This is a genomic window from Psychrobacter sp. H29 (assembly GCF_059073055.1).
Map to the genome: position 1 here is coordinate 1557130 of NZ_JCACRY010000001.1, position 57671 is coordinate 1614800.

General features: G+C 43.5%; 46 protein-coding genes and 3 tRNA genes (2 of these 49 only partly in view). 11 read left to right on the plus strand and 38 right to left on the minus strand.

The window, feature by feature from the left end; translation table 11 throughout:
• The 8 genes from bamA to rimO all read right to left on the minus strand — a co-directional run.
• Nucleotides 1–705: the 5' portion of an outer membrane protein assembly factor BamA gene (gene bamA / locus AC5JP1_RS06070; protein ID WP_443524566.1), read on the minus strand. The gene continues 1695 nt to the left of window position 1, outside the view; 705 of the gene's 2400 nt are visible here — the first part of the coding sequence; the start codon lies at nt 703–705; the stop codon falls past the left edge of the window.
• Nucleotides 706–968: 263 nt separating this feature from the next.
• Nucleotides 969–2345 carry an RIP metalloprotease RseP gene (rseP, locus tag AC5JP1_RS06075; protein WP_443524567.1) on the minus strand — a complete coding sequence of 459 codons (1377 nt, stop codon included), beginning with the start codon at nt 2343–2345 and terminating at the stop codon, nt 969–971.
• A gap of 102 nt (nt 2346–2447) precedes the next feature.
• Nucleotides 2448–3656 carry a 1-deoxy-D-xylulose-5-phosphate reductoisomerase gene (gene ispC, locus AC5JP1_RS06080; protein ID WP_443524569.1) on the minus strand — a complete coding sequence of 403 codons (1209 nt, stop codon included), beginning with the start codon at nt 3654–3656 and terminating at the stop codon, nt 2448–2450.
• Between the two features lie 159 nt (nt 3657–3815).
• A complete protein-coding gene (locus AC5JP1_RS06085) occupies nt 3816–4625 on the minus strand; it encodes a phosphatidate cytidylyltransferase (protein ID WP_443524570.1) in 810 nt (269 codons plus the stop codon).
• A gap of 174 nt (nt 4626–4799) precedes the next feature.
• Nucleotides 4800–5558, minus strand: a complete 759-nt coding sequence (gene uppS / locus AC5JP1_RS06090; protein ID WP_443524571.1) for a polyprenyl diphosphate synthase — start codon at nt 5556–5558, stop codon at nt 4800–4802.
• Between the two features lie 305 nt (nt 5559–5863).
• Entirely contained in the window at nt 5864–6418 is a 555-nt protein-coding gene (gene frr / locus AC5JP1_RS06095) for a ribosome recycling factor (RefSeq protein ID WP_319050044.1), read from the minus strand.
• A 98-nt stretch (nt 6419–6516) separates the two neighbouring features.
• Complete coding sequence (pyrH, locus tag AC5JP1_RS06100) at nt 6517–7242, minus strand: UMP kinase (RefSeq protein ID WP_319050043.1); 726 nt, start codon at nt 7240–7242, stop codon at nt 6517–6519.
• Nucleotides 7243–7414: 172 nt separating this feature from the next.
• Nucleotides 7415–9010 (minus strand): 30S ribosomal protein S12 methylthiotransferase RimO, encoded by a 1596-nt coding sequence (gene rimO / locus AC5JP1_RS06105; RefSeq protein ID WP_493843525.1) that lies wholly within the window; start codon nt 9008–9010, stop codon nt 7415–7417.
• A 134-nt stretch (nt 9011–9144) separates the two neighbouring features.
• On the opposite strand from rimO, the gene AC5JP1_RS06110 reads away from it, so the two are divergent.
• The 3 genes from AC5JP1_RS06110 to AC5JP1_RS06120 all read left to right on the plus strand — a co-directional run bounded on the left by AC5JP1_RS06110 (nt 9145) and on the right by AC5JP1_RS06120 (nt 12670).
• Nucleotides 9145–10506 carry a two-component system sensor histidine kinase NtrB gene (locus AC5JP1_RS06110; RefSeq protein WP_443524574.1) on the plus strand — a complete coding sequence of 454 codons (1362 nt, stop codon included), beginning with the start codon at nt 9145–9147 and terminating at the stop codon, nt 10504–10506.
• Nucleotides 10507–10588: 82 nt separating this feature from the next.
• Nucleotides 10589–12355: a sigma 54-interacting transcriptional regulator gene (locus AC5JP1_RS06115; RefSeq protein ID WP_443524575.1), complete on the plus strand. Its 1767-nt coding sequence runs from the start codon at nt 10589–10591 to the stop codon at nt 12353–12355.
• 230 nt (nt 12356–12585) lie between these two features.
• Nucleotides 12586–12670, plus strand: a tRNA-Leu gene (locus AC5JP1_RS06120).
• Between the two features lie 73 nt (nt 12671–12743).
• Here AC5JP1_RS06120 and AC5JP1_RS06125 read toward each other — a convergent pair.
• On the minus strand, nt 12744–14474 hold the full coding sequence (locus tag AC5JP1_RS06125) for an LA2681 family HEPN domain-containing protein (protein ID WP_493843526.1): 1731 nt from the start codon (nt 14472–14474) through the stop codon (nt 12744–12746).
• A gap of 55 nt (nt 14475–14529) precedes the next feature.
• The gene (locus AC5JP1_RS06130) at nt 14530–15594 is read right to left on the minus strand and encodes a serine/threonine-protein kinase (protein ID WP_493843527.1); all 1065 of its coding nucleotides are present in this window, start codon (nt 15592–15594) and stop codon (nt 14530–14532) included.
• Between the two features lie 64 nt (nt 15595–15658).
• Between AC5JP1_RS06130 and AC5JP1_RS06135 the strand changes: the two genes are divergently transcribed.
• Nucleotides 15659–16600: an ATP-binding protein gene (locus AC5JP1_RS06135; protein ID WP_493843528.1), complete on the plus strand. Its 942-nt coding sequence runs from the start codon at nt 15659–15661 to the stop codon at nt 16598–16600.
• A 71-nt stretch (nt 16601–16671) separates the two neighbouring features.
• Here the strand turns inward: AC5JP1_RS06135 and AC5JP1_RS06140 are convergent, their stop codons facing one another.
• The 6 genes from AC5JP1_RS06140 to gyrA form a co-directional block, all read right to left on the minus strand.
• Nucleotides 16672–17808, minus strand: a complete 1137-nt coding sequence (locus AC5JP1_RS06140) for a ribonuclease Z (protein ID WP_493843529.1) — start codon at nt 17806–17808, stop codon at nt 16672–16674.
• A 32-nt stretch (nt 17809–17840) separates the two neighbouring features.
• Nucleotides 17841–18113, minus strand: a complete 273-nt coding sequence (locus AC5JP1_RS06145; RefSeq protein WP_493843530.1) for a hypothetical protein — start codon at nt 18111–18113, stop codon at nt 17841–17843.
• A 127-nt stretch (nt 18114–18240) separates the two neighbouring features.
• Nucleotides 18241–18909 carry a glutathione S-transferase gene (locus tag AC5JP1_RS06150; RefSeq protein WP_443524650.1) on the minus strand — a complete coding sequence of 223 codons (669 nt, stop codon included), beginning with the start codon at nt 18907–18909 and terminating at the stop codon, nt 18241–18243.
• A gap of 286 nt (nt 18910–19195) precedes the next feature.
• Nucleotides 19196–20266 (minus strand): EamA family transporter RarD, encoded by a 1071-nt coding sequence (rarD, locus tag AC5JP1_RS06155; RefSeq protein ID WP_443524652.1) that lies wholly within the window; start codon nt 20264–20266, stop codon nt 19196–19198.
• A gap of 240 nt (nt 20267–20506) precedes the next feature.
• On the minus strand, nt 20507–21577 hold the full coding sequence (gene rarD, locus AC5JP1_RS06160) for an EamA family transporter RarD (protein ID WP_443524654.1): 1071 nt from the start codon (nt 21575–21577) through the stop codon (nt 20507–20509).
• A gap of 142 nt (nt 21578–21719) precedes the next feature.
• Nucleotides 21720–24506 (minus strand): DNA gyrase subunit A, encoded by a 2787-nt coding sequence (gene gyrA / locus AC5JP1_RS06165; RefSeq protein WP_443524656.1) that lies wholly within the window; start codon nt 24504–24506, stop codon nt 21720–21722.
• Nucleotides 24507–24975: 469 nt separating this feature from the next.
• On the opposite strand from gyrA, the gene AC5JP1_RS06170 reads away from it, so the two are divergent.
• Both AC5JP1_RS06170 and AC5JP1_RS06175 read left to right on the plus strand, forming a co-directional pair.
• Nucleotides 24976–25257: a hypothetical protein gene (locus tag AC5JP1_RS06170; protein WP_443524658.1), complete on the plus strand. Its 282-nt coding sequence runs from the start codon at nt 24976–24978 to the stop codon at nt 25255–25257.
• Between the two features lie 162 nt (nt 25258–25419).
• Nucleotides 25420–26277 carry a methyltransferase domain-containing protein gene (locus AC5JP1_RS06175; RefSeq protein WP_443524659.1) on the plus strand — a complete coding sequence of 286 codons (858 nt, stop codon included), beginning with the start codon at nt 25420–25422 and terminating at the stop codon, nt 26275–26277.
• Nucleotides 26278–26341: 64 nt separating this feature from the next.
• Here the strand turns inward: AC5JP1_RS06175 and AC5JP1_RS06180 are convergent, their stop codons facing one another.
• The 7 genes from AC5JP1_RS06180 to AC5JP1_RS06210 form a co-directional block, all read right to left on the minus strand.
• Nucleotides 26342–27667, minus strand: coding sequence for an ABC transporter ATP-binding protein (locus AC5JP1_RS06180; RefSeq protein ID WP_493843531.1), 1326 nt, complete (start codon nt 27665–27667; stop codon nt 26342–26344).
• 124 nt (nt 27668–27791) lie between these two features.
• On the minus strand, nt 27792–29468 hold the full coding sequence (locus tag AC5JP1_RS06185; protein ID WP_493843532.1) for an ABC transporter permease: 1677 nt from the start codon (nt 29466–29468) through the stop codon (nt 27792–27794).
• Between the two features lie 156 nt (nt 29469–29624).
• Entirely contained in the window at nt 29625–30752 is a 1128-nt protein-coding gene (locus tag AC5JP1_RS06190; protein WP_493843533.1) for an extracellular solute-binding protein, read from the minus strand.
• Nucleotides 30753–31016: 264 nt separating this feature from the next.
• The gene (locus AC5JP1_RS06195; RefSeq protein ID WP_493843534.1) at nt 31017–31739 is read right to left on the minus strand and encodes a 16S rRNA (uracil(1498)-N(3))-methyltransferase; all 723 of its coding nucleotides are present in this window, start codon (nt 31737–31739) and stop codon (nt 31017–31019) included.
• An 81-nt stretch (nt 31740–31820) separates the two neighbouring features.
• Nucleotides 31821–33437 (minus strand): 3-deoxy-D-manno-octulosonic acid transferase, encoded by a 1617-nt coding sequence (locus AC5JP1_RS06200; protein WP_493843535.1) that lies wholly within the window; start codon nt 33435–33437, stop codon nt 31821–31823.
• Between the two features lie 145 nt (nt 33438–33582).
• Nucleotides 33583–35082, minus strand: a complete 1500-nt coding sequence (locus AC5JP1_RS06205; RefSeq protein WP_443524669.1) for a tetratricopeptide repeat protein — start codon at nt 35080–35082, stop codon at nt 33583–33585.
• 108 nt (nt 35083–35190) lie between these two features.
• Nucleotides 35191–36828 carry a cardiolipin synthase gene (locus AC5JP1_RS06210; RefSeq protein WP_443524671.1) on the minus strand — a complete coding sequence of 546 codons (1638 nt, stop codon included), beginning with the start codon at nt 36826–36828 and terminating at the stop codon, nt 35191–35193.
• A gap of 281 nt (nt 36829–37109) precedes the next feature.
• Here AC5JP1_RS06210 and AC5JP1_RS06215 point away from each other — a divergent pair.
• The 3 genes from AC5JP1_RS06215 to AC5JP1_RS06225 all read left to right on the plus strand — a co-directional run bounded on the left by AC5JP1_RS06215 (nt 37110) and on the right by AC5JP1_RS06225 (nt 38257).
• Nucleotides 37110–37185 (plus strand) — tRNA-Val (locus AC5JP1_RS06215).
• A gap of 52 nt (nt 37186–37237) precedes the next feature.
• Nucleotides 37238–37314 (plus strand) — tRNA-Asp (locus tag AC5JP1_RS06220).
• Nucleotides 37315–37774: 460 nt separating this feature from the next.
• Nucleotides 37775–38257 carry a hypothetical protein gene (locus tag AC5JP1_RS06225; RefSeq protein ID WP_443524673.1) on the plus strand — a complete coding sequence of 161 codons (483 nt, stop codon included), beginning with the start codon at nt 37775–37777 and terminating at the stop codon, nt 38255–38257.
• A 1140-nt stretch (nt 38258–39397) separates the two neighbouring features.
• On the opposite strand, the gene modB is transcribed toward AC5JP1_RS06225, so the two are convergent.
• The 12 genes from modB to surE all read right to left on the minus strand — a co-directional run bounded on the left by modB (nt 39398) and on the right by surE (nt 50171).
• A complete protein-coding gene (modB, locus tag AC5JP1_RS06230; protein WP_493843536.1) occupies nt 39398–40099 on the minus strand; it encodes a molybdate ABC transporter permease subunit in 702 nt (233 codons plus the stop codon).
• Between the two features lie 46 nt (nt 40100–40145).
• Nucleotides 40146–41003 (minus strand): molybdate ABC transporter substrate-binding protein, encoded by an 858-nt coding sequence (modA, locus tag AC5JP1_RS06235; RefSeq protein WP_493843537.1) that lies wholly within the window; start codon nt 41001–41003, stop codon nt 40146–40148.
• Complete coding sequence (locus AC5JP1_RS06240) at nt 40996–41487, minus strand: molybdenum cofactor biosynthesis protein MoaE (RefSeq protein WP_493843538.1); 492 nt, start codon at nt 41485–41487, stop codon at nt 40996–40998. Before AC5JP1_RS06240 ends, modA begins: the two co-directional genes overlap by 8 nt.
• A gap of 53 nt (nt 41488–41540) precedes the next feature.
• Complete coding sequence (locus AC5JP1_RS06245; protein ID WP_443524679.1) at nt 41541–41822, minus strand: MoaD/ThiS family protein; 282 nt, start codon at nt 41820–41822, stop codon at nt 41541–41543.
• Nucleotides 41823–41897: 75 nt separating this feature from the next.
• On the minus strand, nt 41898–42404 hold the full coding sequence (gene moaC / locus AC5JP1_RS06250; RefSeq protein WP_443524681.1) for a cyclic pyranopterin monophosphate synthase MoaC: 507 nt from the start codon (nt 42402–42404) through the stop codon (nt 41898–41900).
• 39 nt (nt 42405–42443) lie between these two features.
• Nucleotides 42444–43205, minus strand: coding sequence for a molybdenum cofactor guanylyltransferase (mobA, locus tag AC5JP1_RS06255; RefSeq protein ID WP_443524683.1), 762 nt, complete (start codon nt 43203–43205; stop codon nt 42444–42446).
• Between the two features lie 18 nt (nt 43206–43223).
• Nucleotides 43224–43754 (minus strand): molybdenum cofactor biosynthesis protein B, encoded by a 531-nt coding sequence (moaB, locus tag AC5JP1_RS06260; protein ID WP_443524685.1) that lies wholly within the window; start codon nt 43752–43754, stop codon nt 43224–43226.
• Between the two features lie 124 nt (nt 43755–43878).
• Nucleotides 43879–44976 (minus strand): GTP 3',8-cyclase MoaA, encoded by a 1098-nt coding sequence (gene moaA / locus AC5JP1_RS06265; RefSeq protein ID WP_443524687.1) that lies wholly within the window; start codon nt 44974–44976, stop codon nt 43879–43881.
• Nucleotides 44977–45099: 123 nt separating this feature from the next.
• Nucleotides 45100–46395: a molybdopterin molybdotransferase MoeA gene (locus AC5JP1_RS06270; protein WP_443524688.1), complete on the minus strand. Its 1296-nt coding sequence runs from the start codon at nt 46393–46395 to the stop codon at nt 45100–45102.
• 477 nt (nt 46396–46872) lie between these two features.
• Nucleotides 46873–48171 (minus strand): lytic murein transglycosylase, encoded by a 1299-nt coding sequence (locus AC5JP1_RS06275; protein ID WP_493843539.1) that lies wholly within the window; start codon nt 48169–48171, stop codon nt 46873–46875.
• Nucleotides 48172–48280: 109 nt separating this feature from the next.
• Nucleotides 48281–49069, minus strand: coding sequence for a M23 family metallopeptidase (locus AC5JP1_RS06280; protein WP_443524691.1), 789 nt, complete (start codon nt 49067–49069; stop codon nt 48281–48283).
• A gap of 223 nt (nt 49070–49292) precedes the next feature.
• Nucleotides 49293–50171, minus strand: coding sequence for a 5'/3'-nucleotidase SurE (gene surE, locus AC5JP1_RS06285; RefSeq protein WP_443524693.1), 879 nt, complete (start codon nt 50169–50171; stop codon nt 49293–49295).
• A gap of 631 nt (nt 50172–50802) precedes the next feature.
• Here surE and AC5JP1_RS06290 point away from each other — a divergent pair.
• Both AC5JP1_RS06290 and AC5JP1_RS06295 read left to right on the plus strand, forming a co-directional pair.
• Complete coding sequence (locus AC5JP1_RS06290; RefSeq protein WP_443524695.1) at nt 50803–51237, plus strand: MCR_0457 family protein; 435 nt, start codon at nt 50803–50805, stop codon at nt 51235–51237.
• A gap of 462 nt (nt 51238–51699) precedes the next feature.
• Nucleotides 51700–52866 carry a D-alanyl-D-alanine carboxypeptidase family protein gene (locus AC5JP1_RS06295; protein ID WP_319049978.1) on the plus strand — a complete coding sequence of 389 codons (1167 nt, stop codon included), beginning with the start codon at nt 51700–51702 and terminating at the stop codon, nt 52864–52866.
• A gap of 320 nt (nt 52867–53186) precedes the next feature.
• Here the strand turns inward: AC5JP1_RS06295 and AC5JP1_RS06300 are convergent, their stop codons facing one another.
• From AC5JP1_RS06300 to bamB, 3 genes are all read right to left on the minus strand, one after another.
• Nucleotides 53187–55148, minus strand: coding sequence for a sensor histidine kinase (locus tag AC5JP1_RS06300; protein WP_493843540.1), 1962 nt, complete (start codon nt 55146–55148; stop codon nt 53187–53189).
• A 220-nt stretch (nt 55149–55368) separates the two neighbouring features.
• Nucleotides 55369–56790: a ribosome biogenesis GTPase Der gene (der, locus tag AC5JP1_RS06305; RefSeq protein ID WP_319049976.1), complete on the minus strand. Its 1422-nt coding sequence runs from the start codon at nt 56788–56790 to the stop codon at nt 55369–55371.
• A 332-nt stretch (nt 56791–57122) separates the two neighbouring features.
• A protein-coding gene (gene bamB, locus AC5JP1_RS06310; protein ID WP_493843541.1) for an outer membrane protein assembly factor BamB crosses the window boundary here: on the minus strand, nt 57123–57671 show its final stretch. Its footprint extends 672 nt past the window's final position; only the last 549 of its 1221 coding nucleotides appear in the window; the start codon falls outside the window, past its right edge; its stop codon occupies nt 57123–57125.

The window sequence follows — 57671 nt, forward strand, 5'->3', positions numbered from 1 at the left end:
CTGGTACAGCGCTTTTAAATTCTCTAAACTGGCGGCCAGTTTTTCTTGTGCATATCGGTCAGACTTTGAGAGTAAACGTGTCCATGACGATTCTTTTACCGCAAAGACATCTTTGATTTCTTCGTCACTAAAGTGTTTGTTACCGATCACATTGATATCGACCACTTTGGCAGGCTTGCCTTCGATAAAACGCACATCAAGTTTGACGCGATTGCCATCGAGTACTGTCTGATCTACTTCGATATTGCTGTTGTAATATCCTTGACTGATATACTGCTGTTGTAACTCATTAGCCACGCCTTGTAGCGTTGACTGCTTTAGTACATCACCAACTGACAAACCAGCATTACCAAGGCCTTGCTCAAGACCTTCTTTTGGAATGAGTTTGTTGCCCTCGAAGTTTACCTCAGCAATGGTTGGACGCTCAACCACGTCGAACCTTAGATTACCGCCTTCGACACGGCTTTGAATATCAGCAAAATTTTCAGTCGCATATAGTGCCTTGATACTGGCAGCCAAGCTACTGTCATTTACCGTATCTCCTACCGTAATAGGTAGGACCGGATAGAGGCTATCAGGGGTTAGGCGTTGCAAACCATTGAAACCGATGTCAGTGACTACAAATTCTGCAGCCTGTACTGGCATACTCATCATTGCTACAACTAACGGCAACCCAGCCGCGCTCATAAATAAAGGCGTACGCATAAACACTATCCGTCAATAAAAAACTTGCTAAAGTTAAGTTAAAAAATATATGTTGTCTAGCCCGTTTTGCATGAAGTTGCAACTCCATACATGGCTGACTCAGAACACTTTATATAAAATGCATCACAAAATAAACTAAAAATTACGATTAGTACAGAGGCTACGACACAAAATATCTTGCGTATCATAGCAACGATCAGTAGATAAGAGTCACTAAACCATTAGTATATCGTGGTTTATCAAATATATTACGAATTAATCGATTAAAACAGCCTACTGATGTCATTACCAATTGCTAACACCATGAAACCTGCCAGTAAGAGTAAGCCGATGTTTAGCCCAACCATTTGCACCCCTTCAGAGAGCGGTTTACCACGAATCAGCTCAATAAAATGATAAACAATATGACCACCATCCAATACGGGAATGGGTAAAAGATTCAATACCGCCAGGCTTAAACTGATGAGTGCGGCAGTCGATAGTACCATCTGCCAACTGATATCGAAGCTTTGTTTAGCAACTTTGGCAATGGTAATCGGACCTGATAGGTTATCTAGACCAATCATTCCTGAGAGCATTTTGCCCATAGAGTCTACTGTCATCACGGCGAGCTGTTCAGTCTTCTCGAACGACTTGACCAAAGACTCACCAGGGCCATAGACCACGGTGGTTTTGTAAGCATCAGGGATCACGATCTCAGTCTGGTCTACCATAGCACCAATTTGTCCATAGTCGTTGCCCATGTTGTCCTTTTTCCCTTGCGGCATGATCTGTAGCTGAACAGTCTTATCATCACGCAACACAGTGAACTCAAGCAATACCTCAGGATTATCACGGATGATACGCGTGGCGCTGATCCAGTCTTTGATTGCTTCGTTATTGATGGCTGTAATACGATCGCCTACTTGTAGACCTTGACGACTGGCGGCGCCATCAGGAGCCAAACCGCCAACAATCGGCGCAATCTGTGGCTGCCATGGCAACATCCCAAAGCTGGTCAACGCATCTTTGCCCTGTGCCTCACCTTGCATAAACTGGGTGACGGGAGCTTGATAGGTTTGGGTCGATTGATTGGCTTGGGTATCCGACTGTAGGGTGATGCTCACATTGTCCGTCTCGCCCATACGCCCTGCAAGACGATAGTTGATACCTTCCCACGTCTGTACCTCATGTCCGTCAATCGCAACAATCTTATCACCGACAGGTAACTGAGCCATTGCCGCAGGTGTGTCTGGCAGTACCTGCCCAATCTTAGTCGCCAACTGCTCAGATGGTGTCATGAATAACACCCAAAAAAGCCCGATGGCAATGATAAAATTCATGATGGGACCGGCGGCAACAATCGCAATTTTTTTGAGTGGATGCTGATGATTAAATGCCAAATGCTGCTCATCTTTTGCGACATTGCCTTCACGCTCATCAAGCATTTTGACATAACCGCCCAGTGGTAAGGCAGAGATACGATAGTCGATACCGCTTTTTTTACTGGTCCAACCAAACAGTTTAGGACCAAAACCGATAGAGTATGTTAATACTTTGACACCGCACATCCGTGCCACAATATAGTGCCCCCACTCGTGCAGAGCGATGAGTGGACCTAAGACAAATATTGCCGCAAGAAGCGTTAGTAAAAACGTCATGATCTTTTCTCAGTAGGGTTCTTAGCATCTTTTATTAACATTGACATATTTTATCAGTACTGCCGTCTCAACCACCTTTTTACTCAGCCATGCTTGGAGTAATTACGCCAGTTTTGCCACAAGTTTGTCAGTCAGGTGACGTGCTATCTTATCAATGGCTAATATATCTTCGATATCAGCAGCGGCATCTAAGGGTGGCAACTGTATGTCATTCAAAGCTTGCTCATTAATATCTGCAATATCAGTCAAGCGTATTTGACCATTCAAAAATGCGGCGACTGCAATTTCATTTGCTGCATTTAAGACAATAGTCGCCTGCGTACCAGTTTGCATGGCTTGACGCGCCAAACGCAGACAGGCAAACTTTTGCAGATCAGGCTCAATAAATTCCAAACCACTGAGTTCAAACAAATCTAAAGGCTGCGAGCCACTATCAATACGATTCGGGTAGCTAAGTGCATGAGCGATTGGGGTTTTCATGTCTGGGCTGCCCAGCTGCGCTAAAAAACTGCCATCACTATATTCTACCATTGAGTGAATGATACTTTGTGGATGAATGACCACATTTATCTTGTCTTCAGGCAAGTCAAACAGATGACAGGCCTCTATCAGCTCAAGTCCTTTGTTCATCATCGTGGCCGAGTCGACAGATATTTTTTGCCCCATTGACCAGTTAGGATGTTTGACCGCTTGGGCCACACTTGCTTGCTGCATCTGCTCAAATGACTGTTGCAAAAATGGACCGCCAGAGGCAGTCAGCCATAGCTTACGGACACCATGGTCTGGCTCATGAATTTGGGTGTTGTCTTGTTGAATAGCAGGCGGTAAACACTGAAAAATAGCATTGTGCTCAGAGTCGAGTGGCAGCAAAGTGGCTTTATGCGTTTTGACTGCATTGATCATGACTTGCCCTGCCATCACTAGGGCCTCTTTGTTGGCAAGCAAAATACGCTTGCCTGCACGCGCTGCGGCTAAAGTAGACGGCAGCCCTGCTGCACCTACAATAGCGGCAACAACAGTATCAGTTTGCGGATCAGTGGCGATATCTACTAGCCCTTCTTCTCCGCCTACGACATCACTATCGATTCCTGCCACTTTAAGCCTTTTAGCAAAATCATCTACCGCTGCCATTGGCACACTGACGCGCTTTGGCAAGAACTGCTGACACAGTGCAAACAGCTTGTCTAAACGGTAGTAGCCTGATAATGCGTAGACTTCGTAGAGATGCGACTGCACAGCCAAAATTGCTAACGTACTATCGCCAATCGAGCCTGTCGCGCCTAATACGGCGATGCGTTGGGTCATAACCATTGATGCCTATGATATTTAGAAAGTAAAAGAAGAATAAACAAGATATGAAAAACTATAAAATGATGTAATCGTGAATAATGCTATGTATGAGGCGCTCGCCAAGACAATCACTTAGCTTGAGTATTATACTCATACAACCAGCTAAGCGACCCTGTCATTTTATACCACTATTAAACCCAGCTGCTGTATCAGCCAAAAACCAAGGGCAAATATAGGCGTGGCGGATAACAATGAATCAATGCGATCTAATATACCGCCATGACCTGGCAAAATAGTTCCAGAGTCTTTGACATCAGCACGACGTTTGAGCATTGATTCAAACAAATCACCAAGTACAGAGGCAAGAATAGTGATTGCAGATAGTGCGGCAAAAGCAATTAGCGCAAGTCCTGTCAGCTGTAGCTGGAACACACTGATCGCAACCACTACCAGTAAACCGGTAACCAAGCCACCAGCTAAGCCCTCCATACTTTTATTGGGTGAGACATTGGGTGCCATCTTTCGGCGACCAAGCTTACGGCCAACGAAGTAAGCCCCACTGTCAGCGCACCATACCAATAGGAACACGTAAAGGAGCCACCATGCTGATAGCTGCCACAGATAAAACATCGCTGTGATTGACGCTGTCAAAATGACCACACCCATCAATGCTAGTTGTTTACCATACCATTTGGTCTGCGTGGGGAATACTTTGACCCAAGATAACGCCATCAGCCATATGACTAGTGACGCCACCCACCAAGATAGCCAAGTCACCTTGAACATAAGCGACAATACAGTAATGACGAATACCAATAACACAAATACAATCGGCTGACGCCATTTCGGCATTAGCTTTGCCCACTCGTGAGCCGCAATAACCACGCCAACCGCTAGCAGAGGCGCAAATAAAACAGGTGTTTGGCTCGCAAACATTGCAATACCAACGATAATAACGAGAATAATTGCCGTCTTAATTCGTTGCCACATACTTATCGAGCCTTATAATGATGATGAAAATACAGCCAAGAGATGTATTGTAGTTGCTAGTCGATTATCGCCCAATAACAGCAGTGACACTAATTAAAGCGGTTTATCATTTCACAAGCAAGCGATATTGACCACTTATAGGGTACTAATTGAATTTTTATGACGACAAACACTTCAGTGGCTTTGCTGCTCTGTCACAACCTGCTCGCTAGTTTTGCCAAAGCGGCGTTGACGCTGTGCAAACTCGGCAATCATCGAAGCAAGTTCTTGTGGGACAAAATCTGGCCATAAAGTTGGCGTAAAAAACAACTCTGCATAGGCCGCTTGCCACAACAAGAAATTAGATATCCGGTAGTCACCGCCTGTACGCACCAGCATGTCTACTGCTGGTACGTCGGCCAATTGTACCTGCTCACCAAGCCTCTCAGCATTGATATCTTCAGGATTGAGATCACCTGACTGCACCTGATGTGCCAGTTGTTTTGCGGCATGGGCGATATCCCATTGTCCACCATAACTAATGGCAATCACCAATGTCATTGCCTCAAAGTTCGCGGTCTTTTGCTCAGCATCTAGCATTAATGCTTGCAGCTCTTCACTAAGCTGACTGCGATCACCAATGAAACGCAAACGAATGCGGTATTTATGCATACGCGGCATTTGCTCATTGATGGTTGATGCCAATAGTTGCATCAATAGTGCCACCTCACTAGGTGGACGTTGCCAATTTTCACTAGAAAACGCAAATACGGTCAGCACTTCGATACCAACATCGACACAATACTCAACCAAAGGATCTAGCGCATTTTTACCAGCAATATGACCTTGGCCCTTGCCCAATTTATTGGCTTTACCGTAGCGATTATTGCCATCCATAATGATAGCGATATGATGAGGAAGAACAGTAGGTGCAATAGCGGCTGGAGAGGACATAGGCAAACTTGCTTATTATTAAGGTGAAATAATGATAACGTGTGCAGCAGCGATTAAAAAGCGTCATGTAAATAATTCACAAACTTATCGTCATTGAGAGATAAAATCCCTTAATAGATTGTAAACTAAACCATCTAATCTATAGTCTGCCATGTTGTGGGCAAACACTACAAAGTTATGGATAGATCAATAAATGCATATCGATATATCCAAGAATAAACAGCCAATAGTTATCACGTATTGGCTGTCACATTATAAATAGTCGATTGAATTGAGCATTGCTATAAATAGCAAGTATATCAATATCAGACTTCCATCAGGTCGCTTTCTTTTTTGCTTAAGCGGCTATCGATAGTTTCGATATACTTGTCAGTGATTTTTTGAATATCATCATTGGCGCGGCGCTCGTCATCTTCTGAGATTTCTTTTTCTTTTGCCAAATCTTTGATGTCATTCATCATATCACGGCGGATATTACGGATAGACACACGGCTGCTCTCCGCTTCTCCGCGTGCAAGTTTTTGCATGTCGCGGCGAGTGTCTTCTGTCAATGCTGGCATTGGCACACGAATCACATCAGCAGTCATTGGGTTTAGACCCAAGTCCGCTTCACGAATAGCCTTATCTACTGCTTGAACCATGGTACGGTCAAACGGCTGAACCAGTAAGGTGCGTGAGTCTTCAACGTTGACGCTTGCAACTTGGTTTAGCGGTGTATCAGAACCGTAGTAGCTGACCATGACACCTGACAACATGCCTGGATGGGCACGTCCAGTACGGACTTTACTAAAAGTACTCTCAAGCGCTTCTAGTGTTTTTTGCATGCGTGATTCGCCGTCTTGCTTAATCTCTTTAATCATTATGTGTCCTTATTTATCGCTATCGACAAATTTTTTATTTACTATTAGGGTGTTAATTATGAGCTGCTTGCTAAACTCTGCGTTTAGTGCCACATCAATTAATGAAAAACGCGTGTCCCTTCGTTTTCGCCCATGATGACGTTCAACAGGGCATTGGGTTTGGTCATGTCAAAGACTTGTAGCGGTACATTATGCTCACGGCATAACGCAATAGCCGTCAAATCCATCACGCCAAGTTTTTGCTCTAGCACTTCATCAAAAGTGAGACCATCATATTTTTTGGCATCAGCGTGTAGGCTTGGGTCTTTGTCATAAACCCCATCAACCTTAGTTGCTTTTAGGATCAAGCCCGCTTCGATCTCGATACCGCGCAGGCATGCTGCTGTATCAGTCGTAAAGAATGGATTGCCGGTCCCTGCAACGAAGATACAAACTTCACCGTTTTTGAGATAACGAATCGCATTACGACTGCTATAACTTTCGGTAACCTCACCAATTGGCAATGCAGACATCAGGCGCGTTTTGATGTTGCGACGCTCAAGGGCATCGCGCATCGCCAGACCATTCATTACCGTCGCTAGCATGCCCATCTGATCACCAGTGACACGGCCAACCAAGCCTTCTTTTTGCAATTGAGCACCGCGATATAAGTTACCACCGCCGACCACGATACCGACTTGAACCCCTAATCCGCGCAAGTGAGCAATAGACAGGCTCATTTTATCAAGCACTTCGGTATCAATACCCATGTCTTTGCTACCAGCCAAGGCTTCGCCAGAGAGTTTTAGCAAGATACGAGCGTAACGCGGGTTTTTGTCAGACATGAGGTCACCTTATTATCATGAAATTATAAAGAAAATTATGGGTAAAACACAAATCAAGTTTGGTCGCAACGCTGCACTTAAAGACAAGCGTATTAAACAGGCTAAATTGCGCTAATTGTAGCAAAAACTGCCCGCCATTGGGCAATTTTCACTCGTATATCTTGTCAAATGCCTAACCTTGATAACTGGCAAATAGATCGTACTCACTAGCATCATTAATCGTTACCGTTAAGAACTGCCCAACTTTGACTTGATCGTTGATCTCATCGACATAGACGTGACCGTCGATCTCAGGGGCATCCGCATAGCTGCGGCAAATAGCAATATTCTCATCACTATCAATCTCATCGACCAATACCATTAAAGTTTTACCTACTTTTTCCTGCAGTTTTTGCGCTGAGATATCTTGTTGCAGCGCCATCAAGCGCTCGTAGCGAGACTGCTTAATATCTTCAGGCACGTGATCTGGCAAATCATTGGCAACTGCGCCTTCGACTTCTGAATACGTAAAGGCACCCACGCGATCTAGGCGAGCCTCTACTAACCAATCAAGCAAGCACTGAAAGTCTTCTTCGGTCTCACCAGGGAAACCAACCACGAAGGTCGAACGAATCACAATATCAGGACAGATATCACGCCATGCTTTGATACGCGCTAAGGTGTTTTCGCTGTGCGCAGGACGTTTCATTGCTTTTAGGATACGATGACTGGCATGCTGAAACGGAATATCGAGATAAGGTAACAGTTTCTTTTCGCCCATAAGTTCGACGACTTTGTCTACGTGTGGATACGGATAGACATAATGCAAGCGCACCCAAATCCCTAAATCATTCAATGCTTGGCACATGTCATAAAATTTAGACTTGAGCGGCATACCATTCCAAAAACTGGTCTTATACTTTAGATCAAGGCCATAGGCTGAGGTGTCTTGCGAAATGATAAGCAGCTCTTTTACGCCTGCTTTTTTGAGCGCCATGGCTTCATTCATAACATTGTCAATCGGACGCGATGCCAAATCACCACGTAGACTTGGAATAATACAGAACGTACAGCGATGATTACAGCCTTCTGATATCTTTAGATACGCATAATGACTTGGGGTGAGTTTGATGCCCGCTTCATCAATCAGATTTATTTTTGGATCGTAGTTGGCGTCCAAGCTGCGATTTGGTCTTGGCACATGCTGTGCAACTGCCGTAATTACTTCATCATAAGCATGCGCGCCCGTCACTGCGAGTACAGCGGGATGCATTTCACGGATCTTGTCCGCCTCTTTACCCAGACAACCCGTGACAATCACCTTGCCGTTTTTGCTAATGGCCTCGCCGATCGCGTCAAGTGACTCTTGAACCGCTGACTCAATAAAGCCGCAGGTATTGACCACGACCAAATCAGCACCATCGTAGTCGCTGGCAACTTGATAGCCATCACGGCTCAGCTCAGTGATGATACGCTCACTATCTACCAATGCTTTTGGGCACCCTAGTGACACAAACCCAATCTTTGGTGCAGCGCTGACTGGCATCGTAGCCGTGGCATTCGCTGTCGAGGCTGAAGTGGCGTGGCTACTTTGGGTAATATTGCGGTTTTGATTGTGGTTGGCTTTATGATGGTAAGGCTGGTCAGCATTTGCTTGACTGACATCGGTCTGGCTCTGCTCTTTTGCTATGGCTGGCTTAGCAGGATTAAAGACGGTGGCAGTATCTTTTACGGCTGACGTAGGGATTGTCGTTGTCGTATTCACTGACTCGGTAGAAATTTTGGACATGGCTGACCTTGCTAGAGATAAATTGGCTGAGCGCATTGTACGTTTTTTTTGCAAAAATCACCAGTTTTGCCGCTCTATAGTCTTGATTTGTGGTTAAATATTCAATCAAACATCCTATTTTTTGGGTAACATCCATGACCGCTGATTTTATCACTACCAAAACCACACCTGATTTAGCATTTGTATCACAGCATCTATTTACTGCTATTTTATGGGTTAATGACCAGTTATCGATTACACGTTTAAATGCACAAGCAGAGCAATTGCTGGCTATTAGCAGTGGAAGGTTAATCAATCAGTCTATCTTAACGCTATTGGCACCTGAAGAATTAAAACCCAAAGAAAGCACCACTTTGGGCAATAGCGACAGTAGTGAGAATGGGCATCTGGACGAGCCTATCTGCTCTTTAAGAGAGCGTTTTAGTCAAGCGCAAGATTACCAGCAACCGTTTATTGACCATGATCACCTCATCAAGACGCCATTAAATGGCAACCTACTACTCTCTGTTGACTATAGCGTGACGCCTGTGATCTATGAGCAGCAGTCATACTTCATCATTGAGATGTGGGGTAAAGATCGTCAAAGCCGTATATCAGAGGAGCAGCGCCAGCAGCAACAATATGCCGTTGCCCGTCATATGCTGCGGTCAGTCGCTCACGAGATCAAAAACCCACTCGCAGGTATCCGCGGTGCCGCGCAATTATTGCAGCGACAATTTATCAAATTCAGTGATGTCACGACCACCAACAAGGATGCTACCGCTAGCAGTACTTCATCGAGTGTCAGCGCTGATACAAATGATGATCTGCAAAAAATGAATAAAAAACTGCGCAACTATACCGATATCATCATCTCAGAGACCGATCGCTTGACACATCTGATTGGGCAGTTGCTTGGCTCCAACCAACTACCAAACTGGCAGACACTGAATGTCCATGAACCCCTAGAGCATGTGCTGACTTTAGTCGTCAGCCAGTATCCAAAAATAGCCATACAGCGAGATTATGATTTGTCATTACCTGAGTTGTGCGCTGATAAAGATCAGTTAATTCAGGTATTTTTGAACATTATCAATAATGCTTGTGAATCTATGACTGAGTTTGAGCAAACGCTGCAACAAAACAAACTCTCTGACGCTGAGGGTGCATCATCCGCTGACCTGCAAGCCAATATAAATTCTGATTATCAGCCAACTCTGCACATTCAGACTCGCGTTGCCTTTCAGCACACCATTATAGGACAGCAGCACAAGCAAGTCTTGCAAATCACCATTACCGATAATGGTTCAGGCATTGATCCTGCACTCATTGGACAGATATTTTTCCCAATGGTGACTAGCCGTGCTGCAGGCACTGGTCTTGGGCTATCAATCGTGCAAGATATCATCAGCCACCACCATGGTATGATTGATGTGAGTTCTACAAAAGAAGCCAGTGACAATCAAACACGTTTTACTCTATATCTGCCCTTTACCCAGCCTATCGCTGAAACGTAGAACACATTATGCTCTAAAACTGCTAAATTATAAGACGCTCAATCCCAAACCAACAATAACAATTGCTCATTAGGCCCGATACATGACCGAATATAGTGATAACCACAAACCTAAAAGCGATGCCAAATCCCCAATAGTAACCGTTAATAATATCCCTAGCGACCACCCTGCTACGCTATGGTTGATCGATGATGATGCTGCACTGCGTATGGTTTTGGCAGATACGTTTGAAGATGCAGGACTGACGGTAATCAGTTTTACCCAAGCGCAAGCAGCATGGACTCGTCTCAACGATTCGTTAAAACAACCAGAATCAGACGCTCAGCTACCAGATGTCATATTAACTGATATTCGTATGCCAATGATGGATGGTCTGTCATTTAGCGACTGGGTACATCAGCATTTCCCTGATATGCCCATTGTTATTATGACAGCACATTCAGACCTCACTTCTGCTATCAATAGCTATCAGACAGGTGCCTTTGAATACTTGCCCAAGCCTTTTGATTTAGATGATGCAGTGGCCACTATCTACAAAGCCATCAACTACCAACCAAACATGGCTGCAGTTGACTATCCAAGCGAACCTGACAGTCAGGTCACCACCACTGACACCTCTGAGAGTGATGGACAACCTATAGCAACCAGCTCACCTACCAAAAACGCTAAAAATGACGCTGAAGTGATCCCTGATCCAAAAAACAATGGTAATCCTAGCGGCATAGTGGGTCAGTCACAGGCTATGCAAACGGTGTTTCGCGCCATTGGTCGATTGGCACAGTCCCCTATTTCTGTGTTGATCACAGGAGAGTCTGGCACAGGTAAAGAATTGGTCGCCAGCGCCCTGCACCAACACTCACCGCGTAAGCAGCAGCCCTTTATTGCGCTTAATATGGCAGCGATACCTCATGATTTGATTGAATCTGAGTTATTTGGTCATGAAAAAGGCGCATTTACTGGTGCAACGACAACCCGGCAAGGTCGCTTTGAGCAGGCTGATGGTGGGACGTTGTTTTTGGATGAAATTGGTGACATGCCTTTTAGCACTCAAACGCGCTTACTGCGCGTACTGGCTAATGGCGAGTTTTACCGCGTTGGTGGACAGCAGCCGATCCAAGTCGACGTACGCATCATCGCGGCTACTCACCAAAATTTAGAAGAGCTGGTCACCCAAAATCGATTTCGTGAAGACTTATTTTATCGACTCAATGTCATCCGTCTACCACTACCACCACTGCGCAAACGTCCCGAAGATATTCCAGCATTAGCGGCTCACTTTATGCAGTCTGCCGCTGAGCAGATGAACACGGCCGCCAAGCATTTACATCCTGCTGCCGTACAGATCATGCAAGCCTTTGACTGGCGAGGTAATGTCCGTCAACTTGAAAACGTCTGCTTATGGCTCACAGTAATGGCGACTGGTGATACCGTGACGGCGGCAGACTTGCCACCTGAGCTGCTCGAAAACATCCCAGCAGATGCAGAGCTGTACCAAGAGCATGGTCTATCACCGCAAGAAATAACTCAAACTCCTGCACTACAAAACAGCGACGCTGCCATAAATAATGCTCAAGACAGTCCAAACACCAAAACCAGTCACACTCTTACAAACCCGAGTTGGCAGCAAGTACTTGCTATTTGGGCCGAGCAATCTCTCAACACAGGCGAGACTGATATTTTACAAACCGCAACGCCTGAGTTCGAACGGGTCTTATTGACGGCAGCACTCAATCATAGCGGCGGTAAAAAGATAGAAGCGGCAAGTTTGCTCGGTTGGGGACGCAATACCTTAACCCGTAAATTACAGCAACTAGATATCTCTGCACCAAGAGTACCCTCCAAGGATTAATTAATGGTTAATTAATCATCAAAAACGCGAAATTTAAATGCTATTAAAATCAGATATTTATAGAAATAACGAAAAATAATTGCGAAATAGTTAAAAATAAATGCAAATAGGGGTTGACCAAAAATTCAAACTCTATATAATAGCCAACCACTGAGACGCACTACCGAATCAGTTAACTGTCTAGATAGCGTTTGAATTTAATCGCTTTTGATGATAGAGTAACGGAAAATGGGGCTGTGGCGGAATTGGTAGACGCACCAGATTTAGGTTCTGGCGCCGCAAGGTGTGAGAGTTCGAGTCTCTCCAGCCCCACCATTTTCGGATAGTACATCTTAGACCAAATATCAAAACCTGCTTTTTAGCAGGTTTTTTTGTGTCTGTAATTTAATTATTTTAGAGGGGTTTCAAGATTAATCGCTAACCTATCATCTTTAGGCTTTTGCTTTTCTTCTAAATGTATAGCCAATGACAGATACATAATAGAATTACGAACAAGCTTCATTAAAATAATGACTCTTGCTTCGAACTCACTTTCCGTAACGACTAAAGAATGATTTGAACGCTTATCTTTCTCATAGATTTTTGTTTTCTTTTCTTTCAGATCATCCTTTAAATTGCATTTTTTAGTTTGTAACAAACATTTAAGAGCATTATTATCTAGTTTTTCCACCACAGTAATTTCAGCTGCTGTCGTATCAATAAGGTTTTCTAAGGCTATTACCTCATTTTGTATGTTTTCAAGCTCAGAACTTCTAAATACGATATCTAATTGGCTTAATTCATAGCCAAAATCATCAACTATTTTTAAAGATCGATGTTCAATGGCATTTCTAATTTCTGAAAATGACTTGGCGTCTGGATCTAGCCAAAGACTTACAGGCGTAGCGCCCTTGACATCCCGAAGATCTTTAAGAATATAAAATAGCGCATGGATAAAATGATTTTTACTATCTTTAATTTTCTCGTTTGGCTTCCATCTTTTATTATTATTTAATTCCTTGAACACACTATCAAAGCTAATTCTATGATCTTTCCCAATATTATTTAAATCAAGAAATCGATTAATAAAATATGCGATTTTATCGAAAATTGAGTAGAGTGTTCTAAATGCGCTTTTATAATGACTAGCTTTGATATTGGTAATTGAGTATGACATATCATTAACGTGGGGGTATGTCTCGTTAAAAATGTGCGTCTGTTCATTTGACATATTTTGAGCTAAAAAAATTAAGTAACGTGCGTAGCAGTAATCATTTTTTATTTCATCAAAATTACCATGGTAAATAAGCTCTTCGTCCAAGGATAAAGCACTATTAATTTCTGTCGAAATTGATGGTAAAGTCATGATATCTTGGTAAACAACTTGTGAGATACATACATCATTTAAATCATTAAGAAAGAACCTATTGTTACCGCACCATTCTAAATAATCTTTTTGCTTATCCGTTTCAAAACTTTCTTCAAATTTATGGAAATACTCGAAATCTTGCGTTTTATAACACTTCTCGAACCATGTTTTGAAATTTATAAGATCACTCCCTTTTACATAAGCAATTTTTTGTTCAGGATATAGCTCTTCAATAGTATTTAGACCTAATATTACAAGCCCATATGCAATATATTGATGATATTCAATATGTCCGTGATCATATAAATTTCCAGCAATAAAAAGCTCATTGTTTGCCTTTGAAATTATAGATACTGGGTTTTTAGTACATTCATAGGCACTATCCCAAAGAGGAATGCAACAAAACGAGCGCCCTTGTGAACTAAGACTATTGCCCAAGTTGGTTTCAACATTGCCCTTCAAAATTTGATCATTGTAGGTTAATTTTTTTATTTTCTGTAAAGCATATAAAGATTTTCGATAAGAAATTACTGCTTGACTTAAATCGTCAGAAAACCAATCTAACTCTCTATAACTATAAACTTCTTGCAAGCAGTTGCCTATTGTGTAATAGAATTGAGCTTCATCACGTAGATTTTCGAAAGTGTAACTATTAGTCAGAATCTGCTCAATAAACTCTTGAACTTTTTCCTTATCTCTACTTAATAATAATTCATCAGCTTTCATTGATAACAATTCAACATCTTTAAATATTAAAGTTTTTTCTTCCATACTTTTCATCCTTACACAAGATACTTATTAATTTAATACGTGTATCTCAAACATATTAAATTACCCAAAGGTCAATCAATACCTCTTCCATCATCTTATATCGTTTTTCTACTCGCTTCGCCAGCATCTTATCTACAATGCTTTGATAGTGAGCGTATGCTATTGGTAGCCTAATAATAGGTTGTTGGCAGTGCTGCATGGCCCAATCTGTCATTGTTTGCTGACTTTTAGAATTTATACTAAATGGTCGCGCGCCCGTCAACATCTCAACCATCATGATACCAAACGCGTAAATATCACTTTGTATGGTTGCCTTTTGCCCTTGCCAACGCTCAGGCGCTAAGTATGCTGGTGTGCCGCTAGCAGAATTTATTGCGTTTGGTTGATCACTTCTTTGGGCTAATGCAAAATCCGTCAGTAGTAAATCAGATGCTTTATGGTCGCTACCAGCATTATCCTTCGGGATGTTGATAATATTGCTAAACAAAAAATTACTGGGTTTAATATCATTATGCAACCAACCAGCTGTGTGTAGACTGAGGATGAGCTGAGCGGACTGTACAAGCAAATGATGCTTTTGCTCGTCAGTTAGAAATGAGTGGCGCTGATGGTTTAGCAGCTTGGCTAGGCTAGCATTTTCATAATACGGCATAACCAATACCGTTAATCGCTGAGGCTGCCCTAACACTCCGATATCTATATCGTAATTGTCAAATACAGATGGTGTGATAGTAGTAAGTTGAACCTTCTGCGAAACACTTAGCGATTGTAATACGCTTATTTCATAAGTTAGATCTGAGATGTTTTGTAGCACATTTGAAGTGCTGGATATTTCCCATTTGATCATCACCCTGCCATACTGTAAATGTTGGGCGCGCGTTAGACCTTGATAGCAGTTTTGCTGCCTGCTCTGCCTAATATGTTGCGTGTCGCTCTCTTGAGTCTGCTCTGTGCTTCCCTCTCTGTATTGTTGACTAATACGCTGATGCGCTATTTTACTATATGCTCGCTCTGACAATGCTTGGGTGATGACTGGCAATAGTTGCCCAGACTTCGCTTGCAAGGCTTGTTTAATAGGCGAATTACTGGCACTATTTTTCACAGTGTGGTTGTCTATCATATTGCACCGCCCCAATCACGCCACTATCTTATTACCCAACTGCCACTTTACCGCTAGAGTTATTATGTCACAGTCTACCCAATATGCCCTGCCTGCCCCTTTGTTAGAGTTGCTCAGTCAGTATCTGCAAGAGCACGTCACACCCACTATTGAGATTGACCCTGATCAACTGGCATATCGCTGGGTTGGTGGACGTACTGGTCACCTGCAGCCATTATCGGTCAATCTGTTTTTGAGTTTAGATGATCTGCAAGGTATCGATACGCAAAAATCAAAACTGGTACAGAACACGCGCCAATTTTTAAGAGATTATCCTGCTAATCACGTCTTGATGACAGGCACACGCGGTGCCGGTAAATCTTCACTGATTCGTGCCTTGCTACAAGCGTATCATAGCGAAGGGTTGCGTATTATTGAGATTGCGCGTGACGATCTACAAGTACTGGATAAGATTCGCACGGCTATTAATGAGCTGCCAGCAGACTCGAACTGTCGCTACATCGTCTACTGTGATGACTTGGCGTTCAATGGTCAAGATGAAAGTTACCGCGCGCTAAAAAGCGTGCTGGATGGCGCGCTAGACTCTGAGCAAGACAAGCTACTGGTCTATGCCACCAGTAATCGCCGTCGTCTGCTCCCTCAGATGATGAAAGACAATCTTGATATTTATAATGGTCAGACCGACGAGGTTAACCCCTACGAGACTATTGATGAGACTGTGTCGTTGTCAGATCGGTTTGGCTTATCATTGACCTTTCATCCTATGGATCAACAGACCTATTTGCAAATTATTCAACATTACCTGAATTTAGAACAACGGAAAATCTCGGCACATACTGATCATGATGTGGAGGTGACTGCGGATGATGGCAGCTTGGCCAACAAGATAAGAATGGATGCTTTGCGCTGGGCCTCTGAACGTGGTGGGCGCTCAGGACGAGTGGCTTATCAATTTAGCCGTTACTGGAGCGGCAAGACGCAATTGGCGCTTGAGGACCACAAATAAGCAATAGCTGCTAATCCATACCCGTAACACCTTACCTATAAAGTCATGTCTATAAAGTTATGTCTATAAAGTCATAACTGATTGCTGCGTGCAGAACCCACATACTGTACGCGGTTATCTTGCTGGTCGTCTACCAAGGTGGCAGCACCATCGACCGTATATTGTGCAAAATCTGACGCTAACCATAGATTACCTTTATAGACACTTTGCGCATCTAAGCGGATATAGGCCATATTTGGTGTTTCGCTCTCTGGGTTATCAAAGCTTTGATAACGAGCGCTAAAATGGGTCAAAATCAGATTCTGCACACCTGTGTTTTGCGCGAATGTACCCACTATATGCGCGCTACTATGCATAGGGTCAAACTCTGGATTTCTGGCTTGAATAGCCATCAACACCTCATGCGTATAAGTGGCTTCGTGCACCAACAGATCTGTATCAGCAACAGCATCACTCAGGCATTCTGGCGTATCATTATCACCTGCCACCACTACTTTTGTACGCTGCATATCATTATGAACATAATCTACTGAACGCAATTGCTGACCATCCTCAGTGATAACATCTTCACCTTGTTGTAATTTGCCCCATAGCGGACTTGCTGGGATACCATTCTCTTTGAGTTTATCGGTATTCAATAGTCGGCGGCTAATGGTCTGAGTGATACCAAATCCATGGGACGGCACGCGATGCGATAGCGGGTAGACCTCTATCATAATCTGCTGCTGTCCATCTAACTCTAGCGTCACTTTACCTTGGTCACTCTCTTGTGAGAGTAAGTCTTCTATCGACACAAAATCAAGCGTAAAGGTCAGATATAGCTCAGTCGTTGAGATAATGGCCTCAAGCAAGGTAGCAATCGCATTGGGCGCAATGAGCGTTAGCGGATCACGGCGTCCTGACATCGCAGCACTCGCTAGCAATCCTGGTAGACCATAGCAGTGATCACCATGGACATGAGTGATGCAGATAGCAGTCAATTGACGTAAAGACAACTTGGTATGTAGCAGCTGCTGCTGTGTGCCTTCACCACAATCAATGAGTAGCCAAGGTCGTGATTTTTTATTTTGATTGCTACTATGCTGTGAGCGGCTCTGCTGCTGCAAACCAGAATTATGAACATTCAAGCACTCAACTGCCAACGCAGTTACGTTACGCTGTTTGGTTGGCGCCCCTGCAGAGGTTCCCAAAAAGGTTAGCTTTAGCATAGATGATGCCTTTTATTTGTCAGAGGTATTTATTATGACCGCTGACATATCATGGTTCGTTGAGCCTCAATCATTTGCCCACCATTTGCGGTACACTCATTGACCATGTTGGACTCATAAGACTTCCAACCACCATAAAAACTGGCGGCACATAGAATAACAACCAGTAGTTTTTGTGACCATGCCTTGATAGATACCTGTTGGCTATCAATAGCTTGTCTATCTTGCATATTCTGTCCTGATGGCTGGTTGGGTTTGATGTCTTTGGTTAGATTTGTATGATTCGGTCTATTGGAATCTGTCATTATTTTATCCTAAAAAAGGCTTTGCTTAAAAATAAACAAAACCTTTTATCTAAATATCCACTCGAGTAATAAGCCAAGTATTGAGCAGTGCTTATTGATGATACCAATTCGATAATACCAGCATCATCTAAAAATTAAGACGCCCGCCTTTTTCTTCGGCGCGCTTAAAGGCATCTCTTTCTTCACAGCGTTGTAGCCACGTTAAGATATTGGCATATTTACTCTTGTTCAAGCCTGCGCCCGCATTCGCGCCTACAACCGCGAGGTGCATTTGAATATCAGCGGCACTAAACTCGCTGCCTGCAAACCAATGGTTTTTGCTCAAGTGTTGCTCCATCATGTTTAGCATTTTGTCCAAACCATTTCCGATCATGTTCTTTTCGACCTGACCTTGGATTTTTTTGCTAATCGGTTTGATCAACATAGGTGACTGACTCACAACCTTTGTAAACACTAGACGCATAACCAACAACGGCATCAGCGAGGCTTCTGCAAAATGTAGCCAAAACGTATAGGCTTCCCACGCCGCTTCGTCACTATCGTCAGGCTTGAACTGTTTTTCTTTGTCATAGTGCTTAATCAAATACTCAATAATGAATCCCGATTCAAGCAATACGCGATCGTCTACTTCTAGCATTGGCGCACTACCGATTGGGTGCACTTTTTTTAGACTATCAGGGGCGCGGTATGCTTTATTGCGCTCATAGCAAGTCAATTGATAATCGGCGTTTAGCTCTTCTAGAAGCCAAATGATACGAAACGAGCGTGAGTTTGCTAAATGATGAAGATGTAACATAAACCGTCCTAGTCATATATTGTTTTGGGTCAGCCCTGAGGTTTAGGAGATACGTTCTTAGAGACAGCCTTTTAGATACCGTCACTTAGAGACAGTTTCTCAAACATAATCTCTTAAACATAATTTCTTAAACATAGTGCAGCGCCCTTAATTAAGCGCAGCAGCATCTTCCTCGATAATAGCTTAATTTAGTGCCCTTTGACACAGCAAGTTTGTAGAGTAATAGCAAAAAATCTTACCTACCAAGTCAGTTCTATTGACTGCGATAGTGCTATATTCATTAGCATTACGATAGATTTAGCGCTTCAATCTTGCGCGTCATCTTATCTATCTTTTGCTGATACTTCTTAATTTGACGGAATCGATGCGCAATCAGTACGCCCTTGATACGGCGGTTTTTAAGACGACGACGCGGCGGAAAACTACCCACTTGTGGCTCATTGTAGCCATGTAGGCGATTGTCACGTTTGCGCGCCAGATAACCAAGTGCGCTATCCGCAATCATAATAAGCAATGCGATAAAAATCATGCTATACATCAGGATGGAACCGCCTTCATGTAAGTTACGGTCCAAAATTGCAATCGAGAATATAAATAGAAATACTGGCTCAAGGTAGCATAAAGTCCCAAATAGTGAGACAGGTAGTTTTTGACTCGCGACCATCGTCAATGACATCGCCGCAGTGCTAATGATGCCGAGCAGAGGCAACAGGTACCAAAGCTTATGGTTGGTGATTGCCACCTCAAAACCACCATTCATATACAGCGCGACCAATACCACTGGCAATAACAATACAAGGTCTGAAATCAAGCCAGTAATAGGCGGTACTGCCAACTTGCGACGTAGCAGATAGTATGGTGGATAGCCCAAGCAAACAAATAAAGTCGCCCAAGAGATCGCACCATATGCAAAGATATCGTAAGCGATACCGAGACCTGCACACACAATGGCAGCCCACTGAAGTAGACTCATATCTTCGTTGTAAAAGAACCTGCCGACAACAATCATAATCATAGGATATAGGAAGTAACCTAACGTGACCTCAAGTCCCAACCCATTGACTGGCGCCCACATAAATATCCAGATCTGCGCGCCCAAAATCGGTGTGGGTAATATAAACAACAGCCACTCTTTGGCGTTCTTTAAAGTTTTTAGATAATCAAAAATGTGCTGCCATTGCTTTAGTACGCTGACCAGCAGCACCAGACTAAAAAACATCGTAAGCACACGCCATGAAGCGACTTGCGTACCTGATAAGGGTTGCAGTAGCAAACCAAATAAGAACAGCAAAGAGTATAAAAAGTTTGCAGCCACCGCAGTGATCGTACCCTGCGAGGTTTGGTTAGTAGTCAACATCACAACAGCCTTTAGAGATTGGGGCACATCCTTGGCAATTTTAAAAAAAAACAAAAGCCTCAGACGAGAACGTCTGAGGCTTTTGCATATAAGGTCGTAGCGCAATCTAAGTTGAACGCTTTTGATGTGTTAGGCTTACATCATGGGGCGCATTATGTCAAAGTCAGAATAGATAAGCAATGCCAGTATGCATCTAGTAGATTAACTTATATATTGAGTAAATTTAATGCAGATAAATAATTATTTTGCATCAAGTTTTTCGATTTTTTGCTGTATCTTATTCATCTTTTTTTGGTAGTGACGAATCTTGCGAAAACGATGGGCTTTTAGTACGCCATCGATACGCTGATTGATAAAATGACGACGCGGCGGAAAGCCTCCTACCTGTGGCTCTCTATATCCATGCAGATGATCATCTCGGCGACGAGCCAGATACCCTGCCACACTATCAGCCATCATAACCAGTAGCGCAAGCGTAATCATACCGTACATAAAGAGCGAACCACCTTCTTCAAGGCTTTGACTCAGAACCGTAATGGACAACACAAATAATAGCATCGGCTCTATATAGCTCAGTGCACCAAATAGTGACACTGGCAACTTACTACTCGCGACCATCGTCAGTGACATTGCCATCGCACTAAAAGCACCCAGCAACGGCAGCAAATACCAAAACTTTATGTTCTGTGCTGCCACACTAAAACCACCTGTCATGTAGAGTATGATGAGCACCACGGGTGTCAATAATGCCAAATCAAACAGTAAGCCCGTGATGGGTGGTACAGAGAGGGTACGCCGAAGTAGATAATACGGCGGATAACCCAAACACACAAACAGCGTCACCCAAGACACCGAACCGTATTGAAACACATCATAGCCAATACCTAACGCTGCAAATATCGCCGCCACACACTGCAAAGTACTCATGTGCTCATGGTAAAAAAACCGACCAAGCACGATCATCATCAATGGTAATAAAAAATAGCCTAGTGTCACATCCAAGCCAAAGCCATTAACTGGCGCCCACATAAACAGCCATATCTGGCCGCCTAGAATTGGGGCAGGCAATGTAAATATGAGCCACTCTTTGGGTGTCTTTAGTGTTTTTATATACTCAAAGACATGCTGCCACTGCTTGGTTAGACTGAGCAATATCACCAAGCTTAGTAGCATCATCAGTACCCGCCATGACGCCACCTGTGTCCCTGACAAGGGCAACATGAATAGCCCAAACAAAAACATCATCGAGAACAAAAAGCTTGATGATACGGATGCAATCGTTCCCTGAAAAGTTTGATTGGTCGTGAGCATAACAACAGCCTTAAAAATAGAACCCTGTGTAAATTGTTGAGAAAAATAAATCAAAAAAACAAAAGCCTCCGACGAGAACGTCAGAGGCTTTTTTCTAGAAAAATGATGTAAAACTAGACTGAAAAGCTAATTACTATAAGTATTATTTGTCATCATTTAGCGTATGGTCATTTGCAATGTCGATAGCATCATTGGCATCGGTCATTGCGGTATTGTCAGTGGTCGCATCAATATCTATTTGCTCCTGACCTTCTACCTCAAATGTACCGTCTTCTCTCATGGCATCAACTAACTCATCGTCGCTCTCTTCGTGCTCAACACGTGCCATAGCGACCAGCTTCTCATCTTTTGATAGACGGATAAGCGTGACACCCTGTGTATTACGACCAGAGCTGGCGACATGCTCAACTGGGGTACGTACGAGCGTTCCTTTATCAGAGATCAAAATAATATCATCGGTAGAGTCAACCTTGGTCGCTCGTACTAGTGCGCCATTACGCTCGCTGGTCTTGATTGCAATCACACCGCCGCCACCACGGTTTTGTGTGTTGAACTCTTCGACAAAGGTACGTTTGCCAAAGCCATTTTCACAAGCAATCAGGATTTCACGTACATCATCTTCGATAACCACCAATGATTTGATAAATTCATCGGTCGCCAAACGCATACCGCGAACGCCTTTTGCTGTACGGCCCATCGCGCGAGCATCGTTTTCATCAAAGCGAATCGCTTTACCGCTCGACGCAAACAACATGACTTCTTGGCTACCATTGGTAATGCGCGCGCTAACCAACTTATCACCATCTTCTAATCCAACCGCAATCAAACCGTTCGAGCGAATATTGGCAAATTGCTTCAGCTCTACCCGCTTCACCGTACCATTGGCCGTGGCAAAGAAGACAAATGGCGCTTCTGCTTCATTACTGTCTTCTGATGATTCATTATCTACTAATAAATCGTCATCTTTTACCGGTGACTCTTCTACTATTTTTGGAATCGGTAGTATGGTCGTTACGGTCTCATCACTGTTTAGACCAATCAGGTTGACCAATGGACGACCACGAGCACCGCGACTGGCGATCGGTACTTCAAACCCGCGTAAGCTGAACACACGACCACTGTCAGTGAAACATAATACTGTCGAATGCGTTGATGTCACGACCAGATGATCGATTACATCATCTTCCTTCATCGCCGTGGCAGACTTGCCTTTACCGCCACGCTTTTGTGCCACGTAATCATCAATCGGTTGAGTTTTGGCATAACCCGTACGCGATACCGTCATGACAACGGTTTGCTCAGGGATAAGGTCTTCACGACTAAAGTCCATACGTGAATCAATAATATCGGTGCGGCGCTCATCACCGAAGTTATCACGAATCTCAATCATCTCATTAGAGATAATGGTCATTAGCTTATCAAAATCACCTAAAATAGACTCTAGATGAGCAATTTCACGTAGCAAGTCTTGGTATTCTTCAGTCAATTTATCTTGCTCAAGCCCAGTCAAGCGATGCAATTGCATATCTAAAATCGCATTGACCTGCTCAAGTGACAAGCGATAACGCTCCTCGCCTTCAATTAAACCAAACGGCGCTTTTGGATCTTCGCCTTCGATGAACTCAGGACGTACTGACTGGCTACCCGCAGCGGTAAGCATCGCAACGACGCTACCTGAACCCCACGTGTTATTTAATAAGCTTTCACGTGCAAGGCCACGGTTTGCAGACGCTTTAATCGTTGCAATAATCTCATCAATATTGGCTAGAGCAACGGTCAGGCCTTCGAGCAAATGACCACGGACGCGTGCTTTGTTTAATTCATAAATCGTGCGGCGTGTCACTACTTCTTGACGATGGCGGACAAACGCAGCGATAAGCTGACGCAGAGTCAATAGCTTTGGCTGACCATTATCGAGCGCCACCATATTGATACTAAAGCTAGACTCTAGCGGCGTCTGTAAGAACAAATTATTAACGATAACTTCAGCGGTTTCGCCGCGACGTAAGTCAATAGCGATACGCATACCGTCTTTGTCAGACTCATCACGAATCTCGCTAATACCTTCGATTTTCTTATCACGAACCAGCTCAGCAATACGCTCGATCAGTTTGGCTTTGTTTGCTTGATAAGGAACTTCGGTAAATACGATACGCTCGCGATCACGGTTGACCCCAGAGTTGCTCATTGGCTCGATATGATAGCGACCACGGATATGCAGGCGACCTTTACCCGTACGATAAGCGTCTAAAATGCCCGCACGACCATAAATAATGCCGCCCGTGGGGAAATCAGGACCTGAGATATGTGACATCAACTCTTCGGCTGAGACTTGAGGGTTTTCGGCATACGCTAGACAAGCATTAATCACTTCGGTCAAATTATGCGGTGCCATGTTGGTTGCCATACCAACGGCAATACCCGTCGCACCATTGACCAATAGATTAGGAATACGCGCTGGCATCACACTTGGCATGCGCTCAGAACCGTCGTAGTTGTCTTCCCAATCGACCGTATCTTTGTCCAAATCCGCTAGCATCTGATGGGTCAGCTTGGTCATACGTACTTCGGTATAACGCATAGCAGCCGGAGGATCATCATCGATCGAGCCAAAGTTACCTTGACCATCAACCATTGGATAGCGCAAGCTAAAGTCCTGCGCCATACGTACGATGGCATCATATACCGCGCTATCACCATGCGGATGATATTTACCGATGACATCACCCACTACACGTGCGGACTTCTTGTATGGCTTATTGTAGTCGTTAGATAGCACATGCATGGCATACATCACGCGGCGATGGACAGGTTTGAACCCGTCACGCACATCAGGTAGCGCACGCGAGACAATCACGCTCATCGCATAATCCAGATAGGACTGCTTCAGTTCATCTACGATACCAATAGGACTGACCGACTCGCTCATATACACTCCTTCACTCATATCCACGCTATTAATTTTGCAGGCTTTATAGATAGCGTATTTGCCTCATTAAATACTGATAAGAACCAATAAACATAACAAGCAAAGCAACACTATAAAGCGTGAAAAATATTGGGAAAATGATGATATTTTTGATAATAAATAAAAGAAGCTATTTTAGCACAAATTTGCTGATTTAGGGGTTCTGAGCGTCATTAAAATCAAGCAAAACAGCCTACTAACCCCAATATTTCAAGTAATCAATATCCTCTAAAAATATATTACTAACAGGGACGTTTTGATTGGCTAATTTTGCTGTTTTTGGCCCATTTAGCCTGTTTGAATGGTTGTCGAGTAAATCGAAAACACGCTCTAGACAAAAAAAATTTAAACGCTACACTAACTCATCTTCTACAGTAAGGCATGTTGAACACGTCCTACTTAAATAACGACCTAACAGGCTACTTATATTATGGATATCATTCTTGCGATTATTTGGATTTTAGCAATGGTGCTATATAGCTTTTCGAGTGATTATGTTGCCAGCTTTCCCAATCATAACAATCGTGCCGTACCTTATGTCCGCTGGGGAGCACTTTTTGTTGCTATGGCTTTATCCGCGTACTTGGCACAAGCCTACCAAGAAAACCTACAAGGTAGTGGTATGTGGGTGTTTGTTATCGTCGTATTTATCATCATTGTTTTATCGAAATTCGTTTTTAAATGGGTTATTAATAGACGTTTAAAACGCTAGTTCATATTGAATATTTTTCTTATAGTCAAAGAAATCTAAAACAGCTACAAGGCAGCCGACCGCAGATTGTACACATAGTACCTCTAGGGAGGGTAACATCGTAGCGGTTTAGTAGTTCGCTGATTATCCTCCAAACCTCTTAATTATTGATCTAAATACCTTATGCCAATTAAACATCAAGACAGCCACCCTGACCCAACCCACGCTACAACATCAGAGATCGAGCGAACAGATCGTAGCTTCGATACTATTGCTGATCATTTTGAAAAAAAGGTCTATGGTGGGCTAAAAGGTGAGATTCGACTGGCGGTACTGCGCCGTGATATCTTTGAATATAGCGCGCAAGTGAGTGAGGCGCTTGGGCGACCTTTACGTATCTTGGATGTAGGTGCAGGGCTTGCACAGGTTGCGATAGAGCTCGCCACCCAAGGTCATAGCGTAGTCATCAATGACATATCAGCAAATATGCTCGAAAAAGCAAAAGCGAGTGCAGATCAGATTGAGCAAAAATTAGACATCGCTTGGTATGTCTGTCCCTATCAAGCGCTTGAGGAAAAGCTGGCCCACATAGAAACAGAAAAGTTTGATTTAATCATGTGTCATGCGCTACTGGAGTGGCTCGCAGAGCCAGCAGCGGTCATGAACTTTTTTAATCAGTATTTGACAGATGATGGCGCGTTATCTTTGTGCTTTTATAACCCAGCCAGCTTTGATTATCGTAACCTGATTATGGGGAATTTTAATTTACTTGATAATAATGACTATAAGGCAGACAATAAAAAAAGCCTGACACCCAACCATCCGGTTGCCAAAGAAGAGGTTGAGCAGTGGTTAGAGGCTCATCAATATCAAACCGTGCGCAGCAGTGGTCTGCGAGTTTTTCATGATTATGCCCCGCTCAAACGCGGTGGGCATAACGACCCAGATGCAGTGATACGAATGGAGTTACGTTACTCACAACTAGAGCCGTACAAGTGGCTTGGACGATATTTACATATTTTGGCAGCAAAGCACGCTTAATTAGTGTCTGGTGATATCAATGACAAAAGCCATTATTTCTTATAAATAATAGCTTTGATATTTGCTAGACACCTTCATCGACTCTTGATGATCTATCATATTCTGACCACGTGGTCGCATTGATGTCTTTTTCATCAAATACGACCACATGCTCTAACAACGGCAAAATTCCAATATGTGAGCCAATCGCATGATTGTGGTGACTGGCAACCAACGACAGGACAGTCTGCCCATCATCTAGTTGCAATCGGTACAAATAATTAGCACCGCGAAAGACGCGTCCCACCACCAAGGCTGTCTGCGTACTGTCATCATCATGAATAATGTCATCAGGACGTACCAGTACTTTGATCGGTGTGCCGTTTGGATAGTCATACTCACAGTACTGTGGTTGGCCCGAGTCATCATAGACTTCCATACGGCGATAAATATTGCCCAGTGCTGTTTTTACATGCCCTTCTTTGATGATACCGTCTATCATCGCACCTTCACCAACGAACTCCGCGACAAAAGGACTAACAGGCTCATGATACAACTCGCTTGGAGTCGCCCACTGTACCAGTCTGCCCTTATCCATGACCCCGACTTTGTCTGCTAAGGCAAATGCTTCATTCTGATCATGAGTGACCAATATCGCTGTGGTATTGGTACTTTTGAGAATATCGCGGACATTCATTGCCAGCGACTCACGTAATACCACATCTAGGTTAGAGAACGGCTCATCAAGTAGCAGTAATTTAGGTTTTGGTGCAAGCGCCCTTGCAAGAGCCACACGCTGCTGCTGCCCGCCAGACAGCTCATTTGGACGTTTGTCCGCATGTTCAGTCAATTCAACTAAGCTCAGCATTTCTGCTACTCGAGCCTTTTTATCAGCAGCTGACCATTTATTGAGACCAAAGGCGATATTTTTGGCCACGCTTAGATGACCGAAAAGCGCATAATCTTGAAACACCATCCCCATACCACGTTTGGCTGGTGCCACGGCAAATGAGTGCCGAATGGTTTTTTCAGTCAAGCGCTGGTTGTTTAAGTGAATGGTACCGCCGCGGCTTTGCTCTAGTCCTGCAATCGCTCGTAATGCTGTCGTCTTTCCACAACCACTATAACCCAAAAAGCAGCCAATCTCTCCTTGCTCGAGCATCAACGACATACCATTGACGACGATAGTATCGTCATAGCCGACGATTAGGTTTTGCACACTAAAATAAGGGTTGCCAGCGAGAGACTGCTCAGTGCCTTGGCGTACGCTATTGGTTTCTTCTAAAGGCTCGTTGGGCTGCCCCGGCAATGTCCGAGCTTGGGTGATTGGTGATTTTTTGGCAGGGATGATGTCTACCCCAGCCTTTACTGACTTAGGATCTGATGAGTCGTTGATTGAGTCAATATACATAGACAATCCCAGTTCGCTATTGGTAAGTACAGTTTTAGGTAAACAGTAAAATAATAATATCAGTTGCGCTAAGCGCTGTTGAATATAGCAGGTTTTTAAGCAGCAGCGGTTGGCTTTGTTGCTATTAGCTTTGTTTGTCACTTTGACGCAATAGTATCCAGACAGGCAGTAAACCAACCAGCACAATCAATAGACTGGGTAGTGCTGCCCGTCCCCACATACCCTCGCTCGTCATTTCAAACACTCTCACTGCAAGCGTATCCCAGCCCTGACGCCGCGTCATCAACGTAATTGGCATCTCTTTCATCACTTCCACAAACCCCATCAGCAATGCCGTGAGTACGCCGGGGCTAAGCACAGGTAACATCACATGACGCCAGCGCTGATAAGCGCTATCGCTTAGTAGCTTTGCCGCCGCCTCTTGATTGACAGTTAGTCGTTGCAGCTGCCTATCTACTGGCTGAAAGCTCACCGTCATAAAACGTGTCGATAATGCCAGTAGCATCACGATGACACTACCAGACAACACTTGCTGCGAGGTAATACCAAAGGCAATCATTTGATTATCAAGCCACGCAATAGGAATAAATATACCTACTGCCAATACCGTACCAGGTACCACATAACCTAAATTGGCCAATGTGGTCATAAGCTTGGTCGACTTATCAGAATACTGCCGTTTGATCCACGCGATAATAATCGCCAAAAAGGCAATAAAAAGCGTGGTCATACTAGCAATCATGAGGCTATTGGTCACAAAATCAATATAGCGCGCATCAAAATCTTGGCGAAAGTTCAATGCTGTCCAATAAATCAGCTGTAAAACTGGCACCAAAAACGCCACCAAAAATACAACTGTGCATAGTAGCGTCATACCTATTTTGGCAGGCTTGCTAGCATCAAAGCGTTGATTACTGCCTTGCGTCAGTGAGCTACCACGCTTGGCCTGCCAATACTGCTCAAACAATACCACGATAAAGATCACACCGATGAGCAACGCGGCCAGCTGCGCCGCCGTAGTCAAACTAAAAAAGCCAAACCACGCCTTATAAATCGCTGTGGTAAAGGTGTCAACATTGAATACTGACACCGCCCCAAAATCTGCCAAGGTCTCCATACTTGCCAGCAACAATCCGCCAATGATCCACGGTAATGCCTGCGGCAATGCCAACCGAAAAAACACTCGGCTCCGGCTCAAGCCCAGCATCTGCCCTGCTTCAATCGCTCGTCTGCCTTGAGACAAAAACGCCTGACGGGCTAACAAATAAACGTAAGGATAGAACGCCAGCGACAAGACTAAACCGGCACCCCATACATTGCGGACTGACGGAATCGCGGTGCTGATACCAAAATCACGTAACCCTGTCTGGAGCGGCCCACTAAAATCAACAATACCGATAGTAACAAATGCCAATACGTAGGCAGGTATCGCTAGCGGTAGCATCAATGCCCACGAAAAAAATCGCTGACCAGGAAAGCGGTACATACTGGTCACCCAAGCAAGAGCCGTACCGATAGTGCCTGAGATTACCGTCACCATAAGCAATAAAATTGCAGTATTTTTGAGCACTTGTGGCAGCACATAGTCTGCCATATGCACCCAAATATCTGCAACTGGCTGAGTCCACGATAACAGCACGATCAAAATTGGCACCAGCATAAACAACGAAATCAGCCCTAAGACTGATTTCGATATAATACGTTTACGAAGGGCGTGGTCTTGGCTGATAGCCTGCTCGTCATCGACACTGTCATGGACGGTATCGTTCTGAGTAAGGGACGTATCTGGCGTTGTGATCATATTCTCATTACCATGTCATACTCATCGAGACCTTATAAACTAATACCAAACTCAAAATTATCATTACTTTGATAACTTACTCTTCATGAGTTGTCTATAAAACTATCCGTCAAGACATATGTTTTTGAGCTTGGTATATCGATTATTGGCAGTCTCTTATTTATAGCCCGCTTTGTCCATCATTTGGATAGCTTGGGTTTGTAGCTCACCGAATTTTTGTACGTTGATATCGTCTTTCTTGAACTCACCCCACGATCTGAGCATCTCTGACTCATCAACCCCTTCTTTGACTGGGAATTCTTTGTCTGAGCTGGCGTACAGACCTTGTGCCTCATCAGATGACAACCACTCTATAAGCTTAAGCGTACCATCTGGATTGTCCGAGCCTGCAACCACACCTGCTCCTGAGATGTTGACGTGCGTGCCCGTGGTGTCTTGATTTGCCCAGAATATCTTAACAGGGAAGTTTGGTTGTTCGTCCAATAGACGACCATAGTAGTAGCTATTGGCAATACCAACTTCACACTGCCCAGCAGCAATCGCCTCTAACATGCTTGTATCATCACTGAATACATCAGTCGCTAGATTATCGACCCAACCACGGATGACGGCTTCGGTCTTCTCTTCGCCCAAATGCTCCATCATACTAGCAACAAGCGATTGGTTATAGACCTTTTTAGAGGTACGTAAGCATAATTTGCCTTTCCATTTAGGATCGGCCAAATCAGCGTAAGTAGACAATTGGTCAGCGGTAATTTTGCTTGGATCATAAAAGATCGTACGCGCACGTAGCGACAAACCTGTCCACTGACCCTTTGGATCACGATACTTTGCCGGGACATTGGCCTCTAATACAGACGACGCTACTGGTTGTAGCAACCCTTGCTCTGCCGCTTGCCATAGGTTACCCGCATCTACGGTCAGTAGCATATCAGCCGGAGTATTTTGACCTTCGGCTTTTAGGCGAGCCATGAGTGGGCCTGTTTGGTCTGTGACCAATTCAACCTTTACCCCTGTCTGCTCGGTATAACGATCTAGTAGTGGTTTGATGAGCTGTTCGTTACGTGAAGAATAAATAGTAATCGTTTGGCCATCTGCGCTAGTAGCACCATCATCGTTAGCTACTTGTTGTTCAGTACCAGCCGCTGGCGCTTCTACTTCCGCGCTCTCTTCTGTAGTAGATGAATTGCTACAGCCGGCTAATCCCAACATCATGCCAAATACGGCCGCAGGTAAAACAAGCTTTTTAGACGTTAGGTTAGCGCTGATAGTATTCAATGACATGGTTTTCCCCATAATAGTGCTATAAAAAAGGTACAACAAATGGTAAGACAAAATGGCTATAAAACCCTTAAATATCAGGAATCACAAGACCATAATATGTGAGAACAACATACTAATGGAAATGATAGTAGTTATCAATACATTTATTGAACTCAGAAATACACCCATTATTTACCTTAAGTGCTATTTATGGATACCAATTACAGATACCAAGAATTTTCGTCGGAGACTCGTTTTCAGAAGTTTTAGAGACCTGGGATTAGATTAGAGCAGCCACTGTCCCAATATAGCATTGACTGCAGCTTCTGTACGCAATATACGGGGCCCTATATGTACAGGCGTACAGCCCTGCGCTGCTAGTAACGCAATCTCATAGTCGATCCAGCCGCCCTCAGCACCGATGAATACTAAACTTGGTAGTCCTAGAGATGAGCTGCTCTGTAGCCATTCAGAAAATGACAGCTCTCCATAAGGGTGCGCAACGATCGCTTGATTAGTCATCAAACATGGCAAGGTATCTTCGACGAACGGCTTAAAGCGCTTTTGTAACGTAATCCTAGGCGCAATCGTATCAACCCCTTGCTGTAGTCCTTCTAATACAAACTCATCGAGGCGCTCAAGCATCGGACTTTGCCAGTAGCTTTTTTGTGTGCGGTAGCTATTAATCAGAACAATATTACGTACACCAAGCGCCGTCATATCAATGATTAGACGCCGTAGCACTTTAGGACGTGGCAAGGCCAAAACAACTGTCACATCTGGTTTGGCAGGCGGTATAGCGTCGAGCTGGACATTGCACAGTTGAATACGGTCAGGTGCAATACTCTCAATAGTAGCTGTACCCAAATGACCACCGAGCTGTCCGATTTTTAGCGTATCACCGACTTTTGCACCCAATACTTTATTGACATGATTGACTTGTGCCATAGCATCAATTTTTGCTTTGTCTGTCGAGAAGTTCTCAGCAGGTAATAGTATACAGTTCATAGCATCTCTTGGTTTAGCTTCTTAATAGCTGGTGCTCTAATGGCTGGTTTTTTGATCGTTAGCTTTATGAATAGCCAGCTCTTATACAGCCTGTTCTCGAATAGCGTATTGCTCGATGACATCTTCGATCATCGCAAATTGACGGAGCAATACTGCTTGCTGCTGCGCGGTTGTTTTCTCACCAACCTGCCCTACCGCTGCTGCTAATAACAGGTCGCTTAACCAGCGCTCTAACTGCTGATAAATAAGTGCAGTGTCATCTGTACTGCCAGTATTACCAGTAGCGTGGTTGTGAGATGGTTTGTTATTGCTATTTAATATCTGTTGATTTGTAGTGCGTTGTGCCGTTTCGGATGACTCATTCATTACAACCGAACGATAACACTCGTTGTTTGGTTGATATAAAGCGCCTACCTCTGCTAGCTTATCGACCACACTTTGGCAAGACTGGGTATAGCGCCCCATGATGACAGGCGTTGCCACGCTAGCCGGCTCAACTGGATTGTGACCACCAATATCTACCAGTGATCCTCCCACTAGTGCGACTGTTGCCAGCGTGTACCACGTCATCATCTCACCCATGCTATCTGCCAGATAAACTTGTGTGTCTGCACCAATCGATTCATCATTACTGCGACGGGCCATAGTGAGCCCAGTCTTTTGAATCAGTTCTGCGACCGCATCAAAGCGTTCAGGATGTCTAGGAACGATAATCAACAAGCTCTCAGCCAGTGCTGATTGTGACAATAGCTGTTGATGCAAGGATAGTGCCGCCGCCTCTTCGCCCTCATGCGTACTCGCTGCGACCCACACTGGTCTACCGACTGTGGCAAACTCTTTTGCCAGCTGATTTTTTTGATGTGCTATACGTGCATACACCTCTGCTGTATTGGCGTCCTGAACATCAATATTGATAGTATTACTATTGGCTTTGGGTGTATTGATTACCCACTTTAGTGACCCTGCCACGCGTATTTGTGCGCTATCAGCTCCCAATTGCCTGAAACGTTTCGCAGAATCACTGTCTTGTGCAATGATGAGAGCAAGGTTTTTCATCATGCTGGTGCTGACCGCCGCAATTTTTTGATAGCTCTTAAAAGAAGAAGACGATAGACGACCATTGACTAAGACGCTAGGTATCTGGTGCTGAGCCAGCTTGGTCAAGATATTGGCCCACAGCTCGGTCTCTACAAATAGCGCAGCGATAGGCTGCACATGAGCCAAAAACGTCTCAATGACAGTGGGGCTATCGACGGGTACATAGCTGTGACTCATGCGACCTTGGGCAATCTCGTCTACAAAACGACTGGCACCGCGAGCAAACCCCGTCTGTGTGGTATTAGTCAGCCATATCTGATAACCATTCGCCATTAGCATATCTAACAAAGGCGCAACGGTATTGGTTTCACCAAGCGAGACCGCATGGCACCAAATAACGCCTTTATGATCTTTATCCATAGCTATTGGGGGCGATGGGTATTGCTTACCAAAACGTTGAGCCACTTCTTGCTGGTAGTTGTCGCGTTTATGAGAGCGACGCCACACTTGCAAGCGGTACAGTGGCTTTAGCAAACTGATCAGGAATTGATAATAAAACGGCGTCTGGTACACCACCTTTTCAGTCAATGGCTGACTGTCTGGTAGCATAGTGTCCGCCGGGTTCGAAGCGTTGTCAGATGAGGAATGTGATGATGGCATTGAGCAGCCTAAATTAGTAATGGATCAAACAATAGGAGGGTAAATGTGAAAACGCGCCAATTTTACCTGAAATCAGCGCGTAACAATAAGCTTTTAAACGGTTACTGAAAAACGGTTACTAAAAAAAGAGCACTAAAAACAGCTACTAGACAATAATCAAAATCAATAATGCGATTAGGATCACGGCGCCAAATAATAACTGATAACGTTTAGTACTGTGCTGCTCTTGTTTTTGGGTTGTGATCAATGCTTGCGCTTGCTCCCATTGGCGTACTAGATTGGCAGCTTCCATATGCCCGTTATCTGAGGCTTGCTCCAACCAGTATTTACCATTAGCCATATCTTGAGGGACACCTACTCCTTGGTAATACAGTTTACTGAGTAAGCGCTGTGCACGGCTATCGTTTTTGCTAGCGGCTTGCTTCACCCAATCCACAGCCGCTTTTTTATCGCTTTCATTATCTGCCGTCAGTCCTTCGCCCAACAACTGATACATTGCCAAACGCAGCATAGCAGCCGTATTGCCAGTCTCGGCCGCTACTTGCAGGGTTTGCAGCGCTTTATTCTTTGCTTCGACATGATCATCTGAAAAAACAATTTGGCTGCGAGGTTTGTCCTGCTTGGCAATATGCTGCTCAAACTGATCGAGCACTTTGCACGCTTTTTGGTATTCAGTCACACCTACTGTTTGTGGTACCTCAATCTCATCCAATTCTATGAGCAATTGCGTAAACATCTCTGGGGTTGGCGAAGTTTTTGCGGATGCTATAGATTTGGTGACTGGCGATGTCACTTCAGTCACTTCACTCAGCTCAGGTCGCACATGGTTCTCTACCGGTAACGGTGCAGCGCTCATCGATGTTTCAGAGGTCGTAGCGATAGCAGAAGCTGTCTCTGTGTCGGCTACTACCCTGTCAGCTTGAGTTACCGGATGACTGACAGGTGCCTTTTTTAACTGCTCATGGAGATTGGCTGCTGCACTTGTTTCAGCATGTGCATTTGGCGTTATCGGTGATTGTACGCTTTGGGTCGCATCGGGCGTTGCTACTTCATTCGTATGATAACTCGATGGATCAGAGAGGTCTGGCAGTCTTGTCTTAACTGCTTGGTACAACCCACTAGCAATCTGCCCACCTTGTACTGCATCAAACGGACGATCAATATGACCAAACAAACGCAGTCCTATCGGCTCCAGTGCAAAAAATAAAGGCCTAGCATCAGTAGCCGCATTATTATCATTATAGCCAACTGCCATATGCTGATAAAAGTCATCAGTGATGAGTGGCAACTCAGAATAGCGCTTACGTAGCTCAAACTGACCATACCAATGGGGCCTGCTTTGCCACTGCTGCGCCAATACCCGTCCTGCATAAAATGCCAAAAATACCAAAAAATTACGGTAGTACTCATCGACTAATAACGTCGACTCATCCCATATGCCGCTCTTAACCATATCACGGCGTACCTGAGACAATAACGTATCGATACGTTGCAAACTCTCAAGTGACTCATCCAGCACACAAGCATGTAGCTCTGTCTCGTATGCGATACCGCCTGCGACAGGGCGTCCAGCCAAAAAATCCTGCCAGTAGCCTGCTGCCATATAATCCAGCGGCGTTAAGGGCGATGCAGACGATACAGACATAGACAGGCGAGTCCTTTTAGTAGATTAACTGATCGTAGAGACGAGACAGCTAGCGTGATCACACGATTAAAAATCTGAATAGCTTACCTTAACCCAAAAACCAAAGCGCTACAATAACGGACTGAACAAGCGTACGACATTATCAAACAAGCGCTTTGAGCCGTGGCGCTGCTGCCACTCTTCACTATTCAAGATACGACAGTTTTGCAAGTAGACCTCTTGGCAGTCAGCCACTTGGGCCACCATCTCTGGTGTATAAATCGCCAGACTGACTTCCATATTCAAATAAAAGCTGCGCATATCAATATTGACCGTGCCAAATAGACAATAATCGTCATCGATAACCACGGTCTTGGCATGTAATAAACCGCCTCGAAACAGTGCAATGGTTACGCCAGCATCGAGCAGCTCTTGGTAATAGGCCTGTGACGCATGCTGTACAAGGAAGGAATCAACCTTTTCAGGGACGATAAGGGTCACGTCTACCCCGCGTTTAGCCGCTATCGTCAATGCACCTGATAGGGATTCATCAGGTACAAAGTATGGCGTGGTGATGCGAATGCGTTTGTTGGCACGATGGACGACTGTGACCAACGTGTTATATATCACGTGAGCGGTCAGCTGCGGGGCTGAAGGTATTAACTGCGCCAATACCTTATCGACAACAGGCATCTTTGGTATCACAATGGAGGTAGCACCAATCTCTGGTTGCTCATGCTCATCAATAGTATCGTCCAGCACCTTCACTCGACTATTCAAGTCATTGATGGTTGGGTCCATCACGTACAGCTTACGCGTATAGTTATTGACTCGCTGATGCAGCTGGGCAAGATTATCGTTATTTTCAGCGCCGATATCTGTCACGATAACCTTGGCCATCGCTGTATTAATACTGATAGCCTGTTGACTGGTGGTTCGTATCGCCACATCAATCCACTGTCCAACGTTTTTATTTTGTTTAAAAAACCGTGGATCAACCAAATTAAAGCTGCCGATATAACCAATATGTTCATCAATGACGACCATTTTGCGATGATTACGCAAATCAGAGCGCTTAAACAATGTCTTGAACAGCCCTACTGGCAATGACTGATGAACAAAAACACCCGCCTTTTCTAAGCGGCGATGCTCACTGCTGTTGATAAAGCTAAAACTACCCACACTATCGGCCAATATATGACATTCCACCCCGCGCTGCGCCGCTACAGATAGCGCCTCTATTACCTCTAATACTTGTCCTTTTGGATATACAATATAAAACTCCATAAAGACAAGGCGCTTTGCTGCATGGATATCCTCTATCAAGCGCTGGAAAATCAAAGCAGGATCTGTCAATAACTGCATCTGATGATTGGGGTATATTCCAAGCCCTGTCCAGCGCGTTCCAATTTGACTGACGCCGCGGTATTTGATTGGCAATAGCTCCTGACCTTTATCGAACACCAAATGCGCGCGGCGTGCCATATCATTCATCACGATACTTGCTTGATCCACACGCTCACGATAGCGTCGCCCGATCATCGGCTCGCCCAGTAATATGTATGCAATCAGACCGAATACAGGCACCGTATAAAGCATGGCAATCCAAGCAATGGATACCCCAATGTTACGCTGTACTGACACCACGCGTAACGTCATGACGATCATAAGCACAATGTGCAATATCAGACCCAGACCTGCAAAGTCGCCCAACGACCAGTTGGTGAAGGTCTGTCCAATAGTAAAAGTATTTATGCTGACCTCCATCAATGATGCTCAAAAACAAAGTAACCGTAGTATAGTAGCTTTTCATTATCAAACAACAGCTAACGATAATTAATGGGTTATGAAAAATGCCAATAAATATCGGCCTTATGCTGTTGTTTTTAATAATATTAAAAAATTATTATGAATTATTTCATAAAATAGTCAAAATAACGTTTGACAGCCATGTGTAAATCTATATAATACACACCCACAGCAGCAGAGCTTAGTGACAAACTTAGAGCTCAGTTGATGTTGAATAAATTGCATTGCAATTGTTCGAAGGGTGATTAGCTCAGTTGGTAGAGCGTCTGCCTTACACGCAGAATGTCGGCGGTTCGAATCCGTCATCACCCACCACTTCTTAGCAAGTGGGCTCCTTAAATAAGAGCAAGAAGCTAAGACGACCTAAGCAGCGGTAGTTCAGTTGGTTAGAATACCGGCCTGTCACGCCGGGGGTCGCGGGTTCGAGTCCCGTCCGCTGCGCCATATTTAAAACGAATTTAGACCGTTAGGTTTAAGCAAGTTTCGCCTCAAACATTAGATTGTTTGGGGTTTTTTTGTGTCTATAAAATAATTTATTATTATTATAGCTTTCATATTTTATGCCTTCCCGTTAGGAGCAACTTACTACTGATTGTCATATATGATATAAAACAATCAACAGACGCTTTATCTTGAAGAATGAGCGACTTCTTTAGCTTAACGTGGCAAAATGATGATTTGATCACAGCTGATAAAACCTCCCAAACTTTAATCGCTATAACAAGCATAATGTTGATTAATGCAATAACAGCAGTCTTATTAGCAAATGCAACAGATTCGTTAGGTATAGCACTACCAACAAATATAGCTATATTGTTTAGCAACATAGTCTTTATTGACATTATAATGATAAATACAGCGCATACTGGTAGATTCAATTGATAATAGTACTCAAAGGACAGCTATGTTCTGGATATATATATTACTCTTGTTAATGGTTCTAGTTGGTATTTATACTATTTCTGCACTGATTTTCGATTTTTATATACTGATCAATGGTAGAAGAATTTGGGCTGAGATATTAGAAGTTAATACTGTTGAAAAATCAGTCTCAGGGCTAGAAAATTACAGTTTATTTGATTTGAGGATAAAGTATTCTTATACCATAAATAGTAAAGAGTATACTTCTACTAGTATCAACGCTTTTTTTGACTTTACTAGAGAAAATAAAACAGATATTTTAGAAAATATAAAAATTACTGACAACCATATAGAAATCTATGTATTAAAATCATTTCCACAAATTTCTATGACAAGCCCTCTCAAAGTAAACAAGAAAATCTTAGCTATTGCTATAACTATAGGTATCATCCTTCCAAGCATTTTGAGTTATCTTCTCATAGAGAATCAAACTATTTTTGATATATTATTAAGTGTTCTCAATTAGACTAACGTTAATGCCTGAAGAGTTGTATTTTATTGGAAACGATAGTCATAGATGCATAAGAGAGCTCTCTGTCGGAGAAATTTTCAATGCATAATGATCTGATTTATGAAGCTTATATTGGATTTTTGCTAAAGTCTCTATTGTGGGTAGGAATCATATTTTTATTAATTGTTGCATTAATTATTATTATAGATACGATATTCGTTTTATTTGCTTCACGCCACAAAGCTATGGTTATTAGAGCTGATATCGCACCTTTAGGAAGAGAAAATAGATTGGGTAATCCTCATGTCATACTCATCTTTTATGAATTTGACTATAAAGGCAAAACTTATAAGTGTACTAATCTAAATTCATTTAAGAATAATTATAGAAAAAATTTAATCTAGATTATAGCGACTCAAATTATGTACGAGATATTTCTTCTGTATAGTATGTTTTTATCTTCTTTACTAATTACAGTTTTTATAGCAGGGTGTTTCTTGATAGATGCCCTTATTTGTCTATTTGGAGAAAAAATTAATTGTAAAGTTGTTTCATATAATATCTCACCTTTTGGCGAAAAGTTTTATCTAGGACAATGGCACTCTATCAGTGTTACCTATGAATACGAGGTATCAGAAGAAAATTATAAGAACAGCTTACTTAACTCTACAAATTCTGTAATGAGGCTAAGTTATGAAAGTGCCAATGCAAGATTACTAAAATGTATGGATAAAAGTAAGATTTATGTTATTAGGTCGTTTCCTAATATATCGATGATAATGCCTTTTAGTCAGGATCTTAGATATTATCTAGGATTGATATTTAGTGTCTCATGCCTATTATTTTCAGGTTTAAAAATTTTGTAGATGACATAAAAATTATTAAAACATGATTGGTTTAGCCTTTCACGTCGAAAATCTCAAGTAGTAACTCTGTTCGCTACACCATTTCTTGTAAACAGCTAAAACGAATTTAAACTTTAAGCAAGTTTCGCCTCAAACATTAGATTGTTTGGGGTTTTTTTGTGTCTGTGTTTCTTGTCTTCTATATTTACTCTAACATCTATACTTTTACTGATATAAGTATCTCTCAATAAGCCTCTCTTTTGCATTAGTGATAGTTATAATCATCCAACGGGCGTATATCTGTTTATGACTATGGACGCTGACTCATGCGGCTGACACTGGCAATCAACGCCACCATCACTACCCCCATAATAATCAAGACACCCGACATCATGTGCGCCGCCTCATAGTTGAGTGCTTCTACTTGTTCATATATCGCAATCGATACGACCTTAGTCTCACCAGAGATACTGCCCCCAATCATCAGTACGACACCAAATTCGCCAATGGTATGAGCGAAGCTAACTAAGCTGCCCAAAATGATACCCACGCGCGCTTGCGGTAGGGAGATTTTGATAAATCGGCGCAATCGACTGGGCTCTAACAGGTGCGCCACTTCCGTCACACTTTGGGGAATACGCAAAAACTGTGCATATACTGGCTGTATATAAAAAGGCAACGAGTAAATAATCGAACCAACCATCAATCCCTCAAAAGTAAAAATCAATGGACTGATATTGTGCTCAATGAGCCACTTACCGATACCAGCATTGGGACTTAGGAAGAGAAGTAGATAGAAACCAATGACGGTAGGTGGCAGCACTAGTGGCATAGCAATGATACCCATGAGGACTACTTTGAGACGTCCCATAGCTTGTCTACGGCTGGGTTTTGCCAGCCAATAAGCGATAGGCGTGGCAAATAGCAATAGACATAAGGTCGTAACAGTAGCGAGCTTGATACTCACCCAAAATGGACTGAGCATATCTGACATAAGAGACGGGTCGATCATATAATGTCACTGCTCGTTTTATAGGTAGAATGTCTAGTCTAACGAATTAATTGATAGACAGATAGCCTGCTTGTGAGAAGTGTCGTTGCCCCACCTCCGAGCGCAAGTAGCCTATAAACGCTGCGGCAGCAGTTGTATTATTGATGATAATGCCATCTTGTAGAATAGGTGGGTAGGCTGCGGGTGGTAAAATAACAAACTGCTCAGGTTTGGCTTGTATTGAGACAAGCTGAGACTGCGCCACAAAACCATAGTCCACATTGCCTGTGTGTGCATATTGAAACGCTTGACCGATATTCTCTGCTTGTATCAAACGTTTTTGAGCATTTAATGTGTCATACATCTTCTGTGATTGTAGATAGGCTTTTGCCGCGGCGCCATAAGGGGCAAGATCAGGATTAGCAATGGCTATCTTACCGTTACTGGTAAAGTTGGCAATGCTAAACACCTCACTGAGTGAGGTTGGCGTGATACTACTCAAAGGTTCTGTGACACTATAAAGTGCTAACTGCCCTCTGGTATAGGTAAACGGACGCACTGACTCACTGGCTTTATTTGCGATGCTTTCATCAGCAAGCTTTGCTGGAAATTCCTGATTTGCGGACAAAAATATATCATAAGGTGCCCCTGCCCTAATCTGAGCATACAGCTTGCCAGAGGAGGCATAAGTGACGTCAATATCTAAGGCGTCTTGTCCAGAGACATTATTATCTGCCTGATAACTATCAACGATGCTGGGTAGCACATCAGATAGATTGGCAGCCGCAGCGATACGCAGCGTTTTGTCTTGCTCAGTCGTATCAGCCGAAGACTTGGCCCCACTATCTTGTGTACAAGCGCTTAGTGCGAGCAGCAGACAGGTAAACGCTCCAGCAGCAGCTACTGACTTGACCACTTTAACCATTATTGCTTAGCCATTTGGACGAGTCATCTTCGTAATACTCTTGCTTCCAGACGGGAATATCTGCTTTGATCGTATCTAATATCCAGCGACACGCATCAAATGCAGGATAACGATGTGCCGACACCACCCCTACCCATACAGCCACATCACCAATCTCTAAGGCTCCGATACGGTGTATCGCGATGGCATGAGTAATCTCAAAGCGTTTCTTGGCCTCTTCTATGATGGCACGGCCTTGGTTGATGGCCAAATCTTCGTAACCATAATAGGTAAGACGATCTACGCTTGTAGCATTATTATGATTGCGCACCCGCCCTTCAAAGCAGACAAACGCACCGCAGCTGTCATTGTCTAGCGTACTTTTGAGCTTATCTTCATCAATAGCAATGTCTAGTATTGCAAAGCCATCACGTTCAGCGATAAGGTAAGCCTCATCAGCGCTACGTTTAATAGTCATTGAATGGTCATGGACGTTATCTGTCATATCTTGTCTCTTTTGTGCTAATAGCGGCGTTGTCGCCACTCATAAATATAAACCTAACCACCAGCAACTGGGGTGATGAACACCACGCTATCACCATCATTTATGTGATCTGTCCACTTAGCAAAGTAGTCGTTCACAGCGACGCGTAGGTCTGCCTGCGGACGGCTAAAGCGATACTTTTGATTGAGCTGTTCGTACAGTTCGGTCAATGAAGTATTCTGCTGCACTTTTACTGTTTCTTGCTGACGATTGGCTTCATCTGCCAAACTGGCAAAATAGATGACATTGATATCCATCATTGACTCAATATCAGCTTTTGTATCGATAGCACTCATAACCCTCTCCTCTCTTTACAAGCTTCCTTGCTTAATAGTCAATATTTCTTTGAACATGAGCTCATTGTTTTTGTATTAAGCATGACTATAATCTGACTTACCGCCTGTCTTGTTGACTAGATGAATATCATCTATAACGATGTCATGCGATAGCGCTTTAGTCATATCATAGATGGTCAAACAGGCAACGCTCACTGCGGTTAGTGCTTCCATCTCCACTCCTGTTTTGTGCGTGACTTTAACAGTAGCGCTTACCATAATGCTGCTAAGTGCATCATGGTACGTAAAAGCAAGACTGATCTTATCCAATGGCAGTGGATGACAAAGCGGTATCAGATCATAGGTACGTTTGGCCGCCATGATACCAGCGATATGTGCCGTTTGGGTGATGCTGCCTTTTTTGGTCATACCATCAGCCGCTTTGATCTGCGCATAAATCTCATCAGGAAAACGAACTTGCCCAGTAGCATTGGCTTCTCGCGTTGTTGCCGTCTTGCCGCTGACATCAACCATAGTAATGTCGCCGTTACCGTCTAAATGCGATAAAGCAGATTGCTGATTTTTTTGTCCACTGTTACTCATTGATATAGCCTTTTCTTAGTAATCTCTTTATTAGTATTTTTATTCTTTTGGTAGAGCGGCACATGCCTGCTTAAAATCTTTAGGCGTATTAAAGTTGGTTAAATGCTGCCATTCTACAATAAATGGCACAGCCTCCACCCTCGGCTGAATAAATGGCATCACTCGACGCTGACCACTATCAATATAGGCTTTTAGATCAGGCTCGATATCTAAACGGTATAAACCCAGTAGTGGATAAAAATGACTGTTATCTTCTAAACAAATGACTTGTTTATCGACAGCTTGTGTATTAATGACTTGGTGCACCGATTGCTGTAATGTCAACCACAGATCGATTGCAGGTATTAAGCTGTCACAGCTAATAACCAGCAACCATGATTCATTTTTATTTTTTGATACATGTGAATCTTGTAATCTAAGCAGTACTTGCAGTGCTGATTCAATAGCGACTAGAGCGCCGCCAGTGTTGATCGTATCGTCGCATTTACTGGCATTACTATTAGAACTATAGTCAGCAATATGCATAACAGGCGAATTGGGGTTTCCTAGATTTATATCTGAACCAATTTGAAAACTACGTCCATTATCTGCAATCAAAATAGGAATTTGTAACTTGCTTGCTTGACGGACATGGTAATCCAATAACTGCTCACCTGACGGTAGCGTCAACATAGCCTTAGCCGTTCCCATACGTCTAGATGCACCGCCTGCCAAGATAACCACACCTGCCAAACCATCCAGATTATTTGAGCAATCTGTTACTACTCTATTACCTTTCAGACTTGATTGTATATCACTCATAGGTCAATTATTTATAACTCAATCATGGCTAGGATTTTGTGCCAAAAAATGTGGCACAAAATTACATGGGCGCGTACGGCTGTCAAATTGCTCTTTTAAGATATTTTCCCAACCAGTACGGCAGGCACCAGATGAGCCTGGTAGACAGAATATACCTGTACCGTTTGCCATACCAGCTACTGCTCTTGACTGCACCGTAGACATCCCAATCTCATCTTTTGAAATCAGACGGAACATTTCACCAAAACCATCAATAGACTTGTCAAATAGTACGCTTACGGCTTCTGGCATACTGTCTCTGATAAAGAACCCTGTACCGCCAGTCGTAATGACCGCGTGCACGTCTGCACTGGCAATCCAACCACTAATCACGGCGCGAATTTGGTAAATATCATCAGTGATTAATTGGCGGTCTGCCAAATGATGCCCTGCTTCGGTCAAGCTGTCTACCAAGTACTGACCTGAGGTATCTTCTGCAAGCGTACGGCTATCAGAAACGGTCAATACAGCAATATTGAGCGGTGTAAATTGTGCAGCAGGCTTACTCATAAAAGATCCTTTCTAAATATGATTTTATAGTTATATCAAAATGGTTTTAATAAAATATTCAGGGTAAAAAACAGCTTGAGCAAAGAATAATTAATCGAGTATTAGTATAAAAAGCTAACTTATTCTAGCCACCGATTATCGATAGATTGTGCATGATACCACTGTTGGAGTCATGAAGATGATGGTGTTCAGGCTTGATCGGCATAAAGCTATGTAAGGTATTCACCAGTCCTTGAATATCGTCTTGCTGTAAGTATGGACGAATATCATAATTACCCTGGTCAAATAAACACAAATGCACCTTACCTTGACTACTGACTCGCAGGCGGTTGCAAGTATCGCAAAAATGCGCAGCATAAGGCGCAATCATACCAATACGCCCGGCATAGTCAGGGTGACTGTACTCAACTGCTGGACCATCGGCACTGCCACGCTCATGCGGCTGCCATCCATTCTCTAATAAATAATCAGTGATAATATCAGATTGAGCATGCTGCGCAAAAAACAAATCGCTATTGTCGCTGGTCTGCATAAACTCAATGAAGCGGTACGTGACCTGCCTGTCTTTTACGTAATCGATAGCTGTAATGAGGTTTTCAAAGGCAGTCTCCGCCATCAAAACGCTATTTATTTTGAGCTTGATATCGGTCGTTTCTAACAACGTATCCATGTCAGCCAATATCTGCGGCAAGGTATCAAAGCCAGTCATCTTATGAAAGGTAGCGGCATCAAAACTGTCCATGCTGATATTAAGCTGATCAAGTCCGGCTGCTTGCCAGCTGGCTAAGTGCTTACCTAACTTATAACCATTACTGGTCATTGCTACTGTTTCGATGCCGTCCGTTTGCTTAATCGTTTCGATGATTTCGACAACATCACGACGAATAGAGGGCTCACCACCAGTGATTCTTACTTTCTTGGTACCTACTTGCGCAAAGCCGCGCACCAATGTCGCAATTTCAGAAATACTCAGCTCATCGTCAGGACGTTTACCTTGGTAGCCATTAGGCAAACAATACTCACAGCGAAAATTACAAAAATCGGTGATCGATAGGCGCAGATAGGTCAGACGTCGCGAAAACCCATCGGTCAAAGGTTGATGAGCGTGTATTTGATCCGTCGGTGCTACTAGCGCTGACTGTGTATAGCTGTCTGCAAACGCTGGCGCTGACACAGGAGAGTATAGTTGCGGACTGTCTATTTGGATGTGGTCATCATTCATATTTCACTGCCATCAGTATTGCTTGTCATAAGCGTTACTTTATTATTCGTGTTTAGCATGCCATTACTATGTTGTTTTTTTCACTGTATTCAATCAGCTTATATCAAATTAGCAAACGCCAAGCTAGCGATGTAGCCAAGGAAATGGTTGTACAACAACGTCACTACCCGCTATCACGTTACTGCTGTCTTTGTCCAAAACAACAAAACAATTGGCACGGCTTAGCTGCTTAATCCTGTGCGATTGCTGATTAGAGAAGCATTCAACTTGATAGTTACCTGCATCATCTTGAGACAATATACCGCGCTGAAAGTCTTTACGACCAGGAGATTTTCTGATGTCATTGGTAAGCATCGCTTTGATAGTTAGCGGCATAGGCTGCTCTGATACAGTAGCACCCGACATCTGCCATAGTGCAGGTATGACGAACTGTAGCGTACCCACAACCGTAGAGAGTGGATTACCGGGTAGTCCAAAATATAATACAGGCTTATCAAGACTCTTGTTCAACTCACCAAATACAAAAGGCTTACCCGGCTTCATTGCCACTTTGTAATGGTTAATCTGCCCAAGTGTCTCGATCACCGTCGTCAAAAAGTCATAGTCACCAACTGAGACGCCTGCTGTCGATATCAGCACATCACAGTGTTGCATCGCTTCATGGACAGCGGCTGTGGTCTTGTCTAGATTATCAGGAATAATGCCATAGTCGCGAATAACAATTGGTAAATCTGACAGTAGACTTTTGAGCGTTGGGGTATTTGAATTATATATTTGTGCTAGGCTTTGCAGCCCATCACCGATAGTCACGAGCTCATCGCCTGTTGCGAGTACACCGATAACAAGTGGCTGAAACACCTCCACTTGGTCGATACCTAAATTGGCAAGTAAGCTGATATCAGCAGAGTTGAGGCGCTTACCTATCTTTAGAACGGCTTCGCCAGACTCAATCTCTTCGCCCTGCGCGCGGATGTTATTGTTGATTTTAGCCGTTTGTGTGAGCGTAATGTTATAGGGCTGCGACTTATCGATGGTATCTCTGATATCAGCAAAGTTGGTATTTTCTTGCATGACAACCGTATTGCAGCTATCAGGTACAACTGCTCCCGTAAAAATACGGACACCCTGCCCTGCTGCTGTCACACCAGTATAAGCACTACCCGCCTGAGACTCACCAATGATTTCGATAGTATTACCGTCTGATAGATCGCTACCATCAGCAATGGCATAGCCATCCATAGCAGAAAGGTTCTGTCTGGGCACATCGAAAGGTGAGGTAATATCTTGCGCCAGTATGTGGTTGCGACTGCCTAATAAATCGCAAGTATTGATGGCTCTTTTTTGTAGCGGAAAATCCGTATTATTATAATCGTTGATACGCAGCTTTATTGCCGCTTGTAATTCTTCCATGGTAATCATAAAGGCACGCTCTTTTGATCGTTCTAATTATTTTTTATAAAATACATATACATACTATCAATAGCTGCAATTATTACTATCGACAGCTCTAACTAAAAGCAGTTATTAAAGATAAAGATGTTATTAAATATAAAGCTCTTAAAGATGCAGTATCTAGAGTCTATCACCCAAAGTATCAACTTTCTTGTATTAACCTTGTCCTGATAAGTTTTGAAAAAACGAGCATATGTCGTTAATTAGAGTACCCTCAACATTCAATGCTCGTAACCACATCTATTGCAGTAATGAGGTATGGCAAGATCAAACATAGACTGGAGCAAAAAAAGCACCTTGGCAAGGTGCTTTTTGTAGAGCAAGGCAAAATGGGGGTCTGGGAGCTGATAGGTAACTATTAGCGAACTAATGGATAATCAAGAGCGATTAAAAACAATTCGCAAAAGTTGCTTTTATCCAGTATATCAATACCGCCAGTGTCCCTCACCAGCCAGCCAATGAAGATGCACTGTTTTGAGTGATAAATCCGTCTGCGGTTCGCCCATTGTCTGCCTGCCAGCGCTGAAATGCCATACGCGTATTGGTACCCACGATACCATCAGCGCCCTTGGTATCATAACCCATGCTGGTCAAACGACGTTGTAGATTCGTGACTTGCGCGGTAGATAATGGACGCTCATAACGGGGCCATGATTTTTGCAACCCACTCTGTCCATCAATCGTTTTGCCCAGCAGACTCACCCCTAATGCATAGCTCGATGAGTTATTGTACACTCTAATCACATCAAAGTTGGGACTTAGGAGTAGCACTGGACCATCTTTACCAGCTGGCAACCACAGCTCCATCTCGGTATTGGCATCTAGGTACACATCAGCGATCGTATCTACACCCATTGCCGCCCATCTAGCTGCAGGTTGTTTGCTACCAGCGACCGAGTAGTCAAATGACGCTGGCACGGTTGCCTCATAAAAAGGCGCTAGACCACGAACCCAACCTGAGTTACTAAGATAGTTGGCCGTAGAAGCTAATGCATCGCCTGTTGCCCATGGATTGCGGTGACCATTATTATCACCATCCACACCTTGTTTGAGCCACGTCTCAGGAATGAACTGTGTCTGTCCCATACCACCTGCCCAAGAGCCATCGAGCTGTGACCATGAGACATCACCGCGCTGTAGCAGCGTTGCTAGCGATAGCAGCTGGGCCTCAGCAAAGGCTTGACGACGACCATCATAGGCAAGACTGGCAAGCGAGCTTGGCAAATCACTGTTGCCAGTGACCGCGCCATATGATGACTCCATACCCCATATCGCTGCAATAATCTCGGCATCAACACCATACTGCGACTCTAGCTGCGACAAAAACTCACGCTGCTCTGCAAATTTACGCTTGCCGACGCTGACACGTCCACTTGATACCGCAGAGTCTACATACTCCCACGGCATTTTAGAAAACTCAGGCTGCCCTGAGTCTAGCGAGATAACCTGCTGATTCAGATATGCCGAATCCAACATCCGGCGAATAACCTGAGCATCATAGCCTGCTGATATCGCGCGCATAGAAAAGTCTGACTTCCAATCAGAAAAACTACTATAACTAGGCTTTGGGGCGGGCTGCGGCTTGACAACTGGTGCAGGTGTCGGCCTTACCTGAACAGTTTGAGTCTGAGTGATCTCAACACCGCCTTGACGGACAGGCTTTTTTTGCATTGCTTGTTGACTTGTACACCCGACCATTACTAATGCTGGCATCAGGGTGAGGTATTGTTTTTTTAATTTCATAAAAATCTCAAATATGAATAAATGAATGACTCAAAGTCGCCTAGCCATCAGCAACAATGCCTCAATGTTAATGTATTAATAATGATATCTTAGTACTGATATATTAGTACTAACGATCAAGTACCGTACGCGGATCTATCGGATTACCATTCAAGCGAACTTGGAACTCTAAGCCGACTTGATTGGTTTGACCACTGCTGCCCATATTGGCAATGCGTTGACCACGCTGTACCGTATCCCCTTCTTTTACAAGCAATTGGCTATTATGCGCGTAGGCAGTGATATAGTCATCACTATGACGAATCATAATCAAATTGCCATATTCTGGTAGACCGTTACCTGAGTAAAGCACTGTTCCTGATTGGCTGGCAAGTACTGGATCACCAATGTTTCCAGCAAACCACATACCCATGTTGCCTGCCGCAGGATCAATGTTGCGAGTCACTGGATTGCGAGTAGGATAGTCATAGCCAGAGGTCGAACTGGCAGTTGCTCCGTACGCTGGCGTTGGCGCCGCCGTCACAGGAGGCGTATAAGTAGGTTGCGGCTGTGCTGGTCTGCTGTAGCTATTATTGCTAGCCGTCGTTGCCGCACTGCCCTGCCATAGCTTGAGCCACTGCCCACTATAAATCGTATATTTACTATCTAGGTTATTTAGTGCGCCAATTTGACGATAGTTGAGACGATAGCGCGCCGCAATTTGGCTGACCGTATCGCCGCGCTGTACGCGATGATAGTTAGGGACGCCTTGCGCGTTGGTTATGATCTTGGGGCCAGCTTGATTAGGTGATTGATAAGTCGGCTTAGTTGCACAGCCCACCACAGACAAGGTAGCAACTGCCATTGTGCCAATCAACGCCGCTTTGGCAAGGTGCGATCCGGTCGTAATTTTTTTCATACAAGGTTCCTGTTCTTTGTATTGCTGATCTATTGTTTTATCATCCAAAAGCTTTTGACATCACTAAAAGCTCTTTTGGTATTTTGACTGCACACTACACTTAGCCATCCATCAAATGACTTATATCACTAACACAGTAGATGGTAAAGTAACCATGATGGCTATTTATATGGTTTGAATTACATCGTATCGAGCTTATGGCTTTATTGCCTAACTTATAGCTTTAGTGCCTAAACAGCGTCGAAAACTGAGCCAATGCCACCGTCGGCGTATGGTGCAGACGTACTGGCGATAAACTGACATACCCTGCCACTACAGCCTGATCATCTGTCATCACCGGCGTAGCGATATCTCCGCACTTGCCGTCACTTCCAAACCCGCCATCTTTGGGTCTTGATAACGGAGCGACAGTATCTAGAGGCGATTCTTCCATACACTCGTCGTTTTTACGTTTTCGTAAAGACAGCCAGTATGCATCCCGGCCACGCGGATCAATCATATGACGTACAGGCTGAGCAATCTGTTTGTGTGCCAATGAGGTTATCTTTCGACCTCTAATGTCATCTGCGCTACCCACATCAGGGATATTAACGTTTAATACATGATAGGGCAAACTTTTGAGAGTATCTAAAATCGGTGTATCAGTAAGCAGTTTGACGATTTCATTGGCTGCTACCTTATAATCGTCTGCTGATTCTTGCCCGCCATCTTTTACGCCGCCACCTACCAAAGACGTCGCGATAGCAGGTATTCCAAAGAGCTGTGCTGTCAACGCCGCACCAAAGGTCCCAGAAAACATCACATCTTGACCTAAGTTTGCTCCTGAATTGATACCCGTAATGACGCAATCAAAGTCCATATCACGGTGTAGCTCATGCAGTGCCAAGTGAATACAGTCAGCAGGGGTTCCGTTTACTGCTACAAACCCTGATGGTAATTGATGCGTATGTAATGGTTTTGAGACACTCAGTGCGCTAGCATAGCCACTTTGTTCGTCGTTTGGGGCAACCACTAAGACCTCACCAATAGTCGATAGTGCTTGAAACAAAGCCAATAATCCTGGCGCATGCACCCCATCATCATTACTAATCAAAAATTTCATATCAGCTCGTTATGTTTGTATCAGACGTTCTATCTGCCCGTGGTTTTGTTACCGTACCATATCTTTATTGATGCAAAAATTGCAACTATAAATGAGATAAAATTTAACGCTTCCATCTTAAAAGCCTTGCCATATCATTATATGGTCAACCCTCTATAAAAGAGTGCTAGCGTTAACTGCACTTGAAGTATTCAATATATATCTATACTAGACACCTGCACTTAGTTACCTTATACCTCTTCCACTTGTATCTCATCTAAATGACGTCAACCATCGTAAGATAGCTCACTTTAATTGCTCGAGTGATTATATCTTAATAATGTACTCTGAAATCCCCGGTTTTCACTAGAAAATGTATTGCGTTTTTTGTCGATAACTGTGCTATTGCTATCAAACCAAACTGAGAAAAAAGTAGGAACAAACAGTGCGTTACAATACGCAACACCATACAACAATACAAACTGATGCATTTATACTGAGGTGACCTCGTTGGTATATGCTACTGATATGTTTCTATAAAGTGCCCTCGGCTCACAAGATATCTACACATAAATCAATATTTTATGTGACTTTTGTTTTTTTACCCATTAACATATCACCATCAAATAAAGATAAGCGAGTGTAATACTGAATGAAGAATCAATCGATATTATCTATAGCTTCTGTAATAGCAAAGACTGCCTCAAAAATCGGGCTTGCAGGACTGATAACGTCTGTTGCCATGCTGTCTCAAGCGTCTAATGCTGCAAACAATCCTGCGACCACTATTCCGTTAGATCTGTCTGGCATTAATATCACTAAGCATGAAATCGCTGTGATGCAGGTACTATCAGAGATCTGTCCATCAATGCTGAACGGTAAGCAAAAACAACGTTTTTATAAGTCATACACTGTACAACTGCACGAATTAATGCCAACTCTAGAAGATCCAAAAGCAGCCATTCAATATCTGTCAACGCAGCAAGACTACCGTCAGATATTACAAGGTATCCGTAGCTGGACAATGGGCTTCTCAAAGCAAGAAAACAAAGCTCTGTGCGAAGATTTAGCAGACGCTGAATATTAATAGAGTGTATTAGCAGATAAAATAACGGCGTTAATCATTAGCTATTAATTTTTAGCAGTCATTATAGAAGATAATGATATAGACTATATCGTGTGGTTTATATCATACAAAGCTTGCCGTAACGCCATTTATAAATCACAGATGGCACGGCAGGCTTTTTTGTGGTTATCACATTTATGACAAGCGCAAACCAGTTATACTTCAACAAAAGCAAGCACTTGATTAGTATTCATTTTTCTTTTTATTCTTGTCTTACTTTTTTGCATTTATCGATTCCCCATCGGTTGGCATTTTGCTAAGATAAGGCGTTAATTTTATGTCTATCGTGCCGTCGTCCCTATTTTTGTAGATACATGATTTTAGACATGATGTCTAAGGTATATTGCCTAAAATAATATATGAAAATTGGTACTGAGCATAAGCGATAGATACATTTGGTTCCATGATGCGGTGTAACGATATATGACAGTAAAGCGTGTGAAAAATCAGCTGGTACAGTTGGTAGTGGGTGTAAGTATCTCAATGAGTGCAGTGATGGCAAACGCAGCCATACAGCCGCCTGAGATGGATAATACCGCCTATGTATTGATGGATTATAATACTGGTGAGATTTTGGCTCAAAAGAATGCTAATGAAGCGCTACCGCCAGCGTCTCTAACCAAGATGATGACCAGTTACATCATTGAGCAGCGCCTAGCATCGGGTGACCTCAAAGAAGACGACCAAGTGCTCATGAGTCCAAATGCATGGTGCCGTGGTAGTAGCAGCCAGTCTTGTATGTATGTTCCAGTTAATAAGACAGCCAGCGTTATCGACATGCTACGCGGTATCATTATCCAATCAGGTAATGATGCTTCAAAAGCAATGGCTGAGCATATTGCTGGTAGCGAAACATCTTTTGCTATTTTGATGAATGAGCAAGCGCAGAAGATTGGTATGGAAAATACCAACTTCGTCAATGCAACCGGTATGCCTGATGAGGGTCATTTAGCATCAGCCTTAGATTTGTCTAAACTTGCCCGCGCTATTATCAAAAATAGTGGCGATTACTATAGTATTTATGCCGAAAAAGAGTTTACCTACAATGGCATCACCCAAGGTAACCGTAACGCTCTGCTCATCACTGACCCAACTGTTGATGGTCTAAAAACAGGTCATACGGATGCTGCAGGCTATTGCTTAGTGGCCTCTAGTAACCGCGACGGTATGCGTCTAATTTCTGTCATTATGGGCACTAAGAGCCAACAAGCGCGTGCGGATCAATCGCGTGAACTACTCAATTGGGGTTTTGGTCACTTCACCACAGTCACTAAAGCACCTGCTGGTCAGTTTGTCAGCAAAATTCCAGTATGGTTTGGGGAAGCGGATGAGATAGAGCTAGCTACTGGCGATAATTTACAGATCCTAACCAGCAAAACACAAAAAAATAAAATCACTACAGTAGTCGATATTCCTGAGAGTTTAGAAGCACCTATCAAAAAAGGTCAAGAAATCGGTAAGATGATGGCGGTTATTGATGGTAAAGCGGTGGCGTCCGTTCCTGTTATCGCGACCAGTGATATCGAACAGTCGGGATTCTTCAGCCGTACTTGGCAACATGTTGTACGCTGGGCAAAGAATCTTTTTTAAGCGTTACCCTATCTTTATAGAACGTAGTTTATCTTTATAGGACATACTTTATTCTTTTAGAAGTTGCTCTCTTTATAGACAACAACATAAATAATAACGCTAACAACGTATGAATCAGTAAAGACCCCTTAACAAAAAGACGCCTCAACATTGGGCGTCTTTTTTTGTACTAGAAAACGTTTGCTTAATCGCTAGCAAACATAGTAGCGGTAGGAAACTCTATACGAGTATTATTGCTGGTCAATCATATCTAGCGTACTACCGACCACACCATACGAATTTGACAGAGCCAATCACCAATCATGTATTGAGCTGTCGCATTACGTCCATACCAACCAGCGCTTTAATAAATCGCTCAGTGCCTTGTCTTTATAGTTGGAACGATGGCAGTAGTCAATACCAGCTGCTTTTAGTCCGTATTCAAAACTGTCAACATAGCGCGCTCGGTGCGGTGGATACCAATATACCAATAGAGTGCGCTGCGTACCCTCTTCACTTTCGTACTGACGAATACTCTTGGCTAGCAGCTCAGCTTTCTCTACAAATACATCCTCAGCAAACATCACCATATCAACTTTTTGGGTTCTAACCTCATTTATCACCTGCTGCGGACACTGGTGACAAATAATAGTAGCTCCTAGATACTCCAGCTCACTTAATAGAGCACCTGCCTCCTGATAATAGTAATAAACAATGGTCAGTCCAGATAAAAGGCGCTGCTGACGGGACTGCTGCTGGTTTGGCATTGCTACAGTAAGCGTAAACTCAGTGCCTGAGCCCAATGTACTATCAACTTCGATTGTAGCGCCCATAAGCTGCGCCATTTGCTTCACAACAGGCAAACCTATACCTGAGCCTTCATATTGACGTGTTTGTGATGAGTCCACCTGAAAAAACGGATTGAAGATATCTTCAATATGATCACTATCAATACCGATACCGGTATCTTTTACGCTGATTTTCCAGCGATTGCTCTTATCAAAATGAGTCAATTGCGACGATATAATCACCTGTCCGGTAGGGGTAAACTTGATAGCGTTATTGAGCAGGATCGATAGTATCTGTTGAATTTTGGCCGAATCCCCATGCAAGCTATAGTCTATGTGATGGATATTGCTAATAAGCTCTAAGCCTTTTTGACTGGCAATAGGCTCAAATTTCACTAATAGATCAGAGATTAATTGTAGCGGATTAAATTCGTTGGTATGAATCCTTATTTGACCCTTTTGTATCTGATTGAGCTGAATAATATGGTCGAGCGATAAGACCAATTTATCACTCCCATCACTGATGATTTCAACAGCATCTTTCTGTTCTCTGGTTAGGCTCTCATAATCCAACAACTGCAGGCCACCCACAATCGCATTGAGCGATGTTTTTAGCTCATGGGTGATCATGCTCTGAAAATTATGCAGCTGTACATCAAGCGAGACATCCTTGTTATGTAGCTGCTGCTCAAAAGCCGCTAATGTCTTATACCCTATTTTGGCCTCTTGTAGTCGACCAAATAATACGACTAATGCTTTTTTTATTTGCGTAAGCTCTTGAAAATTGAAGCGCTGTGGGATGATCGGTAGCTGCTCTAACTCCGAGTTTTTTGTGATGGTTTGGCAGATATCTGTTAATGCTTCGATATCTTTGACAGGCCAATTAAGCTTTCTAAAAATATATAAGGCAAACAAAAAAATCAATACGACTGCTGCTAGCCATAACCATAAGACGCTTTGGAACCAGTGCAGCCGTAGCAACTTTACGTCCATTGTAATGTTGATATAGCCAATCAGCGCACTGTTTTTGGTAGAGTCATCAGTCAACTGACTCGTACTTGGCGCGTTCGCCATACTTTCTGACAAGGCGCTGGCTATTTGTCGGTCAGATGCTGCATTATCAGCACTTGCCCCATTGTCATCCTCATACTTACTCACGACTGGATAATTAAAGCTGACAGTATCGGCAAATAAAGCATTTCGCCAGTCGTCAAGGGACTGGTTCACATCACTGATCGGTTTAGAGGTTGAATAGAAGACAATACTTTGAATCGTAGGTCCGTTTTCTAGCAAAACATTGACTTGATCAGCCACAATGTCTGCACCATCTGCTGTTGATGCGCTGGTCGTCAATAGCGAAGCCAGCTGCTGGATATGCTGCCGCTCTTCTTGGTAATGATGTACCAACCCATAACTAAAAGGCAACACAAATCCTGCTAGCACGGCCAGAATTACGACCTGACCAACAGAGCGCCAGATAAGCATAGAAATGGTTTGAGACGAACGTTTGTTCATATCACTCTACTGAGTAAAGAAAACTTTTACTTATAGTACAGGTATTTGGAAGATGTGATAAGCGAAAGATTGAGGTAATTTATGACTGCATTGACCGAACGGATGCAGCACCATTGCTAAATAATGCTTGATACTCATTTTACCGTGTATAGTGACACGGTAAAATGAGTAACTGTTAGACAACGCAATGAATCAAACAGAAGGGTTAGATAAAAAGTTACTAACGAGACTTTTTGTCTTTTGTGGTGAATTTCTTTGCACGATTACGCTCACGTTGGCGCAACTGCTGTGTTTTTGCCTTGGTTGGCGTATCGCTTTTATTAGCATATGGGTTGTCATTTTGCTTGAAAATAACATTGAGCGGTGTGCCTTCAAGTTTGAACACCTGACGGAACTGGTTCTCTAAATAACGCTGATAGCTTTTAGGGAGCGCACTTGTCTGGTTACCATGGATCACGATAACTGGTGGATTGTGACCACCAATATGTGCATAGCGCAACTTGATACGACGACCAGCAACAGTTGGTGGCGGATTGGCCGTAACCGCATCTTGTAAGATTTGCGTCAAGCGATTGGTTGACACTTCAAACATTGAAGACTTATACGCACGCAAAATAGAGGGGTATAGATTGCCAACGCCAGTACCATGAAGCGCTGATATTAAATGCACTTTTACGTAGGGAATAAAGTTAAAACGACGATCCATCTCAAGCTTGATATAATCTCTTTGATCTGGCGTCAGGCCGTCCCATTTATTGATCGCTACTACCAAAGCGCGACCGGCATCCAAGGCATAACCAATCATGTGTAAGTCTTGGTCAACGATACCTTCGTGCGCATCAATCACAATCACAGTCACGTTAGAGTCTTCGATTGCTTGCAACGTCTTGATGACGGAGAACTTCTCTACTTTTTCATCAATTTTACCGCGGCGACGCACACCAGCAGTATCAATCAATACGTAGTCTCTGCCTTCGCGCTGATAAGGGATGTAAATACTGTCACGTGTGGTACCTGGCATATCGTACACCACTACTCGGTCTTCACCCAGCAAACGGTTCACTAGGGTTGATTTACCGACGTTTGGACGACCGATAATCGCAAGCTTTAAGCCTCTTGGCTCTACAATGTTTTCTTGCTCAGGCATATCAGCCGTTAAGATTTCGAGTAAGTTACCCACACCGCGACCATGACTGGCGGCCATCGGGTACGGCTCACCCAATCCTAATGCATAGAACTCGGCAGGCGCGGCGTCATGAACACCATCAACTTTGTTGGCAACGACATAAACAGGCTTGCCTAACGTGTGCAAAAACTTGCCAATTTCGGCATCAGCGCCAATCATGCCAGCACGGGCATCAACAACGAATACAATAATATCTGCTTCATGAATCGCAGTATGCGACTGCTCAGACATATAGTCGTCAATATTACCGCTACCATCGTCCGCTTCACCAATACCACCAGTATCCACAACGATGAAAGATTTGTCTTCATAGGTCGCGTCACCGTATTGACGGTCACGAGTCAATCCTGACAAATCAGCGACCAATGCCTGCCGACTCTTTGTGAACTGATTAAATAAGGTGGATTTACCGACGTTTGGACGACCAATTAAGGCGACCACAGGCTTGATACTCATGGGTTACTCTCAGTGAAAGGCACAATGACGGACAGTACAGCTGTTCTTATAACCAGCAACATAACAATAGCAGCGAATAGGCTGTACTTAACCGCAAATTAAAATGAATAATAAAACAATAGCAAAAATAGTAGATAGCTATCTTACAATCAAAAATAATCGTAGTTTTAAAAAATATCTGGAATGACTAAACGATATACAGTATACATGGCTAGCGCATCGGTCGCATAGAGTACGCGAAAGCCTGTCTATAAACAAGCGATTTACACAAAGCACTAAACGCTGACCAAGCAGCGTTTGTGTTCTAAAACAATAAGCACTTAGTTAGCTGACTAACGCACCAGCTGCCAAATAGCCACTTGTCCTGATGTACTTTGAGTCATAAGGCGGCTGCCTTGTACTTGCAGGTTGGTCAGTGCGCCTTTTGTCTCGACGCGGCTAACGATATCGCCAGTCGCAGGATCAAATAAATGCACTACACCGTCAAAATCACCAACTGCAATATAATTACCAATCATGACAGGGTTGGTGAGATCACGATACGCTAGCGCTTTACTTTCCCATAACGTCTCGCCACTATTACGATCATAAGCAACCACGCTACCATCCAAGCCAGTCGCAATAACTTGCTGAGCATTCACAGCAAGTGATTTAAGACTCGCAATCTCATTGACAAACATCACTTGGCGAGAGGCTAAATCAATGCCTAATAGCTGGCCGCTATAACTGATGGCAAACATCTGCTGCTTATCTACAATTGGCGTGCCATCGACATCACTCATGCGCTCAACTTCACTACTACCAGAACCGATACCGACACGTCTTGACCACTGCGGTAAGCCATTATCAACGGTGATCGCATGCAGGCGTCCATCGGCAGT

Excerpts from the sequence above, each read along its gene's own strand:
- rseP (WP_443524567.1), bottom strand. The coding sequence starts at position 2,345 with ATGACGTTTTTACTAACGCTTCTTGCGGCAATATTTGTCTTAGGTCCA.
- ispC (WP_443524569.1), bottom strand. The coding sequence starts at position 3,656 with ATGGTTATGACCCAACGCATCGCCGTATTAGGCGCGACAGGCTCGATT.
- AC5JP1_RS06085 (WP_443524570.1), bottom strand. The coding sequence starts at position 4,625 with ATGTGGCAACGAATTAAGACGGCAATTATTCTCGTTATTATCGTTGGT.
- uppS (WP_443524571.1), bottom strand. The coding sequence starts at position 5,558 with ATGTCCTCTCCAGCCGCTATTGCACCTACTGTTCTTCCTCATCATATC.
- frr (WP_319050044.1), bottom strand. The coding sequence starts at position 6,418 with ATGATTAAAGAGATTAAGCAAGACGGCGAATCACGCATGCAAAAAACA.
- pyrH (WP_319050043.1), bottom strand. The coding sequence starts at position 7,242 with ATGTCTGACAAAAACCCGCGTTACGCTCGTATCTTGCTAAAACTCTCT.
- rimO (WP_493843525.1), bottom strand. The coding sequence starts at position 9,010 with ATGTCCAAAATTTCTACCGAGTCAGTGAATACGACAACGACAATCCCT.
- AC5JP1_RS06110 (WP_443524574.1), top strand. The coding sequence starts at position 9,145 with ATGACCGCTGATTTTATCACTACCAAAACCACACCTGATTTAGCATTT.
- AC5JP1_RS06115 (WP_443524575.1), top strand. The coding sequence starts at position 10,589 with ATGACCGAATATAGTGATAACCACAAACCTAAAAGCGATGCCAAATCC.
- AC5JP1_RS06125 (WP_493843526.1), bottom strand. The coding sequence starts at position 14,474 with ATGGAAGAAAAAACTTTAATATTTAAAGATGTTGAATTGTTATCAATG.
- AC5JP1_RS06130 (WP_493843527.1), bottom strand. The coding sequence starts at position 15,594 with ATGATAGACAACCACACTGTGAAAAATAGTGCCAGTAATTCGCCTATT.
- AC5JP1_RS06135 (WP_493843528.1), top strand. The coding sequence starts at position 15,659 with ATGTCACAGTCTACCCAATATGCCCTGCCTGCCCCTTTGTTAGAGTTG.
- AC5JP1_RS06140 (WP_493843529.1), bottom strand. The coding sequence starts at position 17,808 with ATGCTAAAGCTAACCTTTTTGGGAACCTCTGCAGGGGCGCCAACCAAA.
- AC5JP1_RS06145 (WP_493843530.1), bottom strand. The coding sequence starts at position 18,113 with ATGACAGATTCCAATAGACCGAATCATACAAATCTAACCAAAGACATC.
- AC5JP1_RS06150 (WP_443524650.1), bottom strand. The coding sequence starts at position 18,909 with ATGTTACATCTTCATCATTTAGCAAACTCACGCTCGTTTCGTATCATT.
- rarD (WP_443524652.1), bottom strand. The coding sequence starts at position 20,266 with ATGTTGACTACTAACCAAACCTCGCAGGGTACGATCACTGCGGTGGCT.
- rarD (WP_443524654.1), bottom strand. The coding sequence starts at position 21,577 with ATGCTCACGACCAATCAAACTTTTCAGGGAACGATTGCATCCGTATCA.
- gyrA (WP_443524656.1), bottom strand. The coding sequence starts at position 24,506 with ATGAGCGAGTCGGTCAGTCCTATTGGTATCGTAGATGAACTGAAGCAG.
- AC5JP1_RS06170 (WP_443524658.1), top strand. The coding sequence starts at position 24,976 with ATGGATATCATTCTTGCGATTATTTGGATTTTAGCAATGGTGCTATAT.
- AC5JP1_RS06175 (WP_443524659.1), top strand. The coding sequence starts at position 25,420 with ATGCCAATTAAACATCAAGACAGCCACCCTGACCCAACCCACGCTACA.
- AC5JP1_RS06180 (WP_493843531.1), bottom strand. The coding sequence starts at position 27,667 with ATGTATATTGACTCAATCAACGACTCATCAGATCCTAAGTCAGTAAAG.
- AC5JP1_RS06185 (WP_493843532.1), bottom strand. The coding sequence starts at position 29,468 with ATGATCACAACGCCAGATACGTCCCTTACTCAGAACGATACCGTCCAT.
- AC5JP1_RS06190 (WP_493843533.1), bottom strand. The coding sequence starts at position 30,752 with ATGTCATTGAATACTATCAGCGCTAACCTAACGTCTAAAAAGCTTGTT.
- AC5JP1_RS06195 (WP_493843534.1), bottom strand. The coding sequence starts at position 31,739 with ATGAACTGTATACTATTACCTGCTGAGAACTTCTCGACAGACAAAGCA.
- AC5JP1_RS06200 (WP_493843535.1), bottom strand. The coding sequence starts at position 33,437 with ATGCCATCATCACATTCCTCATCTGACAACGCTTCGAACCCGGCGGAC.
- AC5JP1_RS06205 (WP_443524669.1), bottom strand. The coding sequence starts at position 35,082 with ATGTCTGTATCGTCTGCATCGCCCTTAACGCCGCTGGATTATATGGCA.
- AC5JP1_RS06210 (WP_443524671.1), bottom strand. The coding sequence starts at position 36,828 with ATGGAGGTCAGCATAAATACTTTTACTATTGGACAGACCTTCACCAAC.
- AC5JP1_RS06225 (WP_443524673.1), top strand. The coding sequence starts at position 37,775 with ATGTTCTGGATATATATATTACTCTTGTTAATGGTTCTAGTTGGTATT.
- modB (WP_493843536.1), bottom strand. The coding sequence starts at position 40,099 with ATGATCGACCCGTCTCTTATGTCAGATATGCTCAGTCCATTTTGGGTG.
- modA (WP_493843537.1), bottom strand. The coding sequence starts at position 41,003 with ATGGTTAAAGTGGTCAAGTCAGTAGCTGCTGCTGGAGCGTTTACCTGT.
- AC5JP1_RS06240 (WP_493843538.1), bottom strand. The coding sequence starts at position 41,487 with ATGACAGATAACGTCCATGACCATTCAATGACTATTAAACGTAGCGCT.
- AC5JP1_RS06245 (WP_443524679.1), bottom strand. The coding sequence starts at position 41,822 with ATGAGTGCTATCGATACAAAAGCTGATATTGAGTCAATGATGGATATC.
- moaC (WP_443524681.1), bottom strand. The coding sequence starts at position 42,404 with ATGAGTAACAGTGGACAAAAAAATCAGCAATCTGCTTTATCGCATTTA.
- mobA (WP_443524683.1), bottom strand. The coding sequence starts at position 43,205 with ATGAGTGATATACAATCAAGTCTGAAAGGTAATAGAGTAGTAACAGAT.
- moaB (WP_443524685.1), bottom strand. The coding sequence starts at position 43,754 with ATGAGTAAGCCTGCTGCACAATTTACACCGCTCAATATTGCTGTATTG.
- moaA (WP_443524687.1), bottom strand. The coding sequence starts at position 44,976 with ATGAATGATGACCACATCCAAATAGACAGTCCGCAACTATACTCTCCT.
- AC5JP1_RS06270 (WP_443524688.1), bottom strand. The coding sequence starts at position 46,395 with ATGATTACCATGGAAGAATTACAAGCGGCAATAAAGCTGCGTATCAAC.
- AC5JP1_RS06275 (WP_493843539.1), bottom strand. The coding sequence starts at position 48,171 with ATGAAATTAAAAAAACAATACCTCACCCTGATGCCAGCATTAGTAATG.
- AC5JP1_RS06280 (WP_443524691.1), bottom strand. The coding sequence starts at position 49,069 with ATGAAAAAAATTACGACCGGATCGCACCTTGCCAAAGCGGCGTTGATT.
- surE (WP_443524693.1), bottom strand. The coding sequence starts at position 50,171 with ATGAAATTTTTGATTAGTAATGATGATGGGGTGCATGCGCCAGGATTA.
- AC5JP1_RS06290 (WP_443524695.1), top strand. The coding sequence starts at position 50,803 with ATGAAGAATCAATCGATATTATCTATAGCTTCTGTAATAGCAAAGACT.
- AC5JP1_RS06295 (WP_319049978.1), top strand. The coding sequence starts at position 51,700 with ATGACAGTAAAGCGTGTGAAAAATCAGCTGGTACAGTTGGTAGTGGGT.
- AC5JP1_RS06300 (WP_493843540.1), bottom strand. The coding sequence starts at position 55,148 with ATGAACAAACGTTCGTCTCAAACCATTTCTATGCTTATCTGGCGCTCT.
- der (WP_319049976.1), bottom strand. The coding sequence starts at position 56,790 with ATGAGTATCAAGCCTGTGGTCGCCTTAATTGGTCGTCCAAACGTCGGT.